The sequence below is a fragment of the Aquamicrobium zhengzhouense genome (genome assembly GCF_016124105.1).
GTDB classification, from domain to species: domain Bacteria; phylum Pseudomonadota; class Alphaproteobacteria; order Rhizobiales; family Rhizobiaceae; genus Aerobium; species Aerobium zhengzhouense.
This window is the reverse complement of record NZ_JADGMQ010000012.1, coordinates 55,597-113,267: the sequence shown is the minus strand read 5'-3', so window position 1 is coordinate 113,267 and position 57,671 is coordinate 55,597. Positions and strand designations below refer to the sequence as shown.

The 57,671-nt window shown below is 59.5% G+C and carries 49 protein-coding genes and 1 tRNA gene (2 of these 50 only partly in view); 22 read left to right on the top strand and 28 right to left on the bottom strand.

Features of this window, described 5'->3' with window-relative positions:
* Both glgB and IOD40_RS15335 read right to left on the bottom strand, forming a co-directional pair.
* Positions 1-2,141, bottom strand: partial view of a 1,4-alpha-glucan branching protein GlgB gene (gene glgB / locus IOD40_RS15340; protein ID WP_198477571.1) — the 5' portion only. 40 nt of this gene lie to the left of the window's left edge; only the first 2,141 of its 2,181 coding nucleotides appear in the window; its start codon is at positions 2,139-2,141; the stop codon falls past the left edge of the window.
* Positions 2,138-4,603, bottom strand: coding sequence for a glycogen/starch/alpha-glucan phosphorylase (locus IOD40_RS15335; protein ID WP_198477570.1), 2,466 nt, complete (start codon positions 4,601-4,603; stop codon positions 2,138-2,140). Before IOD40_RS15335 ends, glgB begins: the two co-directional genes overlap by 4 nt.
* Positions 4,604-4,740: 137 nt before the next feature.
* Here IOD40_RS15335 and IOD40_RS15330 point away from each other — a divergent pair, with 137 nt between their 5' ends.
* Positions 4,741-5,664 (top strand): carbohydrate kinase family protein, encoded by a 924-nt coding sequence (locus IOD40_RS15330; protein WP_198477569.1) that lies wholly within the window; start codon positions 4,741-4,743, stop codon positions 5,662-5,664.
* On the opposite strand, the gene cysQ is transcribed toward IOD40_RS15330, so the two are convergent.
* The 3 genes from cysQ to cysD are packed head-to-tail and all read right to left on the bottom strand — an operon-like array spanning position 5,665 to position 9,315.
* The gene (gene cysQ / locus IOD40_RS15325; RefSeq protein WP_198477568.1) at positions 5,665-6,471 is read right to left on the bottom strand and encodes a 3'(2'),5'-bisphosphate nucleotidase CysQ; all 807 of its coding nucleotides are present in this window, start codon (positions 6,469-6,471) and stop codon (positions 5,665-5,667) included. It lies immediately after the preceding gene.
* 29 nt (positions 6,472-6,500) lie between these two features.
* Positions 6,501-8,408: a sulfate adenylyltransferase subunit CysN gene (gene cysN, locus IOD40_RS15320; RefSeq protein WP_198477567.1), complete on the bottom strand. Its 1,908-nt coding sequence runs from the start codon at positions 8,406-8,408 to the stop codon at positions 6,501-6,503.
* Between the two features lies 1 nt (position 8,409).
* Complete coding sequence (gene cysD / locus IOD40_RS15315) at positions 8,410-9,315, bottom strand: sulfate adenylyltransferase subunit CysD (RefSeq protein ID WP_198477566.1); 906 nt, start codon at positions 9,313-9,315, stop codon at positions 8,410-8,412.
* Between the two features lie 265 nt (positions 9,316-9,580).
* On the opposite strand from cysD, the gene IOD40_RS15310 reads away from it, so the two are divergent.
* Positions 9,581-9,655, top strand: a tRNA-Gln gene (locus IOD40_RS15310).
* A gap of 263 nt (positions 9,656-9,918) precedes the next feature.
* On the opposite strand, the gene IOD40_RS15305 is transcribed toward IOD40_RS15310, so the two are convergent.
* Positions 9,919-10,407: a MarR family winged helix-turn-helix transcriptional regulator gene (locus IOD40_RS15305; RefSeq protein WP_198477565.1), complete on the bottom strand. Its 489-nt coding sequence runs from the start codon at positions 10,405-10,407 to the stop codon at positions 9,919-9,921.
* A 73-nt stretch (positions 10,408-10,480) separates the two neighbouring features.
* Here IOD40_RS15305 and IOD40_RS15300 point away from each other — a divergent pair, with 73 nt between their 5' ends.
* The 7 genes from IOD40_RS15300 (at position 10,481) to IOD40_RS15270 (ending at position 18,125) form a co-directional block, all read left to right on the top strand.
* Positions 10,481-12,157 carry a dihydroxyacetone kinase family protein gene (locus IOD40_RS15300; protein WP_198477564.1) on the top strand — a complete coding sequence of 559 codons (1,677 nt, stop codon included), beginning with the start codon at positions 10,481-10,483 and terminating at the stop codon, positions 12,155-12,157.
* 91 nt (positions 12,158-12,248) lie between these two features.
* Entirely contained in the window at positions 12,249-13,457 is a 1,209-nt protein-coding gene (locus IOD40_RS15295; protein ID WP_198477563.1) for a cytochrome P450, read from the top strand.
* Between the two features lie 54 nt (positions 13,458-13,511).
* Positions 13,512-14,615 (top strand): type 2 periplasmic-binding domain-containing protein, encoded by a 1,104-nt coding sequence (locus tag IOD40_RS15290; protein WP_198477562.1) that lies wholly within the window; start codon positions 13,512-13,514, stop codon positions 14,613-14,615.
* An 84-nt stretch (positions 14,616-14,699) separates the two neighbouring features.
* Entirely contained in the window at positions 14,700-15,212 is a 513-nt protein-coding gene (locus IOD40_RS15285) for a TRAP transporter small permease (protein WP_198477561.1), read from the top strand.
* Positions 15,212-16,528 (top strand): TRAP transporter large permease, encoded by a 1,317-nt coding sequence (locus IOD40_RS15280; protein WP_198477560.1) that lies wholly within the window; start codon positions 15,212-15,214, stop codon positions 16,526-16,528. Before IOD40_RS15285 ends, IOD40_RS15280 begins: the two co-directional genes overlap by 1 nt.
* Before the next feature lie 51 nt (positions 16,529-16,579).
* Entirely contained in the window at positions 16,580-16,900 is a 321-nt protein-coding gene (locus IOD40_RS15275) for a 2Fe-2S iron-sulfur cluster-binding protein (protein ID WP_198477559.1), read from the top strand.
* Positions 16,901-16,910: 10 nt separating this feature from the next.
* Positions 16,911-18,125, top strand: coding sequence for an NAD(P)/FAD-dependent oxidoreductase (locus tag IOD40_RS15270; protein WP_198477558.1), 1,215 nt, complete (start codon positions 16,911-16,913; stop codon positions 18,123-18,125).
* A gap of 101 nt (positions 18,126-18,226) precedes the next feature.
* Here the strand turns inward: IOD40_RS15270 and IOD40_RS15265 are convergent, their stop codons facing one another.
* Positions 18,227-20,398 carry a glycosyltransferase family 25 protein gene (locus tag IOD40_RS15265; protein WP_198477557.1) on the bottom strand — a complete coding sequence of 724 codons (2,172 nt, stop codon included), beginning with the start codon at positions 20,396-20,398 and terminating at the stop codon, positions 18,227-18,229.
* Between the two features lie 279 nt (positions 20,399-20,677).
* Between IOD40_RS15265 and IOD40_RS15260 the strand changes: the two genes are divergently transcribed.
* Positions 20,678-21,793: a DegT/DnrJ/EryC1/StrS family aminotransferase gene (locus tag IOD40_RS15260; RefSeq protein WP_198477556.1), complete on the top strand. Its 1,116-nt coding sequence runs from the start codon at positions 20,678-20,680 to the stop codon at positions 21,791-21,793.
* A 73-nt stretch (positions 21,794-21,866) separates the two neighbouring features.
* Here IOD40_RS15260 and IOD40_RS15255 read toward each other — a convergent pair whose 3' ends face one another.
* The gene (locus IOD40_RS15255) at positions 21,867-22,457 is read right to left on the bottom strand and encodes a biotin transporter BioY (RefSeq protein ID WP_198477555.1); all 591 of its coding nucleotides are present in this window, start codon (positions 22,455-22,457) and stop codon (positions 21,867-21,869) included.
* Between the two features lie 111 nt (positions 22,458-22,568).
* Here IOD40_RS15255 and IOD40_RS15250 point away from each other — a divergent pair, with 111 nt between their 5' ends.
* Entirely contained in the window at positions 22,569-23,474 is a 906-nt protein-coding gene (locus IOD40_RS15250; protein ID WP_198477554.1) for an MBL fold metallo-hydrolase, read from the top strand.
* On the opposite strand, the gene IOD40_RS15245 is transcribed toward IOD40_RS15250, so the two are convergent.
* Positions 23,445-24,278, bottom strand: a complete 834-nt coding sequence (locus tag IOD40_RS15245) for a DUF1499 domain-containing protein (RefSeq protein WP_198477553.1) — start codon at positions 24,276-24,278, stop codon at positions 23,445-23,447. The genes IOD40_RS15250 and IOD40_RS15245 overlap by 30 nt on opposite strands.
* Positions 24,279-24,363: 85 nt before the next feature.
* Entirely contained in the window at positions 24,364-25,992 is a 1,629-nt protein-coding gene (locus IOD40_RS15240) for a 3-(methylthio)propionyl-CoA ligase (protein WP_198477552.1), read from the bottom strand.
* A gap of 159 nt (positions 25,993-26,151) precedes the next feature.
* On the opposite strand from IOD40_RS15240, the gene IOD40_RS15235 reads away from it, so the two are divergent.
* Positions 26,152-26,535, top strand: a complete 384-nt coding sequence (locus tag IOD40_RS15235; RefSeq protein WP_210336934.1) for a hypothetical protein — start codon at positions 26,152-26,154, stop codon at positions 26,533-26,535.
* Positions 26,536-26,613: 78 nt separating this feature from the next.
* Positions 26,614-28,233, top strand: a complete 1,620-nt coding sequence (locus IOD40_RS15230) for an ABC-F family ATP-binding cassette domain-containing protein (protein ID WP_198477550.1) — start codon at positions 26,614-26,616, stop codon at positions 28,231-28,233.
* A gap of 401 nt (positions 28,234-28,634) precedes the next feature.
* Here IOD40_RS15230 and ppdK read toward each other — a convergent pair whose 3' ends face one another.
* From ppdK to IOD40_RS15210, 4 genes are all read right to left on the bottom strand, one after another.
* Positions 28,635-31,301: a pyruvate, phosphate dikinase gene (ppdK, locus tag IOD40_RS15225; protein WP_198477549.1), complete on the bottom strand. Its 2,667-nt coding sequence runs from the start codon at positions 31,299-31,301 to the stop codon at positions 28,635-28,637.
* A gap of 312 nt (positions 31,302-31,613) precedes the next feature.
* Positions 31,614-35,072: a chromosome segregation protein SMC gene (gene smc, locus IOD40_RS15220; RefSeq protein ID WP_198477548.1), complete on the bottom strand. Its 3,459-nt coding sequence runs from the start codon at positions 35,070-35,072 to the stop codon at positions 31,614-31,616.
* Positions 35,073-35,129: 57 nt separating this feature from the next.
* Positions 35,130-35,825 carry a DsbA family protein gene (locus IOD40_RS15215; RefSeq protein WP_198477547.1) on the bottom strand — a complete coding sequence of 232 codons (696 nt, stop codon included), beginning with the start codon at positions 35,823-35,825 and terminating at the stop codon, positions 35,130-35,132.
* A gap of 129 nt (positions 35,826-35,954) precedes the next feature.
* Complete coding sequence (locus tag IOD40_RS15210; RefSeq protein ID WP_198477546.1) at positions 35,955-36,449, bottom strand: DUF721 domain-containing protein; 495 nt, start codon at positions 36,447-36,449, stop codon at positions 35,955-35,957.
* A 33-nt stretch (positions 36,450-36,482) separates the two neighbouring features.
* Here IOD40_RS15210 and mutY point away from each other — a divergent pair, with 33 nt between their 5' ends.
* Together mutY and IOD40_RS15200 are read left to right on the top strand one after the other, a co-directional pair.
* Entirely contained in the window at positions 36,483-37,601 is a 1,119-nt protein-coding gene (gene mutY, locus IOD40_RS15205; protein ID WP_198477545.1) for an A/G-specific adenine glycosylase, read from the top strand.
* The gene (locus IOD40_RS15200; protein WP_198477544.1) at positions 37,598-38,206 is read left to right on the top strand and encodes an HAD family hydrolase; all 609 of its coding nucleotides are present in this window, start codon (positions 37,598-37,600) and stop codon (positions 38,204-38,206) included. The genes mutY and IOD40_RS15200 overlap by 4 nt, the downstream gene beginning before the upstream one ends.
* 54 nt (positions 38,207-38,260) lie before the next feature.
* Here IOD40_RS15200 and IOD40_RS15195 read toward each other — a convergent pair whose 3' ends face one another.
* A complete protein-coding gene (locus tag IOD40_RS15195) occupies positions 38,261-39,394 on the bottom strand; it encodes a site-specific DNA-methyltransferase (protein ID WP_198477543.1) in 1,134 nt (377 codons plus the stop codon).
* A gap of 145 nt (positions 39,395-39,539) precedes the next feature.
* Here IOD40_RS15195 and IOD40_RS15190 point away from each other — a divergent pair, with 145 nt between their 5' ends.
* Positions 39,540-40,229: an HAD family hydrolase gene (locus tag IOD40_RS15190; RefSeq protein ID WP_198477542.1), complete on the top strand. Its 690-nt coding sequence runs from the start codon at positions 39,540-39,542 to the stop codon at positions 40,227-40,229.
* 59 nt (positions 40,230-40,288) lie between these two features.
* Here the strand turns inward: IOD40_RS15190 and IOD40_RS15185 are convergent, their stop codons facing one another.
* Positions 40,289-40,864, bottom strand: a complete 576-nt coding sequence (locus IOD40_RS15185) for a hypothetical protein (protein ID WP_198477541.1) — start codon at positions 40,862-40,864, stop codon at positions 40,289-40,291.
* A gap of 119 nt (positions 40,865-40,983) precedes the next feature.
* On the opposite strand from IOD40_RS15185, the gene thrC reads away from it, so the two are divergent.
* The 4 genes from thrC to IOD40_RS15165 are packed head-to-tail and all read left to right on the top strand — an operon-like array spanning position 40,984 to position 47,189.
* Complete coding sequence (gene thrC, locus IOD40_RS15180; protein WP_198477540.1) at positions 40,984-42,384, top strand: threonine synthase; 1,401 nt, start codon at positions 40,984-40,986, stop codon at positions 42,382-42,384.
* A gap of 14 nt (positions 42,385-42,398) precedes the next feature.
* The gene (locus IOD40_RS15175) at positions 42,399-43,685 is read left to right on the top strand and encodes a M16 family metallopeptidase (protein ID WP_198477539.1); all 1,287 of its coding nucleotides are present in this window, start codon (positions 42,399-42,401) and stop codon (positions 43,683-43,685) included.
* Positions 43,686-43,701: 16 nt separating this feature from the next.
* Complete coding sequence (locus IOD40_RS15170; RefSeq protein ID WP_198477538.1) at positions 43,702-44,304, top strand: GNAT family N-acetyltransferase; 603 nt, start codon at positions 43,702-43,704, stop codon at positions 44,302-44,304.
* A gap of 41 nt (positions 44,305-44,345) precedes the next feature.
* On the top strand, positions 44,346-47,189 hold the full coding sequence (locus IOD40_RS15165) for an EAL domain-containing protein (protein WP_198477588.1): 2,844 nt from the start codon (positions 44,346-44,348) through the stop codon (positions 47,187-47,189).
* A 118-nt stretch (positions 47,190-47,307) separates the two neighbouring features.
* Here the strand turns inward: IOD40_RS15165 and IOD40_RS15160 are convergent, their stop codons facing one another.
* Positions 47,308-47,913 (bottom strand): YqgE/AlgH family protein, encoded by a 606-nt coding sequence (locus IOD40_RS15160; protein WP_407649211.1) that lies wholly within the window; start codon positions 47,911-47,913, stop codon positions 47,308-47,310.
* Between the two features lie 134 nt (positions 47,914-48,047).
* On the opposite strand from IOD40_RS15160, the gene IOD40_RS15155 reads away from it, so the two are divergent.
* Complete coding sequence (locus IOD40_RS15155) at positions 48,048-48,857, top strand: protein-disulfide reductase DsbD domain-containing protein (RefSeq protein ID WP_198477536.1); 810 nt, start codon at positions 48,048-48,050, stop codon at positions 48,855-48,857.
* Between the two features lie 70 nt (positions 48,858-48,927).
* Positions 48,928-49,410 (top strand): peroxiredoxin, encoded by a 483-nt coding sequence (locus IOD40_RS15150; protein WP_198477535.1) that lies wholly within the window; start codon positions 48,928-48,930, stop codon positions 49,408-49,410.
* 42 nt (positions 49,411-49,452) lie between these two features.
* On the opposite strand, the gene rnhA is transcribed toward IOD40_RS15150, so the two are convergent.
* From rnhA to coxB, 11 genes are all read right to left on the bottom strand, one after another.
* Positions 49,453-49,893 (bottom strand): ribonuclease HI, encoded by a 441-nt coding sequence (rnhA, locus tag IOD40_RS15145; protein WP_198477534.1) that lies wholly within the window; start codon positions 49,891-49,893, stop codon positions 49,453-49,455.
* On the bottom strand, positions 49,890-50,858 hold the full coding sequence (locus IOD40_RS15140; RefSeq protein ID WP_198477533.1) for a homoserine kinase: 969 nt from the start codon (positions 50,856-50,858) through the stop codon (positions 49,890-49,892). Before IOD40_RS15140 ends, rnhA begins: the two co-directional genes overlap by 4 nt.
* Before the next feature lie 4 nt (positions 50,859-50,862).
* Positions 50,863-51,858 (bottom strand): 4-hydroxy-3-methylbut-2-enyl diphosphate reductase, encoded by a 996-nt coding sequence (gene ispH / locus IOD40_RS15135; protein ID WP_198477532.1) that lies wholly within the window; start codon positions 51,856-51,858, stop codon positions 50,863-50,865.
* 57 nt (positions 51,859-51,915) lie between these two features.
* Complete coding sequence (locus IOD40_RS15130) at positions 51,916-52,662, bottom strand: SURF1 family protein (protein ID WP_198477531.1); 747 nt, start codon at positions 52,660-52,662, stop codon at positions 51,916-51,918.
* Positions 52,662-53,057, bottom strand: coding sequence for a DUF983 domain-containing protein (locus IOD40_RS15125; RefSeq protein ID WP_198477530.1), 396 nt, complete (start codon positions 53,055-53,057; stop codon positions 52,662-52,664). The genes IOD40_RS15130 and IOD40_RS15125 overlap by 1 nt, the downstream gene beginning before the upstream one ends.
* 84 nt (positions 53,058-53,141) lie before the next feature.
* Positions 53,142-54,023: a cytochrome c oxidase subunit 3 gene (locus tag IOD40_RS15120; RefSeq protein ID WP_198477529.1), complete on the bottom strand. Its 882-nt coding sequence runs from the start codon at positions 54,021-54,023 to the stop codon at positions 53,142-53,144.
* A gap of 1 nt (position 54,024) precedes the next feature.
* Positions 54,025-54,651 carry a cytochrome c oxidase assembly protein gene (locus IOD40_RS15115; RefSeq protein ID WP_198477528.1) on the bottom strand — a complete coding sequence of 209 codons (627 nt, stop codon included), beginning with the start codon at positions 54,649-54,651 and terminating at the stop codon, positions 54,025-54,027.
* 11 nt (positions 54,652-54,662) lie between these two features.
* Positions 54,663-54,830 carry a hypothetical protein gene (locus tag IOD40_RS15110; RefSeq protein ID WP_210336940.1) on the bottom strand — a complete coding sequence of 56 codons (168 nt, stop codon included), beginning with the start codon at positions 54,828-54,830 and terminating at the stop codon, positions 54,663-54,665.
* The gene (locus IOD40_RS15105; RefSeq protein WP_198477526.1) at positions 54,827-55,765 is read right to left on the bottom strand and encodes a heme o synthase; all 939 of its coding nucleotides are present in this window, start codon (positions 55,763-55,765) and stop codon (positions 54,827-54,829) included. The genes IOD40_RS15110 and IOD40_RS15105 overlap by 4 nt, the downstream gene beginning before the upstream one ends.
* Before the next feature lie 77 nt (positions 55,766-55,842).
* On the bottom strand, positions 55,843-57,495 hold the full coding sequence (ctaD, locus tag IOD40_RS15100; RefSeq protein WP_198477525.1) for a cytochrome c oxidase subunit I: 1,653 nt from the start codon (positions 57,493-57,495) through the stop codon (positions 55,843-55,845).
* A gap of 35 nt (positions 57,496-57,530) precedes the next feature.
* A protein-coding gene (gene coxB / locus IOD40_RS15095; protein WP_198477587.1) for a cytochrome c oxidase subunit II crosses the window boundary here: on the bottom strand, positions 57,531-57,671 show its 3' portion. Its footprint extends 732 nt past the window's final position; only the last 141 of its 873 coding nucleotides appear in the window; the start codon falls outside the window, past its right edge; the stop codon is at positions 57,531-57,533.

Here is a 57,671-nt window from a genome sequence, read left to right as displayed (position 1 = left end):
AGGAACAGCTTGGCGTTCCCTCCTTCAGCGACCACCTTACCTCCGTTCCCCTTTCCACTTCCCCCGTAAAAATCAGCATCGGTATTAATTGCTTCGCGCCAGGTCCCGTCTTGGGGCATAGGCACGACATAATTCTCGCGTGGACACGGCGTAAAGTTGCTGATCACGACGACGCTGGGTTCGTTCGGTGCGCGACGCTCCCAGGCGAACACGGAATGCTCGTCATCGTCAGCAATCAGCCAACGGAATCCCTCTCCCTCGCAATCTCGTGCATGAAGCGCCGGAATATCCCGGTAGATACGATTGAGATCTTGAACCAGGCGCCGCACCCCATCATGCGCCGGCTGCTCCAGCAACTGCCAGTCGAGTCCGCGCTCTTCACTCCATTCACGTAGCTGGGCAAATTCCTGGCCCATGAACAACAGCTTCTTTCCGGGGTAGCCCCACATGAAAGCGTAGTAGGCGCGTAGGTTGGCAAAGCGCTGCCACTCATCGCCCGACATCTTGTTAATCAACGAGCGCTTGCCATGCACCACCTCGTCATGGCTGAGAGGCAGCACGAAATTTTCAGAGAATGCGTAGAGAAGCCCGAAGGTGATATCGCGGTGATGGTGCTTCCGGTGCACGGCCTCGTGGCTCATGTAACGCAGCGTGTCGTTCATGAAACCCATGTTCCATTTGAAGCCAAAGCCCAGCCCGCCTTCGTGAACCGGATGGGAAACTTTCGGCCATGACGTCGATTCTTCCGCGATGGTCACGATGCCCGGATGTGCGCGGTAAACTTCCGCGTTCATCTTGCGCAGGAAGGCAACTGCATCGAGGTTTTCCCGCCCGCCGTGCTCGTTGGGTATCCACTCGCCTGCCTTTCGCGAATAATCGAGGTAGAGCATGGAAGCCACCGCATCCACCCGCAGTCCGTCGACGTGGAACGTCTCGGCCCAGTAGATGGCGTTGTTGACGAGGTACGCCATCACTTCGCGGCGACCGAAATTGTAGATTGCCGTGTGCCAATCCGGGTGAAACCCCTTTCGCGGATCCGCATGTTCGTAAAGCGCGGTCCCGTCGAACATGGCGAGGCCATGCGCATCCATTGGGAAATGCGCGGGCACCCAGTCGAGGATAACCCCGATCCCCGCGCGGTGGGCACCGTCGACAAAGCGCGCGAAACCCTCCGGCTCACCGAACCTCGCCGATGGGGCGAAAAGCCCGGTCGTCTGGTAACCCCAAGAAGGGTCGTAAGGATGTTCGCTGATCGGCAGGAACTCGATATGTGTGAAGCCCATGCTGACGACGTAGGGGATCAATTGATCTGCCAACTCGTCCCAGGTCAGGAAGGAGCCATCCTCTGGCTTGCGCCATGACCCGGCATGAACTTCGTAGATCGAAATCGGCTGACGGCGCGGATCTGCAGACTTCCAGAACTCGCGATGCGCTTCGTCGCCCCACTCATGGTCGGGCTTCCCATCCACGACTGAACCAGTAGCCGGACGAAATTCCGCCCGGAACGCGAACGGGTCAGCCTTCAGTGGCAAGACCTCACCGCCGGCACCCAAGATCTCGTATTTGTAGATGCAACCGATGGCGACATCGGGGATGAAAATCTCCCAGATCCCGGTGTCGATGCGCTTGCGCATGGGATGACGTCGACCGTCCCAATCGTTGAATTGTCCGACGACCGAAACGCGCCTTGCATTAGGTGCCCAGACAGCGAAATGAACGCCATCTGCGCCTTCATGATGCAAGGGGTGGCCGCCCAACTTGTCGAAGAGCCGCAGATGCGAGCCTTCGCCGATGTAATAATCGTCCATCGGCCCTAAGACCGGCCCGAAGGAATACGGGTCGCCGACCCACCATTCGCCGCCGGCATTTCGCGCGCGATAACGAACAGCTTGTCGGCTGGAGATCGTGAGCGGACCTTCAAAGAATCCGCGTTCATCCCGCCGTTCCAATGCGCCACATTCCTCCCCACCGAGGGTGAAGGCCGCCACCTCATCAGCATGCGGAATGAAGCAGCGCGCGATGAAGGCATTTCCAGCGGATTGCAGTCCCAGAACGGAGAAGGGATCGCGATGAGCACCCTTCATGATGGCATCGATGTCCGCCTGCGCCGTTCTCGAACTCTGTGTGCTCTCTGGTTTCATACGGGGACGCGCCAGATCTCGCTCGCATATTGGCGGATGGTGCGATCAGAAGAAAACCAGCCCACCCGCGCCGTGTTGTGGATCGCCATTCGATGCCAACGCGCCGGGGTACGCCAAAGTTCATCCACGTGACGCTGCGCAGACGAATACGCGTCGAAATCGGCTGCAACCATGAACGTGTCTTGCTTGTAAATGCCGGAGATCAACTCCCCGTACCGACCCGGATCGTCAGGCGAGAACACACCCGTGCCGATCGCCTCCAAAGCCTGCTTCAATTCGGCAGAACGTTCTATGATCTCGCCGGGTCGATAATCCTGTGCCTTCCACTGGGCCACCTCCTGCGCGGTCAGGCCGAAGATGACGATGTTCTCATCACCCACATGCTCCCTTAGCTCGACATTCGCGCCATCCAGCGTCCCGATGGTCAGCGCGCCGTTCAACGCAAATTTCATGTTTCCGGTGCCGGAAGCTTCCAGTCCTGCGGTGGAAATCTGCTCCGAAAGGTCCGCCGCCGGGATCATGATCTCAGCAGTCGAGACATTGTAGTTCGGAATGAACACCACCTTCAGCAGCCCTCGAACCGAGGGGTCGCTGTTGATCACCCGCGCAACGTCATTGGCCAATTTGATGATGAGCTTTGCATTGTGATAGCTCGGGGCCGCCTTGCCGGCGAAGAACTTTACGCGGGGCAGCCAGTCCCTTTCGGGGTGAGACCTTATCTGGTCATAAAGCGATACCGCTTCGATGATGTTAAGCAGCTGCCGCTTATACTCATGAATGCGTTTGATCTGAACGTCGAACAAGGCTGTGGGATCCAAGCGTACCCCCAGACGCTCGCTGACCACTTTCACCAGCTGCTCCTTGTTTGCCCGCTTCACCGCCGAGAATTGTTGCTGAAATTCATGATCTTCAGCATACGCATCGAGTTCGCTCAGCGCCTCGATGTCATCAAGGAAGCGATCCCCGATAGTGTCGCGGATCAGCGTCGTCAGCCTCGGATTACACTGAAACAGCCAGCGGCGCTGGGTGATGCCGTTGGTCTTGTTGTTGATCCTATCCGGATACAGCTTGTGCAGGTCGGAAAACACCGTCTGCTTCATCAGATCCGTGTGGAGAGCAGATACGCCGTTGACCGAAAAAGCCCCCACGAATGCAAGATTTCCCATGCGGACCCGCCGCTCGCCGCCTTCGTAAATCAGTGAAATCTCGCGGATTTCGTCATCGTTGAAGCGGCCGGAGGATCGCACCTCAAGCAGCACCTCGGCATTGATGGCGTAGATGATCTGCATGTGCCGGGGCAACAGCCGCTCGAAAAGCGGGACGGGCCAGCTTTCCAGTGCCTCCGGCAGCAATGTGTGGTTGGTGTAGGCAAAGGTCTGTTTGGCAATGGCCCATGCGCTGTCGAAGCCATGGCCATGAACATCCATCAAGAGCCGCATCAATTCCGCCACGGCAATCGCCGGATGCGTGTCGTTCAGGTGGATCGTGACCTTATCGGGAAGTGAATGAAGATCAGGATATTTCGACAGGTGCCGGCGCACGATGTCCTGAACGGAGGCTGCCGAGAAAAAGTACTCTTGTCGCAGCCTCAATTCCTGTCCCGCCGGATGGCTGTCGGCCGGATACAGCACCCGCGTCAGAGCCTCCGCCTTGTTGCTTTCCCTCAAGGCGCCAATGTGGTCGCCCGCGTTGAACGCATCCAGCAGGATCGGGTCTACCGGCATTGCCGACCACAGGCGCAGGCTGTTCACCCGCTTTCCGCGCCAGCCAGCTATCGGGGTGTCGAATGGCACTGCGAGAAAACGTTCCGTAGGCTTCCATATCTGGCGCTCGCCCCTTCCCTCCTGAGAAGCAACTGACCTCACGCTGCCGCCGAATCCGATTTCATACGCCCCTTCGCGCCGCTCGAACTCCCAGGGGTTTCCGTGATCGAGCCAGGTCTCCGGAAGCTCAACCTGATAACCATCATGGATCTCCTGACGGAAAAGGCCATGGACGTACCGAATGCCATATCCATGTGCGGGGATATCAAGGCTCGCCATCGATTCCATGAAGCAGGCGGCAAGGCGTCCAAGTCCGCCATTTCCCAGCGCCGCATCAGGCTCCAGAGCCGCGATCAGATCGATATCGACATCATGAGCGGCGAGCGCTTCGCGCATGTCTTCCATCATGCCGAGGTTCGAGAAGGCGTCGCGCATCAGCCGACCGATCAGGAACTCCATCGACAGATAGTAGACGCGCTTGTCGCCATTCTCATAGGCCCTTCGCGTTGACTCGATCCATCGATCGATCAGCCGATCCCGAACCACCTTGATGGCCGCCGACAGCCAGTCGTGCCGCGTTGCGACCGAGGGCTCCTTGCCGACTCGATATTTCAGACATTCAATCAGTTCGTCTGCGAGGTCGCTGACGACAAACTGGCGGGGAGCAGCCTCAACTGCCGGAGAAGAAGTCTTATCCAACGCTCATTTCCTTTGAGCAACGCTGCCGAATATACGACGCGAGTATTTTGTTCCGACTTCCCGGCACGCAGGGAATGCTAGCGGATTGATGCGCCCCGCTCAAATCATTATGCAACAGCGTCTTTGGAGGGTGAACCATGATCCTGTGCTGCGGCGAGGCTCTGATCGACATGCTGCCTGGCGCGACCAGAACCGGCAAGGACGCCTACGTTCCGCATGTCGGCGGCGCGGTCTTCAACACCGCCATCGCGCTCGGACGTCTCGGCGTTCGAACCGGATTCTTCTCCGGTCTATCGGACGACCTTTTCGGGCGGAAGCTGAGCGCGGCACTTGAAGCAAGCGGCGTCGATCTGTCCTTGGTTCGCTATTCTTCGCGCCCGACCACCCTGGCCTTCGTCCACCTCGAACAAGGCGACGCGTCTTACACATTCTTCGATGAAAATTCGGCTGGGAGGATGGTGACGGAACAAGATCTTCCTGATCTGCCACCGGCCATCACGGCCCTGCATTTTTCCTGCATCAGTCTCATCCCCGAGCCATGCGGCTCTACTTACGAGACCCTGATGCGCCGTGAGCATGAGAACCGCGTCACCATGCTCGATCCGAACATTCGCAGCGCCTTCATTGCCGACAAAGAGCGCCATCGGGCGCGTCTACGTCGCATGATCTCGATGGCGGATATTGTGAAGCTGTCAGACGAGGATCTCGCCTGGTTCGAGGAGAGCGGCACCGGCGATGAAATTGCCATGCGCTGGTTGAACATGGGCCCGAAGCTGGTCGTGTTAACTCGCGGAGCCCAAGGCGCGGTGGCCTACAGCGCAATTGCCCGGGTGGAAGTGGCCGCCCCCAGGGCAGATGTCGTTGACACCGTAGGAGCAGGCGACGCGTTTAACGCTGCCCTGCTTGCTGCCCTTTCAGACCGGAACCTTCTTTCCAAGCATGCGCTTGCAACCATATCGCCAGATCAGCTTCAGGAAGTTCTGGAGTTTGCCGCAAGAATCGCTGCGATCACCGTTTCACGCTCCGGCGCAAATCCGCCTTGGCGTGACGAGCTTTCCTGATCAGGCGAGACGGCCCTCGGCGATAAAATGCCGGTTGGCGAAATCTTCGTCGCCAGGCGTCAGGCCCGGCCCGTATCGGTAGGGCGCCCCATCCAGTTCGCGGGTAATCCCGCCAGCGGCGCGAAGGATTGCATCGCCCGCAGCTGTGTCCCACTGCATGGTCCGTCCCATGCGCGGGTAAAGATCGGCCTGACCGCTCGCCAGAAGGCAAAATTTGAGCGAGGAGCCTACTGTCATCCGCTCCGCCCCTTTGTACCGAGCAATGAATTCGTCGGTCTCCGGCGTGTTGTGCGAACGGCTCGCCACGATCTTCAGCGGCTCTGTCGCGCTGCGCACCTGAATAGCACGTCGATCTTTCGCCACATGCTGGGCGTCAGCGGGGATCTCCCATGCGCCGCCTTCCGCCCCGGAATAGAGCGCGAATCGCGCAGGCGCGTAGATGACGCCAGCTACCGGAACCCCTGCGCGAACGAGGCCGATATTCACCGTGTAGTCGTCTCCGCCACGAACGAATTCGCGTGTTCCGTCGAGAGGATCGACAAGGAAGAAGACGCTCCCGACATTCTGCGGTTCACGGCCGGCAGCGGCCTCTTCCTCCGCGACCACCGGAATTTGCGGGTACCGCGATCTTAATCCCTCAAGGATGATCCGCTCAGCTTCCCGGTCGGCCAGCGTCACCGGCGAGCTGTCCATCTTCAGTTCGGCGGAAAAGCCCTCGTGAACGATCTCCATGATGCGCCGCCCTGCATCAAGCGCAAGTTGCTCGCAAAATTTCAGAATCTCGGCGTCGGTGTCATGATCCAGCATGACACCGGCGTTACTATTCCGCGCAAGGGTCAGCAATAGCCGTTCTCGATTAACCAGCTTTCCAGCGCCGCTACCGTCTCCTCGGGCGACTGCCCGACGGTCTCAAGTCTTACCTCCGGGTGCTCAGGTGCTTCGTAGCGAGAATCGATGCCTGTGAAGTTGGTCAATTCCCCTGCCTTCGCCTTCCGGTAAAGACCTTTCGGATCCCGCTCGGCGCATTCTGCCAAAGGCGTATCGACAAATATCTCGACGAACTCGCCCGCGGGAAGCAGCTCACGCACGCTGTCGCGTTCGGCCCGAAACGGCGAGATGAACGAGGCAAGCACGATAAGCCCGGCATCCGCCATGAGCTTGGCAACTTCCCCGACCCGACGGATATTCTCCACTCTGTCGGCCTCGGCGAATCCCAGATCGCGGTTCAGGCCGTGGCGCACATTGTCGCCATCCAGCAGGTAGGTGTGCCTGCCGCCGGCGTGCAATTTTCGCTCGAGAAGATTTGCGATTGTGGATTTTCCTGAACCGGACAGGCCGGTGAACCACAGCACCACGGGCTTTTGATGCTTTTGCGCAGCCCTTGCCGCCTTATCGACATCAAGCGCCTGCCAGTGAATGTTCTCGGCGCGGCGCAGCGGATGCAGGATCATACCGGCGGCGACCGTTGCATTGCTGATCCGGTCGATCAGAACGAACGCGCCCGTCGCGCGGTTATCGATGAAATTATCGAAGGCGATCGGTGCCTGAAGCGACAGATTGCACACACCGACTTCGTTGATCTCCAGGGTCTTTGAAGCCTCATGTGCGAAATCGTCAATGTTGATGCGATGCTTCAGCGCCGTGACAGTGGCGGAGACGCTATCCGTCTCCGTTCGCAAGATATACTGACGGCCGGACGCCATCGCCTGCTCCCCAAACCAGACGATGCTCGCGGCGAGCTGATTGGAAACATGGGGCCGGGCATCAGGCGCAGTCAGCAGGTTTCCGCGCGAGGCCTCAATCTCATCTTCCAGAACGAGGGTGACGGCCTGTCCTTCCCGTGCGGCCTCAAGATCGCCGCCAGCTGAAACGATCCGCTTCACCCGCGAGGTCTTTCCGGATTTCGCGACGACGATCTCATCCCCGCGCTCCACAGTCCCCGAGGCGATGGTGCCCGCGAAACCCCTGAAGTCGAGATTGGGCCGGTTGACATATTGGATGGGGAAACGAAAGGGCTTGGTCGTTCCGTCCTCATCAACCTCGATATTCTCAAGGTGCTCGACCATTGTCGGCCCCTCGTACCAGCTCGTCTGAGGCGACCGCGCCGCAACGTTTATCCCATATCTGGCCGAGACAGGGATCGGCACCACTGATGCGAAGCCAAGCCCGGCGGTTGCCTTCCGATAGCTCTCGGCAATCTCCTCGAATACCGCCTGATCGTGGCCGACGAGGTCGATTTTGTTCACAGCCAGCAGGATGTGCCGGATACCAAGCAGTGAGGCGATGTATGAGTGCCGCTTGGTTTGTGGCAGGACACCGCGGCGAGCATCCACGAGCACGATCGCCAGATCGGCAATGGACGCTCCCGTCGCCATGTTGCGCGTGTACTGCAGATGGCCCGGCGTGTCCGCGACGATGAACTTGCGCTTGGCGGTCGCGAAAAAGCGGTAGGCGACATCAATGGTGATGCCCTGCTCACGCTCTGCCTCCAGACCATCCACCAGCAGGGCGAAATCAAGCTCCTCATCCGCTGTGCCATAACGCGCGGAATCGCATTGCAGCGTTGCGAGTTGATCCTCGAATACCAGTCGCGTGTCATAAAGAAGCCTGCCGATCAGGGTCGATTTGCCATCATCAACCGAGCCGCAGGTCAGGAACCGCAGCATCGTCTTTCGTTCCTGCTCGGCAAGGTAGCTTCGAATGTCGGAAGCGCCTGTCCTGGTCGCGGAGATATCGTGCAGCATGTCAGAAATATCCCTCGCGCTTTTTCTTCTCCATGGAGCCAGCTTCGTCGCGGTCAATCAGCCGGCCCTGCCTCTCCGAAACACGCGTGTTCAGCATCTCGCCAACAACTGCATCCAAGGTGGTGGCGTCAGATTCCATGGCACCAGTCAGCGGGTAGCAGCCGAGGGTGCGGAACCTCACCTTGCGTGTCTGGATTTTTTCGCCTGGCCGTAACTTCAGGCGCTCATCATCCAGCATGATGAGCATGCCGTCGCGCTCGATCACCGGCCTTTCCGCGGCGAGGTAAAGCGGCACGATTGGTATGTCTTCCTGCAGGATGTACTGCCAGATATCGAGCTCGGTCCAATTGGAGAGCGGGAAGACGCGGATCGATTCGCCCTGTCTTATGCGGGTATTGTAAATCCTCCACATCTCCGGGCGCTGGTTCTTCGGGTCCCAGCTGTGGTGGTCGTCCCTGAACGAGAAGATGCGCTCCTTGGCCCTGCTCTTTTCTTCATCCCGCCGCGCGCCCCCAAATGCGGCATCGAAGCCATGCAGTTCGAGCGCCTGACGCAGCCCTAGCGTTTTCATGATGTGGGTGTGGACGGATGACCCCGAATCAATCGGATTGATCCCTTGGGCAACGCCCTCCTCATTGATGTGGACAATGAGGTCCAGGCCCAGCCGTTGCGCTGTGGCGTCGCGGAAGGCGATCATCTCGCGAAACTTCCAGGTCGTATCCACATGCAGCAGAGGGAATGGCGGTTTGGCCGGGTAAAATGCCTTCATTGCCAAATGCAGCAGGACAGAAGAGTCCTTACCTATGGAATAGAGCATCACCGGATTGTCGAAGCTTGCTGCAACTTCACGAAAAATGTGAATAGCTTCCGCCTCGAGCCTGTCGAGGTGGGAAAGTCTGGCTAGCATTTTTGACCTGCTACTCTTCTGGAACTCAGCCTGACGGGGACGCCGCTGACGAATACTTACTACGGCAAAGGAAATGTCCCATTTCTGCTGGCTATCAGCGAGGTCTCATCATCTAATTTCGGCAAACGAGCAGGTGGCGTTTTGCGGCGCTCGCCGCTCGCGCAGAAAATGCCCGCCTCGCCGTTCCGAGGCCCGAACGGTGAACATCTCAAAGTTCCATCTTTACGAACCGAAGATCACGCGCTAGGAACGCGGCATCTAACGTTGGGGCGTAGCCAAGCGGTAAGGCAGCGGTTTTTGGTACCGCCATTCCCTGGTTCGAATCCAGGCGCCCCAGCCATCAATCTCCGTCAGTTGATGTTTACACGACCGCTCGCACCGGAACGGTGAGCCACGTCTTTAGCCGCCCATGCCTGCTTGGCACCTTGGGTGCTCATCCGACCCTCGCGCTTCGCGTCGACGGAGCTAGTTGCTATAGCAACAGATTGCTATATAAACCATACGGCAGTTGGAGGAGTGCGGATGTCGACATACTCAGCAGGAGCGGGATGCGTGGCGCGCAATCTGTGCGCACCCTCGGCGGATTATTCTTCTCGCCCGCGCCTAGCGCTGCAGCAGTTCGTTGTCGACTTTGTCGACCTTCTTGAGATTTTGCCGCATCCGCTCAAGCAGTCCGTAAAGCGTGTCCAGATCTTTCTGGTCAAAGCCATCCAGCAACGCGTCCTGCCGGCGATAAGCAATCTCGATGATCTGATCGTGAAGCTCTGCACCTCGTGGAAGCAGCCAAAGCAGACGCTTGCCCTGCTCCAGTCGAGCCTCAACAAGTTTCATCTCTTCAAGGCGGCGCGTCGATCGGCTGACAACAGATTTATTGAGTGTGATCATCTCGCAAATGCGCAGCGCCTGAATACCAGGTTCATTTCGCAGCGCAGACAAGATTCGCCACTCGTTCAGACCAATATCAAACAGCTTAAGGTAGAGCTGCGAGCCACCCCAGGACAGGCGGTTATTCAAGAGCGACAGATAGTAAGGCACGTAACGTTCGGCCTTAACTGATTTTCCTGCCTCGGTGATGACGTCCTGATCTGTCATGGGTACTCATTTCGTATGGAAAGCAGCGTGTAGCTGTGTGCGAGTTTAATTGCAAACTGCAAGAGAGGGATTGATGAAAAAGCTGATCAACGCGGTGAAGGATGTGGTGCCGCAGGCGCTGGCAGGGCTCGTGGCGACGACGAATGGCCTGCGTCTTGTTGACGGCACCACAATTGTCGTCCGTGCGGACGCAGCCGAATTTGCGGCCAGCGGCAAAGTCGCGCTGATCTCGGGCGGTGGTTCAGGCCACGAGCCGGCGCATGCTGGTTATGTCGGTCAGGGCATGCTTACGGCAGCGGTCGCTGGCGACGTCTTCGCCTCACCCTCAACCGATGCTGTTCTCACGGCCATCCGTGCGGTTGCAGGTCCGGGTGGTGTTCTCTTGATCGTCAAGAACTACACCGGCGATCGCCTCAATTTCGGCCTTGCAGCACAGATTGCGCGCGGCGAAGGCATACGCACCGACATCGTCATCGTGGATGACGACAGCGCGCTGGGCTCGGCCGAAAAGACCGCTGGCCGTCGCGGTATTGCTGGCACGGTACTGATCCACAAGATCGCCGGCGCAGCTGCGGAAGCGGGCCTTTCGCTCGATGAAGTCAAGGCGCGGGCGCAGGCAGCGGCATCCGTCACCGGCTCGATGGGCGTAGCACTCAGCCCGTGCATCGTGCCGGCCGCGGGAACGCCGAACTTCGAGCTCGGCGAAAACGAGATCGAATTAGGCCTCGGCATCCACGGCGAAGCCGGGCTTGCTCGTGTACCACACAGCACCTCGGTCGAGCTTTCGCGTCGTCTGATCGAAACCATAGTCGCCGACCGTGGGCTGAAGGCGGGGGACCGCGTTGCGCTGCTGGTCAACAACCTTGGCTCGACGCCGCCCATGGAAGTCTCCATCGTTGCTGGCGACGCGTTGGCTGCCTGCGCATCGCTCGGGCTTAAGGTCGAACGCGTGTGGGCTGGCACCTTCCTGACCGCGATCGACATGGCAGGCATTTCCCTGTCGCTGATGCTGCTCGACGATGAACGCCTCGCATCACTGGACGCGCCGACCAATGCGCCCGCATGGATGCGCCCTGGCCTTCTGCAGGGCGAGACCCTGCCGGCACCGCAATTACCGCAAGCGCCCGCAGCATCTGGCCAGACGGATCCGGCCGTCCTGTCAGCGCTGATGGCAGGCTGTAAAGCGCTCATTGACGCTGAACCAGAGCTCACCCGCATGGACCAGATCGTGGGCGACGGTGACATCGGACGCTCCCTCGCTGGCGGTTCCGAGGCGCTTATCGCCGAACGGGACGTTCTTGCACAGCTTGAAGGCGCAGCATTCTGGCGTCATGTGGGCGCGGTGGTCCGCCGCTCAACGGGCGGCACTTCAGGTCCGCTCTACGCCATTCTTGCGATTGGTGCAGCAAATGCACTTGAAGGAACTGATGGTGACGCAGGCTCCTTGCTGGGAGCAGCTTTTGCTGGCGGCGTTCAGGCCCTTCAGGAGCTCGGCGGCGCGATGCCGGGCGACCGCACTATGGTCGATGCGCTAGTTCCCGCGATGAACGCTCTTGCAGAAGCGGGCTCCCCTGCTGAACGACTCGAAGCTGCGGCGAAGGCTGCACGCGAAGGAGCCGAGGCCACATGCAACCTCGCTGCCCGCCGCGGACGTTCAAGCTATGTCGGTGATCGCGTCATCGGGCATCCGGATCCAGGCGCCGTCGCCGTCGCCATCTGGCTTGAGGCCGCAGCCGCCAGCACCCGCTAAAAGTTCACAACTAACCACCACAACTGCGCGTCTAGCCACTTGCAAAATAAACTTGTTGCTAATTAAACAACGCGCGGAGGACACTCAAAGCATGCAGAAAGACATTCTCAACGACAGGCCTACGCTGGACATTGATCCGTTCAGCGACGAGGCCGTCGACAACCCGATCGAACTTGACCGCGCCATTCGTGAGGCCGGCGATGTTGTTTGGGTGCCCAAATACGGGTTTTGGATCTCTGGTCGTGACGCGATCATTCGCGAGATTTTCAACGACTGGCAGCGCTTCTCTTCGGCCTACGGGACCGGCCTGACCAATGTGGTACGCGATGAGCCGTGGCGGAAGCCCTCGGTCATCCTGGAGGCCGACCCCCCCGTTCACACGCCGAACCGCCGCGTCCTGGCGCGTATCTTGTCGGCAGGTGCGATGCGCAAGCTGGCGGCGTATTTCCGGGGCGTCGCGGAGGAAATGGTTGATCGCCTGATCGAGCAGCGCCGTTTTGATCTTGGTGCCGACCTTGCATTCGCATTTCCGTTCAAGGTTCTGCCAGAAGCAGTCGGATTGCGCCCTGAAGGCCGCCATCATCTGATGCCGTACTCGGAACTCAACTTCAACGCGATGGGCCCGAAGAACGAGCGGTACCTCGCGGCGCGCAAGATCGTCGAAGAGCAAGGCACCTTCGAATACGTTGCAGCGCAGATGGCCGAGGAGAACCTCATCGAAGGCGGATTCGGCACCGAAATCTACGCGGCAGCACATTCGGGCGAAATCAGCCATGAGGATGCGGGCATGCTCGTGCGCGCCTTCATCTCGGCTGGCATCGACACAACCGTCTTCGGCATTGGCAACACATTGATGGCGCTGATAGAGCGACCGGAGCAGTGGGACCTCCTCCACGCCAATCCATCCATGGCCCGGCAGGCATTCGACGAAGGTCTGCGCTTCATGGCACCGAGCCCGGTTATTGGCAGGACCACGCGTGAAGCAACGGAGCTTGCCGGCGTTGCGCTGGGAGCGGAGGAAAAGGTGCTGATGTGGCTGGCATCCGCCAACCGCGATCCTCAGCGCTGGGAGCGTCCTGACGACTTCGACCTCAACCGAAAGACCGTGGGGCACCTCGCCTTCGGTACTGGCATCCACGCCTGTGTCGGCCAGATGGTCGCTCGCCTCGAGGCGGAGTCCGTGCTCACCGCGCTGGCTCGCAAGGTCAAGCGGATCGAACTCACCGGCGCGCCCGAGCGCGTCTACATCAACTGGCTGCGGGGATACCACTCCATTCCCGTAGAAGTGACGCCTGCATAAGGCCCAAACCTCAACGCGCCTCGGTGCGTATTTCCGTGGAGGAATATTTTTCTGATGAAACTGTCTATTCTAGGTGCCGGAGCGCTAGCGCTCATGACCACTGCTGCCGTTGCACAGAACCCGATTTACGGTTCCTGGCCCCCGGCTTCCGACTACCTCAACACCGACGCACTGCCGGAAGCCTTCGAGCAGATCGAGAAAGAGGTAGGGACCAAGTGGGAGCTGATTTCTGGCGGCCAGCTGGCTGATGGTCGTGGCACTCTTTCCGCAGTTGCAGATGGCTTGATGCAGGCTGGCTTGCAGATCCCGGTTTACAACCCGGATGCGATGCCGTCCCTGACACTGCTATACTCGATTGTCGTGCCGGGCGATAACACGGTCGCGGTTGCTGCCGCTGCGGCGGAAACCGTATTCCTCAACTGCCCGTCCTGCATTGAAGAATCCAAGGACAACAATGTCGTCCCGTTCGGTGGCTTTGCATCGGCGTCCTATCGCCTGATGTGCACCAGCGCGATCTCCAGCATGGCCGACCTCAACGGAAAGCGCGTCCGTGCAACTGGCGGCTTCGCTGAGATGGCAACGATGTCTGGTGCAACCCCGACGTCCACCACCCTCACAGACACGGTCGGTTTGCTGCAGAAGGGCGGCCTCGACTGCCTGATGGCAACGCGTGAGTGGCTGCAAACCTATGGCTATGGCGAGTACGCCAAATTCGTAACCGACCTGCCGCTCGGCAACTCGGCTCCGGCGCTCGGCTTCCTGCTGAATCGCGACGTGTTCACCGAAATGTCCGAGGAAGAGCAGATCGCTGCGATGCGCGCTTCGGCCCGGATCACTGCGCGCCACACCATCAGCAACTACGTTCTGCGCGACGAAGAAAGCTTCCAGAACCAGGTTGCCGAGAACGGTGTGGAACTGGTCGCACCGGCTGATGACCTGCGCGCCCTCGTTGAAGGTTTCGCGGCGACCGATCGTGAACGCCTGATCAAGGCAGGAGAGCAACTGGGTGTTGCCGACCCGGCAACGTTGATCGACAATTACTTCGCTGCAATCGAGAAGTGGAAGCCGATCGCGGCCGAAATCGGTAACGACGTCGACGCATTCTCCGAGCGTCTCTGGACCGAAGTCTTCTCCAAGGTAGACGCGTCCTCGCTCTAATCCCTTAACCTCCCAAGGCTAGGAGGCGCCCGCAAATGGGCGCCTCCTTTTTGTAAAAGCCAAAGAGTCAGCGAGAAATCGTCGATGAAAAAGATCAACGCGCTCGCGAACCTGCTTTCCAACGCACTGTTTTATGTCGCGTTGGCTGCAGGTGCGCTCATGATGCTGCACGTGACCGTAGACGTCGCGTCGCGCACATTCCTAAATTACCCGCTGCCCGGCACCGGCGAGATCACCGCGACCTACTACATGATCGCGCTGGCCTTCCTTCCCTTGGCATGGGTCACGTTACGCGACGAACACGTAACGGCCGATATTTTCATCGGAAGCCTGCCCGGGCCACTTCGCCACGTCATCGCCGTCCTCGTTGACGTCCTCGTCATCATCTATGTCAGCGCCTTTGTCTGGCAGAGCACCCTGTCCGCCCTTGCTCGCACACGTCGCGGTGAGGTGTGGGAAATCATCGGCGGTTACCTGCCGGTCTGGCCAACGCGCTGGTTCCTGCCCGTAGCAGGTGGCGCCATGGCGCTTGTCATGATCTTCCGCCTCCTTGCGCGCCTTACCGGCCACAAGATCGAAACCGGGGAGGCAAAATAATGGATGCTCTCACTTTCGGTCTCACCACACTCGGCATCATCCTCGGGCTGATTGCCCTGCGCGTGCCAATTGGCGTTGCGCTTGGTGTGGTGTCGGTTCTCGGCCTAGCCTATGTGCGCAACTTTAACGTTGCATGGTCGATCCTGCGCGAAACCCCGTTCACCTTCGCAGCAAATTGGGACCTGACCGCGATCCCGATGTTTCTGCTGATGGGTGCCATCGCGAACCATTCAGGCATTTCGACCGCTCTCTTTCGTGCAGCACGACTATGGTTCTCGGCACTCCCTGGCGGCCTGGCGGTCGCTGCGAATATGGCCTCTGTCGGCTTCGCTGCCGCATGTGGCTCCTCGCTCGCATCCGCCGCGGCAATGGGACGCCTCGCGATCCCTGAAATGCTTCGCGCCGGATACGACCGCGCACTGGCGACCGGTGTTGTCGCATCCGCAGGTACTTTGGCGGCTGTCATCCCACCGTCGATCCTGCTGGTCCTTTACGGTGTCTTCGCGGAAGTTTCCATTTCCCGCCTGCTGGTTGCCGGCGTGATTCCGGGGCTTCTGACTGGCCTCGCCTACACGATGCTTATTCTGATCCGTTGCTGGATGAACCCACAACTTGCCCCGCGTCTCGACGACAACGAATTGCAGACCCTCAAGGCCGAGCGCATGCGCTCGTTGCGAGAGATCTGGCCAGTCATCGCACTGATCGGTGGCGTCGTGGGCGGCCTCTACAGCGGCATCGTTACTCCGACCGAAGCCGGTGCGGTCGGTGCCGCACTCGCGCTCCTGATCGCTGTCCTACAGGGCCGTATCAACATGGAAGGCGTCGCAGCCTCCCTCAAGGAGTCGATGTCCGCGACGGCTCAGATCTTCTTCGTCGGCATGGGCGCCGTCATGTACACGCGCCTTCTGTCGCTGACCGGCGTTTCCGGTCTTCTAGCCGACATGATGTCCGGTTTCGCAGGCGATCCGATCCTGGTCATTCTCGCAATCTCGGCGATCTACCTGATCCTCGGCATGTTCCTGGATCCGCTCGGCATCATGCTGATCACGATGCCGGTGTTCCTGCCGATGATTAAGGCGCTCGGCCTGGACCTCATCTGGTTCGGCATCATCGTCGTGAAATATGTCGAGATCGGAATGATCACACCGCCGCTCGGCATGAATGTCTTCGTCGTGAAATCGGTCGTCGGAGACAAGGTCCCGATCTGGACGATCTACCGCGGTGTCGGCTGGTTCCTGCTAGCTGAAGTCTTCGTGATGGCGCTCCTGATCATCTACCCGCAGATCACCCTGTTCCTGCCTGAACTCATGCGCTGACGCATTCCCCGCGTGGCTTTGCCGGGCGGGTCCACAATTTGAGGTAAAGACATGAATGCAACCTTCATTGCCTTTGACGGCACCACCACGCAGGTCGAAGTCGACGAGGGCGAAAGCCTGATGCAGGCTGCCATCACCAATGACGTTAACGGCATTGTTGGTGAATGCGGCGGCTCCATGATGTGCGCCACATGCCATTGCTACATTGATGATGCGTGGCTTGAGGCTGCAGGCCCGCGCAATGACGGCGAAGAGGACATGCTCGAGAGCGCGACATCCGAGGTTCGCCCCCAAAGCCGCCTGTCGTGCCAGGTCAAGATGAACGCAGAGCTTGACGGCATCGTCGTGCGTCTGCCCGAAACTCAGATCTGAGGCAGCCCGGATGGAACGCATCGTCATCGTCGGTGCCGGACAGGGCGGGATGCAGGCTGCGATGTCGCTACGCCAGGATGGTCTCACCGGCAATATAACGCTTATCGGTGAAGAGCCCGGCCTGCCCTATCAGCGCCCGCCCCTGTCGAAGGCCTACATGGCTGACGGGATAGCGGATCGCCTGATCTTGCGTCCCACCTCGTTTTTCGAACGTTCTGAAATCGATTATCGCGATGGCGTGCGTGTCACACAGATCGATCGCGAGAGAAAAAGCGTCACGCTCTCAAATGGGGAGAACATCACCTACGCGCATCTGATCCTCGCCACCGGCGCCGCCAACTGGGCCCCGCCAATTGCGGGGATCAATGCGCCGGGCGTCTTCCAGCTGCGCACACTTGAGGACGCAACAGCTCTTCGTAACAAAATGGCTTCGACCAAGCGTGCCGTCGTCATTGGTGGCGGCTTCATCGGCCTCGAATTCGCTGCAATGGCACGGGACGCCGGCGTCGAAGTAGCCGTCGTTGAAGCTGGACCTCGCCTGATGGCGCGCGCGATCTCGCCAGCAATGTCGCGATGGTTCCTGGACCTTCACCGCTCGCAGGGAACGAAGATCATTCTAGGCACTGCAGCTTCCTCTGTTCGTCTTGACGACGCAGGTGAAGCAGACGGTGTGATCCTAAACGACGGCACCGTGATCGACGGAAGCCTTGTCCTCGTCGCGGCAGGTGTGCGCCCTTCCGTGGAATTGGCCGAGCAGGCAGGGCTTAGCTGCAACGACGGTGTCATCGTCGACGGTCGCCTGCTCACGTCCGATCCTGCAATCTCAGCGCTCGGTGACTGCGCGCGCTTTCCGCTGCCGGATAATGGCACGGTGCGACTGGAGTCGGTGCAGGCCGCCGTCGACCACGCGCGCCATATCGCCCGCCGCCTCGCAAAGGGGGAAGACGCACCCTACTCCGCGCTGCCGTGGTTCTGGAGCGACCAGGGCAAGATCAAGCTGCAGATCGTAGGGATTGGCGCAGGTGCCGACCGTCACGAGCAGACAACAACGCCTGCAGGCGAACCTGTGGTACTTGCGTTCAACAACGATACTCTCATCGCAGTTGAAACAGTCAACGCAGCCGGCGTCCACATGGCCGCACGGCGTCTTATTGGCACCCCGTACCATGTACTTGCCGAGCACCATTTCGACGTCAGGAAAACGCTGAGCGCGGTAACCGCCTAGTCTCAAGCTCGATCCACCCGCGTTGACAGAAGATCTGGTCAACGCGGGCGTCAGAACCCTTTCGCGATCCCGCTCTTCTTATCCCGATTAATCAGGCATTGTCAGCGAGTGTGAAGAGAGGCAGCTTCCCGCCTCTTTTGTTCGACAAGCAAGAAGTGGCAATAGAACGCGAACCCTGCGGCAAACCACATATACGTCTCGCCAATTGCCAACCTGATGTTGGAATTGCTTACGAGAGTCACCGCGAAAAACATCAGCGTCGCGACATAAGCCTGAAGCGCTGAAACGTCGATGAGCCGCAGTCGTGCGGCCTTGTAGACGGTAATCACCGTCCAGCCGAACAACACGCCGTAGAATGCCAGCCCCGTCCAGCCGTAGCGCACGGCGACTTCCAGATAACCGTTGTGCAGAAGGTTGTAGGGCGTGGCGTAGAGTTGCAGGCTCCAGCGGCTCAGCCAACCCACGCCAGCGCCTAACAGCGGGTTCTCGCCCCACAAGCTGAGAGCGTTGTACCAGATCTTCATTCTCTCCATCTCGCTGGCCTGCGTCGATGGATCAGAAATAAGCACGCGAAGGGTATCCGTCGCCGAATTGCCTTGCTGGAGTTCTGCAAGAAGGAGTGCGGTGGTCCCGACGGTTCCTCCCGCTACTTGCACCAATGTCTGATAGTTCAGGACCACACCTGCGAGCGCAATCAGCGCAGCGGCCACTGCGATCTGTTTCCCGGTTCGGCTCCCTGCCGCAATCATCGTCATCAGCAGAACGGGCAGCGCGACGATCATCGCCAGCCAGACGCCCTTCGACCAAAGATTATAGATCGCGATGCCCGAAAGGATGAAAACCAACAGGGACAGCGCTGCGAGTGTCCCCCTCAGCGCCATCCCCAGATCGCGCCGGCGAAGGGCGTGCACTGCGTAAGGAACCGCGCACAGGCAAATCAGCCCTACCGCAACGGACGCATGGATCGGGTTGTTCTGGAGGCGCGCACGCGCACGTATTTCCGGTCCCAGATAGTCGATGCCGAAGCCCAACGCAGCGAGGCTGACCACCATGAATATCGAGGCAATGAGGAAGGGCCTGCGGACGAAAAGATACATCGCATAGCCCAGCGTCGGGTACAGTGCAGGCAGCAGATAGATGCCTTCTGAAGAGCCTATCCCCTTGTCCGGCTCCGTGCTCAGGCTGATCCCGAACCGAATGAGGACATACGCCCCCCAAAGAAGACAGAAGCGCCCCATCCAGCCGATTTCGGGAAGACGTCGATAATCCCAGATGTCCTTGCTGTAATAGCGCCAGAGTGCCGCGAGGATCAGCAGTCCGCCCGAAATCCTGTAAGCATCTGATTCAAGCCACACCGCAGAGATGAAGGCGAGAAAGAGAATGCCCGCCGCCATCTGCTGCCACGGTAAAGGCTCGGCTTGGGCGACCCCGGCATGATCCGGTCGCGTGAATGCATAGCCGATCCGCCGGCGATAATCTCGCGATCGTGCGGAAGCCGCACCGAAGCGTTGGTACCAGGGATATTTGGCCTTTGCGTACCCGCCACCGCTAATGTCCGACTTCTCGCGCTCTTCCGTGAAAGCAAGGACGTTTTTCTCGACACTGAAAATCTCGGTGCCGTGGTGCCATGCCCCTTCCAGCGCAACGTCCCATGGCAACGTCATTGTGCTCAGCGCGTCGAGCAATCGCTGTGCAGCTTCGCGAGTAACGAGGTAGGCTGCAGCCGAACCCTGCGGTCCGTGGACGGTCCGCCCGATCCTGTCATGCTCGCTGGTGCTGAGAAGCTCTACGAGGAACTTGGCGCGATGATTCACGAGCTTCACGGCACCAAAAGCCGGCAGCTCGTTGATAATTGCGCGTATCCGGGCTTCACTCCCCTCCTCGAAAGCAACGTCATCTTCAAGGATCAGTCCGTACTGGCTGCCATCATCCAAAAACTGGCGAAGCGCTTCGAGATGGCTGAGGTAGCAGCCATATTCGCCCGGCAGCATGTCGCGGCCGTTCAACCGCTCAAAGGTGGGCACATCTGCCGCCTCGCGTCCGGCATGTTCCGGCGCGCGGCCATTCACCGCATCGATACGAACGAGCTCGATCCCGGGAGCAAAATCGGCAGCCGAGCGTGCAATTGCCTCCCAGCGCTGCGGGTTCTTCGCCAGATTGATCACATAGGCACGCAGCGCGTCACCCTTTCCGATCCGGGTATCTCTTGTCACTGACTGGTCGCTGCCCAACATGTTCGAACTTGCAGACGCTGAACTCCTCTCAAGGGTCATTTGCGGCTCCCTAGTCGCGTTTGCGCCACCAGCTGTCAATCGATTCGACTTTCTAAGCATCTACGGCATTCGCTTTGGCTGCGGTAGGCTGTATGCCATATTCAGCGCCATTTTATGGTGCACATGCCGCCGTGCCTGTTTGGAAAAACTCCCTGATGAATTAGGGAAGCAGATATTGAACCGCTGCATCTTTCGCCTGCCCGGGCTGGGTGCAATGGAACACCATTGGGAGCGGCAGTACATGTTGTGTTGCCCGACCACAAAGAAGAACGGAAGAACATGCAGTTCATCGACCTCGGCGCTCAGCGGGAGCGCATCAGCGACAAGCTCAATGCAGCGATCGAAGCGGTTGTTGCTGATGGGCGTTATATTCTCGGGCCTCAGGTGGCCGAGTTCGAAAAGAAGCTCGCGGAATATGTCGGCGTCAAGCATGTGATCGGCTGCGCCAATGGTACCGACGCGCTAATGCTGCCCCTCATGGCCCACAATATTGGCCCGGGCGATGCAGTGTTCTGTCCCTCCTTCACATTCGCTGCAACGGCCGAAGTCATTGCACTGCGTCAGGCCGAACCCGTCTTCATCGAGATCGATCCGGACACCTACAACATCGACGTGAAGAGCCTTGAGGCTGCGATCGAAATGGTTGTCTCGGAGGGCCGCCTTACTCCGCGTGCCATTATCCCAGTTGACCTGTTCGGCCTTCCCGCGGACTACACCGCAATCAGGGCAGTCGCGGAAAAGTACAATCTGGTCGTTATCGAAGACGCCGCTCAGTCGATCGGTGGAAAGCTGGGCAACGCAATGTGCGGCAGTTTTGGCCATATCGGATCGACCAGCTTCTACCCTGCCAAGCCTCTCGGCTGCTACGGCGATGGCGGCGCGATGTTCACCGATGACGATGAGATTGCCGAGACGCTGCGCTCACTTGCTTTCCATGGCAAGGGCGAAACGCAGTACGACAACATCCGCGTGGGCGTAAATTCGCGCCTCGATACGATCCAGGCTGCAATCCTGATTGAGAAGCTCGCCATCCTCGAGGACGAGATGGAAAAGCGCCAGGTCGTGGCACGCCGCTACAATGACGGGCTGCGCTCCGTGGCCAAGGTCCCGGAAGTTGCCGCCGGAAGCCGCTCAGCCTGGGCACAGTACGCCATCGAGACGGATCGCCGCGACGAATTGAAGGCTCACCTTGCCCAGCAGGGCATTCCGTCAGTGATCTATTACGTGAAGCCACTGCATCAGCAGGTTGCCTACAACCGCTACCAGACTGCGCCTGGTGGGTTGAAGATCTCCGAGGAACTTCCTTCCCGCATCCTGTGCCTGCCGATGCACCCATATCTCTCGACCGAGGATCAGGATCGGATCATCAAGACGATCAACGACTTCCTCGGCTAAAGGCCTCGATCACACAGACAACAAAAAAGGCCGGTCTCGCGACCGGCCTTTATCATTTGCACCTTACGTTCACTTAGCTGCGGCGGATGAGTGCCCACACAGCGGGGACGACCGATGCGGCCAGCGCAGCCTTGACGAGGTCCGGAACGATGAACGGCACAACGCCGAACTGCCAGGCAGCTTCCGCGCCGATAAGAACCGAAAGCCAGGCGTAACCAGCGACCAGGACCGCAGCGACGGCAGCAACCATGACTGCGAAGAGACGGAACGGCTTCTCTGCCCAGCCACGATCAGCAGCCCAGCCAACCATCGCGGTCGCGGCGATCATCCCGACAAGGTAGCCACCGGTGGTACCCAGCATGTAGGCAAGGCCGATGCCCTTCTCCGGGCTGCTCTGAAAGACTGGAAAGCCCGCAGCGCCTTCTGCGAGATAAAGCATGAAGGTCGCAAGGCCGAGGCGCGAACCGTAGGCTGCAGCGAGAGCCAGAACGGCAAAGTTGCCCAGATAGAGGTCGACAGGTCCAAGGACGACCTTGGTCTTTGCGGCAAGGGTAAGCAGCAACGTACCGGCGATAGCCAGAAAACCCAGTGTCGCGTAGCGCGCGATGCCTTTGTCCGGCAAGGCGAGCGAGATAAGCGGACGGGAAAGAACTGCAGCTGACATCGGGTTCTCCATCAGGATCCGGAAGGCAATACAAGGTTTTCCCTATATGACCTTCCATGATATGCGGCAACTCGTTTCGCACCGCGATGCTGACCATACAGGGATAAGGTGATGGCTCTGGACTTCGACAACACATTTGAGCCCCGCCACGGAGAGGCTGTTCAGGTGGCGCCAGGCGTCACTCGAATCACGGCGGACAATCCAAGTCCGTTCACATTCCACGGCACCAACACCTATATTGTCGGTACAGAGAGCTTGGCCGTTATCGATCCCGGCCCCATAAGCGAAAACCATTTTCAGGCTATCCTTCGGGCGGTTGGCGAGCGTCCGGTCAGCCACATTCTGGTCTCGCACACTCACTCCGACCACTCCCCGCTCGCGGTCCGGCTGAAGGAGGTTACCGGCGCAACGATCTACGCGGAAGGGCCACACCGCCCTGCCCGCCCCCTCCGGATCGGCGAGAGCAATCCGCTCGATGCGAGTGCCGACACGGACTTCGCCCCGGACATCACCTTGTCCGATGACGAAGTTGTTGACGGAGATGGATGGAGCCTTCGCGCGATCTACACGCCTGGCCACACGGCGAACCATCTTGCCTTTGCCCTTGAAGGCACCGGCATCCTCTTCTCCGCAGACCACGTCATGGCCTGGGCGACCACCATCGTAGCGCCGCCCGATGGCGCCATGTCAGACTACATGGCTTCGCTCGACAAACTCATGCTTAGGGAAGACGTGGCCTATCTTCCGGGGCACGGTGGGCCGGTACGTCAACCAGCGGCTTTCCTGCGCGGGCTGAAAACGCATCGGAAGATGCGTGAGCGGGCGATCCTCGAACGGATTCGCAGCGGCGACCGAACCATCGCCGAGATGGTAGCTGCCATCTATCGCGACACGGATCCCCGACTGCATAAAGCCGCAGCCCTTTCCGTCCTTGCTCATCTCGAGGACATGGTCACACGAGATCTGGTGGCAGCAGAGGGAGAGCCCTCAATCTCCGGAATCTTCCTCCCCCGCTGACGCGGGGATATCGATGATCTCCAGAGACTGCCGGTCAAATTCAGCGTCAAGTGCAGCCATGAAACGCTCGATACGGCGCGCACCGCTGCCAAGGTCATGCCAGAAATAACGCTGGCTCAGGCGCAGATCGACGAACACCGCTTCGCCTTCGTCGACCATGCGGACAACACCGTCGGAAGGGAAGCGCAACAGCCAGGTTGGTGCAACCACCTCGAAAGAGAGCCTTTCGTCCTGCGTTTCCGATGGCAGGCGCTGCACAGGCACCCAGCCCTCCCGCTCAACGACGACTTTTATCGCTTTGAGCACGCGGTCCATTGATCCGTCGAAGCGCCGGCCGCGCAAGTTCGGATACGCACTGGCCTGGAGCGCGACCTCCTCCACGGAAAAATTGCCGAGCGTGTTCATATCCGTCGTACGTCGCCACTGCGCCAACACATAGGCGGGTGGCTGCTCGGGGTCCGTGGTGATGTCGGCAAGATGCGGGTGCTGAAGATAGAGCACTGCGCTGTAAATGAACGGTGCAAGGACCAGCAGCGAGACAAGCGTTGCCATCAGTGAGGCACGACCGCCTTTTGCTCCGTAATGCCAAAGACGGTGAAAGCCCAGCGCTGCGAGAAACAGCGCCATGATAGCCAGCAGTGGAACCAGCGCGAGCACCCAAAGGAACGCCAATGTCTCCACCAACCCGTACCGGTGCCCGAGGCTGGCTACCAACAACAATACCAGTGAGAAGTTCGCAAACTTCCGCGCCCATCCGGCTGAGCGCGAAGTCCTGCGTTCCATCAAGATTGTCATTGAAGCCATGCCATGCCCACCCGGAGCAACGAATCTGCCGGCAATCTAGAGTATGTGGCCCTGAGGCGATATCGATTTCAGGGCCAGTTTCCGATCAGTCCGTTGGAAGGCGGTACTCCCGGAACTGCTCCCGCAATGTGGTCTTCTGAATCTTTCCGGTTGCGGTGTGAGGAATCTCTTCAACGAACGCGACATCGTCCGGCGTCCACCATTTCGCGATCTTGCCTTGAAAGAAAGCGAGCAGCTCCTCTTTCTGTGGCTGCTTTCCCGGCTTTGGCACCACGACCAGCAATGGCCGTTCGTCCCATTTCGGGTGTGCAACGCCGATAACTGCGGCTTCGGCAACGTCAGGATGCGCGACCGCGAGGTTTTCAAGCTCGATCGTCGAGATCCACTCACCACCGGACTTGATGACGTCTTTGGCGCGGTCCGTCACTTGCATGTAGCCGTTCTCGTCAATGTGAGCGACATCGCCTGTGTCGAACCAGTTGTCGGCGTCGAACTGCTCGCTGCCCTCTCCTCCGTAATAGGCACGCGCCACAGCCGGCCCCCTTACCTTCAATCGGCCGAAGGTCTTCCCGTCCCATGGCAATTCATTGTCATCGTCATCGGCAACCTTCATTTCGACGCCGAAGGGCGCGAAGCCCTGCTTTTGCTTCACGTCGAGAAGCGCGTCCCCGGCGAGGTCTGAATGTTGGGGCTTCATGCTGCACAGCGAGCCGAGCGGACTCATCTCCGTCATGCCCCAGGCATGGATGACCTCGACCCCATAATCGCGCTCGAACCGCTCGGTCATGGCGCGTGGGCACGCAGAGCCGCCGATCACCACCCGCTTCAGATAAGGCAATTTCTTCGCCGTCTGCTCGAGATATTGGAGCAGCATCATCCACACCGTCGGCACGGCCGCGGTGAAGGTTACCTTCTCCGAATCCAGCAACTCATAGAGCGCCTCTCCATCCAGCCGCGCTCCCGGCATCACCAGCTTCGCGCCTGTCATCGGTGTGCTGTGTGCCAGCCCCCAGGCATTGGCATGAAACATGGGCACGACGGGCAGCACGACATCACGTGCCGACAGACACATGGCATCCGGCTGGCACGCCATCATCGCATGCAGCACGTTCGAGCGATGCGAATAGACGACGCCCTTCGGATCTCCGGTGGTGCCGGATGTGTAGCACATACCGCTTGCGGCGTTTTCCTCCTGAGGCAGCCAGGTAAAATCGCCGTCGACCTCGTCAAGCCATTCCTCATAGGCCACTGCACCCGGCAGAACCGTCTGGGGCATGTGTGCAGTATCGGTAAGGACGATCACTTTCTCAATGCTCGGCACCTGCGGCACCAGCTTTTCTGCGAGGGGGACGAATGTCAGATCGACAAACAGGATCCTGTCCTCGGCATGGTTCATAATCCACGCAAGCTGATCCGGAAACAGGCGCGGATTGAGCGTGTGATAGATCGCACCGATGCCGTTGGTGCCGTACCAGACTTCGAGATGCCGCCCGGTATTCCAGGCAAGGGTCGCAACCCGATCGCCAACTTTATAACCTCCCTGATGCAGCCTCTGGGCCACTTTCAGCGCACGACTACGCAATTGGGCGTAGGTCTGCCGCACCACAGGTCCTTCGATAGAACGTGAGACCACCTCCCGTTCGCCATGCTGCCGTGCGGCGTGATCCAGTATCTTGTGACAGAGCAGAGGCCATTCCTGCATCAGTCCGAGCATCGTGTTCCTCCTCATTGCGTTACCCATTCAGTGTTTGCCGGTTTGGCCCCGCTGTCCAGAGGATGTAAAGATCAGAGCAAGACGTTGCCGCGACCATTGTGGACCCATCAGGTCGCGCGGCGTTCGGCTTCAGGAAACTGTCGAGGCTGACGCATGATTGTGAGCGAAACGCTCTCACCAGAACTGAAACCACCGCCGCCGTTGTTTGCGGCAGCTCTTGAAGCGGTCGAGCTAGAGCTTGCGTTGGGCAAACGCGACACGCGCGATGATTTATGCGAGCAGATTATCCGCGAGACGGTCGAGAGCGTCGGCGGGGTTTTGATCTTTCAGGTAAAACTCGGCGCGGGACACGATCAGCGATGGGTCGGCGCGGTCGCCTTCACTCAGGAAGATGCTCCGGAGTTCGCGGTGATTTCGATCCCTGGCAATGGCGGAGCTATCGAAGTAATACCGGCGTCTCGTTCGGAACTGCCACTTGCGTCACTCGCCATCGCCTATGCCGACCTCGCGCAAAGCTGGGCTCGCGCACGCGCTACCAGGTAGAAAATGACATTCGCCTGCTTTTCTTGAAGCCTGTTCATCGCCTAAGGGACCGGAACTCTGGCTCAAGGTCCCCTCACGATGATTCGCCTCGAAAATATCAGCAAGCAGAACGGCCAGCAGATCGTCTTCATCGAAGCCTCTGCCGCGCTCCAACGGGGTGAGAAGATCGGTCTCGTCGGGCCAAATGGTGCCGGCAAAACGACGCTGTTTCGAATGATCACGGGGCAGGAAGCCCCCGATGAAGGTCAGGTCTCCGTCGATCGCGGCGTCACCATCGGCTATTTCAGCCAGGACGTTGGCGAAATGGCAGGGCGCAGCGTCGTCGCGGAAGTCATGGAGGCCATCGGCCCGGTGAGCGCGATGATCGCCGAAATGGCCGAGCTTGAGGCAGCCATGGGCGACCCGGATCAGGCCGACCAGATGGACGCGGTCATCGAGCGTTACGGTGAGGTTCAGAGCCGCTTTGACGAAATCGACGGCTACTCGCTCGACGGACGCGCACGCGAAGTTCTCGACGGCCTCGGTTTCTCGCAAGAAATGATGGACGGCGATGTCGGCAAGCTCTCCGGCGGCTGGAAGATGCGCGTTGCCCTCGCCAAGATCCTCATGATGCGCCCGGATGCGATGCTGCTTGATGAGCCGAGCAACCACCTCGACATTGAAAGCCTGATCTGGCTGGAAAACTTTTTGAACGCCTATGAGGGCACGATCCTCATGACCTCGCACGACCGCGAATTCATGAACCGCATCGTGACCAAGATCATCGAAATCGACTCAGGCACGCTCACCAGCTACTCCGGCGACTACGAATTTTATCTCGAGCAGCGCGCACTGTCGGAAGCGCAGCAGCAAGCTCAGTTCGAGCGGCAGCAGGCGATGCTCGCCAAGGAAATCGCGTTTATCGAGCGTTTCAAGGCGCGCGCATCACACGCAGCCCAGGTGCAAAGCCGGGTCAAGAAGCTCGACAAGATCGACAAGGTCCAGCCGCCGAAGAGACGTCAGACCGTGCGCTTCGAGTTTCAGCCTGCGCCGCGCTGCGGCGAGGATGTTGCCACCGTCAAGGGCGTCCAAAAGGCATATGGTTCGCGGGTCATCTACGAAGGCCTCGACTTCCAGGTTCGCCGCCGCGAGCGTTGGTGCGTCCTTGGTGCGAATGGCGCGGGCAAGTCCACGCTTCTCAAGCTGATCGCAGGATCCTCGGAACCGGACGCAGGCACGGTCACGCGCGGCCCGAGCGTGAAGATGGGATATTTTGCGCAGCACGCCATGGAAGTTTTGGATGGCGAGCTCACGATCCTTCAGGCGCTGGAGCGCGAATTCCCGCAGGCCGGTCAGGCCCCTTTGCGCGCACTTGCTGGTTGCTTTGGCTTTACCGGCGACGATGTCGAGAAGCGCTGCCGTATTCTTTCAGGCGGCGAAAAAGCGCGCCTCGTGATGGCGATCATGCTTTTCAACCCGCCGAACTTCCTCGTGCTTGACGAGCCTACCAACCATCTCGATATCGCGACCAAGGAAATGCTGGTCGACGCGCTGTCGAAATATGAAGGCGCGATGCTGTTTGTCTCGCACGATCGCCACTTCCTTGCCGCACTCTCAAACCGCGTGCTCGAGCTGGGTGAAGACGGTCCCCGAACCTACGGCGGCGGCTACACGGAATACGTCGCCAGCACCGGCCGCGAGGCACCGGGATTGCGGTAGTATCTGAGGGATTGGCCTCGACAAGCCCTCTCCTGACTACCCCCTCCACTTTTGGGGAAGGATCATCGGCAACGCTCCCGCGAACCAGGCAAATCGCCTCTCCGGGATCTTCCCCCGCATGCGGGGGAAGTGTCGCGAAGCGACGATGGGGGCGGCTTGGCGTCTGACGCACCAGACCCTACTCCGGCGCTGCGGTAATACCTGAACGATTGTCCTCTATGAGCCCCCTCCGGTCCTCCGGACCACCTCCCCCACACGTGGGGAGGATCATCGGCAACGCTCCCGCGAACCTTGGAAACCGCTGGGAAGATCAACCTTGGCGAACCACCTCTCCGGGATCTTCCCCCGCATGCGGGGGAAGTGTCGCGAAGCGACGATGGGGGCGGCTTGGCGTCTTGTGTCTACCCCTGCTGCTTCACCGCAGCCTGCGCCGCCGCTAGCCTTGCGATTGGCACGCGAAACGGTGAGCAGGACACATAGTCCAGCCCCACTTCCTCGCAAAAATGGATAGAGCGCGGATCGCCTCCATGTTCACCACAGATGCCCAGTTTCAGCCCCGGCTTCGTCTCACGCCCACGCTCGGACGCCATCCGTATCAGTTCGCCGACACCATCGAGGTCGAGGGAAATGAATGGATCCTGCTCAACGATGCCCTTTTGACGGTAGGTCTCAAGGAAGGATGATGCGTCGTCACGGGAGATCCCGAAGGTCGTCTGTGTCAGATCATTGGTGCCGAAAGAGAAGAATTCGGCAGCTTCCGCGATGACATTTGCTCGCAACGCTGCCCGTGGAAGCTCGATCATCGTGCCAACCAGATAGTCGAACGTCGTCGAGGTCTCTTTCATGACAGCATCTGCGACAGCGTCGATACGCGCCTTCACATAGGCAAGCTCTTTCATGAGGCCCACCAGCGGTATCATGATCTCCGGCACAACGGGGCTTCCCGTCTTCTTGCCCGCCTCGGCCGCCGCTTCAAAAATCGCCCGCGCCTGCATCTCGGCGATCTCCGGATAGGATACCGCGAGGCGACAGCCGCGATGTCCAAGCATCGGATTGAACTCGTGCAGCGCCTCGGTGCGCTGGCGAAGCTTGTCTGCCGGCACCTTCATCAAGGCAGCCACGTCGGCAATTTCCTGCTCGGTTTTTGGCAGAAATTCGTGGAGCGGCGGGTCAAGCAGCCGGATGGTCACCGGAAGCCCGGCCATGATCTCGAACAATTCGATGAAGTCCGAGCGCTGCATCGGCAACAATTTCGCGAGCGCAGCGCGTCGTCCGGCTTCGGTATCTGCCAGGATCATTTCCCGCATCGCCGCAATGCGATCATTGTCGAAGAACATGTGCTCCGTGCGGCAAAGCCCGATCCCTTCAGCGCCGAAGGAGCGCGCCATACGGGCATCAGCCGGCGTCTCGGCATTCGTGCGCACCTTCATGCGCCGAAGCTTGTCCGCCCAGCTCATGATCGCGGCAAAATCGCCAGAGAGTTCGGGCTGTAGCATCGGGACGGCCCCCTTCAGCACCTGACCGCTGGTTCCATCGATCGTGATGACGTCACCTCGACGGAAGGTGCGCCCCATCGCGGTCAGCGTGCCGGTGCGCGCATCGACGCGCAGCGTACCTGCGCCGGATACGCAAGGCTTGCCCATGCCACGCGCCACGACAGCGGCGTGGCTCGTCATGCCGCCTCGGGTCGTCAAAATGCCTTCCGCAGCATGCATGCCGTGAATATCTTCCGGGCTTGTCTCGACACGGACCAGGATCGCCTTGCGATTTTGCCCCCGCATTTCTTCCGCTTCATCGGAGGTGAAGACGATCTCTCCCGTTGCAGCGCCAGGCGAGGCAGGCAATCCGACCCCGATGACGTCGCGCTTGGCAGACGGATCGATCGTTGGATGCAGCAGCTGGTCAAGCGAGGCAGGGTCAATGCGTGAAACAGCCTCACCTTCGGTGATGAGACCTTCTTTCGCCATATCAACCGCGATCTTGAGCGCCGCGCGGGCGGTGCGCTTTCCGGAGCGCGTCTGCAGCATCCAGAGGCGTCCACGCTCAATCGTGAACTCGAGATCCTGCATGTCGCGGTAATGGCGCTCCAGCTTTTCGGCGATCTTCACGAATTCGGCGAAAGCTTCCGGCATCGCCTTTTCCATTGAGGGGCGGTCTGACCCTGCTGCGATCCGCGCTTCCTCGGTCAGGTTTTGCGGAGTGCGAATCCCCGCCACCACGTCTTCGCCCTGTGCGTTGATCAGAAACTCGCCGTAAAGCTGCTGCTCCCCGGTCGAGGGATTGCGCGTGAAAGCGACGCCTGTGGCGGATGTCTCGCCCATATTGCCGAACACCATCGCCTGGATGTTGACGGCGGTGCCCCAGCTTTCAGGAATGTTGTGCAGGCGGCGGTAGATGATCGCGCGCGGATTCATCCAGCTGAAGAAGACAGCTCCGATTGCTCCCCACAATTGCTTATGCGGGTCCTGCGGAAATGGCTCATCGATCTCCTCAATGATCTTGTCCTTGTAGAGCTTGATGGTCTGCTGCCAGTCCTCAGCTGTCAGATCAGTATCGTATTCGTACCCTCGCCGTGCCTTCTCATCCTCGAGAATTTCTTCGAAATATTCGTCATCCACTCCAAGGACGACATCACAATACATCTGGATGAAGCGGCGATAGCTGTCATAGGCAAAGCGGGCATCGCCTGAATCGCGCGCCAACGCCTCCACCGTCTGGTCGTTGAGGCCAAGATTGAGGACGGTATCCATCATGCCTGGCATGGACGCTCTGGAGCCGGAGCGCACCGACACGAGAAGCGGCGCCTCTGGATCGCCAAAACGACGTCCGGTGATCTCCGCAACGTCATCAAGCGCAGCCAGTACTTGCTCTTCCAGTTGGGGTGGGAAACTCCGCGCATTGTCATAGAACCAGCGGCAAACTTCCGTGGTAATGGTGAAACCAGGCGGAACGGACAATCCAAGGTTACACATCTCGGCGAGGTTGGCGCCCTTGCCGCCAAGCAGAGCCCGATCCTCTGCCGTCCCCTCGGCCTTGCCTCCTCCGAAGCTGTAAACCCACTTGTACATGGCAGCCGCTTGCCTTTCGCACTATTGACCGATGTCGACCATCAGCCCCTCAAGGCAGAGCGTTACGTCTCGAAGGCGGTGAAAGCAAGAACGACCGACGGCGTATGGTGCCGCAGTTCAATCATCGGTATGTACATGCGTCCAAAGTACAACGCCGGGCCTTCACACGGACGCTCAGCGCTTCCTCAGTATCAACTGAAGTCGCCTAAAGGCAATGCCCCGCCCCATGACAGGTTCAGGCTGATGGACAGCAAAACTCGGTCAGGGATGACCACAATTATTCGCGGTTAGCGTCTAGGCCTGCAGAGCGCATTAGCTTGCCTCGGCGAGTTCTGCCGCCGTCTCCAGGTCGACTGATACCAGCTGGCTGACGCCCTGCTCTGCCATGGTCACACCAAAGAGCCGGTTCATCCGCGCCATCGTGATCGGGTTGTGAGTGATGACGACGAAACGCGTCTCCGTCGATGAGGCCATTTCGTCCATCAGGTTGCAGAAGCGCTCGACATTATGGTCATCAAGCGGGGCATCCACCTCGTCCAGCACGCAGATTGGTGCGGGGTTCGTCAGGAACACCGCAAATATCAGCGCCATCGCAGTGAGTGCCTGCTCTCCGCCCGAAAGCAGGGTCATAGTCTGCGGCTTCTTGCCCGGCGGACGAGCGAGAATCTCGAGCCCCGCTTCCAACGGATCGTCGGATTCGATCAGCTGCAGTTCGGCAGTTCCTCCGCCAAAGAGGTGGGTGAACAGTCGCTGGAACTGCGTATTGACCACCTCAAACGCGGCCAGCAATCGTTCGCGTCCCTCTCGGTTGAGGCTCTGGATCGCCTGCCTCAGCTTGCGGATCGCCTCGATCACATCTTCACGTTCCGAGATGATCGTGCCATGCCGCTCGACGAGTTCGCGCTGTTCCTCTTCAGCACGCAGATTGACCGCGCCAAGCCGTTCACGCTCAATCTTCAAACGCTCGAGATTGCGCTCGGTCTCCCCTATATCCGGAAGAGGGGCGTCAGCATCGAGCCCTGCATGCTTCAGCACCAGATGTGCCGGCACGTTCAGCACTTCCTGAATACGTGCCTCGGCTTCCTTTCGCCGTTCGTCGGCGGCAGTCAGCCGCTCTTCTGCGCGCCCCCTCGCCTCTCTGGCCTCCGACAGAGCCTGAATAGCGTCGGCGGCCGCCTTGTCGGCAGCGGCCTGCTTCGTTTCGGCTATCTGGAGTTTGTCTGCCGCCTCGCGCTGTGCAGACTCGGCTTTAGAAAGCTCCGACATCAGGCCGCGACGGCGCTCGTCAATTTCGTCCGGGGCTTCTGCCAGAGCCTCGTATTCGGCTTCGGCCTCCGCACGCCGCTCACGCAGCGATTCGATCTGTCTGTCGGCATTGCTGGCACGCTCGATCCAGGATTTGCGTTCCAGCAGGATAGCTGCAAGGCGCCGGGTGCGTGCTTCGGCTTCCCGCCCAAGGCCCTCGTGGGCCGCGCGCGCATCGGCGAGGCGTGCGCGGTCTTCGGAGACATCGCGTGCAAGGCGCTCAAGCTGCAACTGCAACTCGGTAAGGTCCGGCGCATCTTCCAGCGCCATCTGTGCCTCTTCCACGCTCTCCGCAGCCTCGGAGGCAGTCTCTGCCAGCCGTTCACGCGCATCTACCAGCGCATCGCGTCGGCTCGACAGTTCCCCCGAAGCCTTTTCGGCTCGGGCGAGCGCATCGCGCGCTTCACCTGCGAGACGCTGCGCCTCGCGAAGCGCTTCCCTGGCGCGTCTTTCCTCGTCGACCGCCTGCCGCACGCGTGCTTCAGCCTTGGCGAGGCCTTCATCGGCGAAGTTCAGCGCATCCGCCGCTTCCTGCGCTTCGATTTCAAGTTCTGCGAGGCGGTTTTTCTGAGCAAGCCGCAGCGCAGCGGCTGTCGGTGCGTCCGCAGAAGCCGTTACTCCGTCCCAACGCCAGACAGCTCCGCTGCGGCTGACAAGGACCTGCCCGACCTGGAGTTGCCGCTGCAGTTCCGGACCCTGTGCATCGTCACAAATGCCAATCTGCGCGAGGCGACGCGCCAATTGCTTCGGCCCACGTACCATCTCGGAAAGAAGCTGGACGCCCGCAGGAAGGGCCGGGTCACGCTCCATCGGCTCGACTTCGCCCCAATGCGCAGGCGCGCCGGGGTCGAGCGGCAGATCAATGTCCTCGCCTAAAGCCGCACCAAATGCGGTCTCATAGCCGCGCTCGACACGGACCTCATCAAGGACCGCCGGAAAGCCTTCGCCAGAAACCGCGCTGAGCATCTTGGCAAGGGTCCGCGCCTCCGTTTCAACGCCCTGAAGCCTGGCCCGCGCCTCCGCAAGTGGCGGTCGTGCCGCCGCTTCTGCTTCTCGGGCCTCCGCTACCGCCTCCTCGGCAATTGCGACTGCTTCTTCCGCGTGAACCGCTCTTTCTTCGGCTTCTTCAGCAAGCTCCCGCTTTTCAGCCGGATCAGCGAGGGCAACAATCTGGCCCGAAATCTCCGACGCTTCGCGGTCGATCTCGGAGAGCTGACGCATCAGCCGGTCGCGGCGCTCCGTCGAATCGCGCAGCGCGCGCTCAGCCTGCGCCCGCGTTGCTGCCGCCTCTGCGCGCTCGGAAGTCAGCTTGGCGAGTGCCGCTTCACTGGCGGAAAGACGCGCCTGAGCCTCTTCAAACTCGGCCCGCGTCTGAGCTTCCCGCTCGCTCGATCCGGCATCCTCCGCGTTCAGCGCTCGCTCTTCCTCATCGAGGCGCGCGAGCACCTCGGAATTGTCGCGAACCATGCGTTCTTCGCGGGCAATATCATCGTCGAACTGCGAAAGTCGCTTCTGCAGCTCTGCGGCACGCGCCCGCATTCTGCTTGCTTCGTCTTCCAGCTGGGTCTTGGCGATTGTCAGCCGTTGAACGGTTGCAGCCGCCGCAACAGCTTCATCTCGTAGCTTTGGCAGATGATGTGCACCGATCGCCTGTTCGCGCGCTGCGCTCATCTGCGCGGCCGCCCGGTCACCGACGAGCACCGTCGCAGCGGATAGGGCCGATTTTGCCTCAGCTTCCTGTGCTTTTGCCTGCGACCAGCGCAGGTGCAGAACAATCGCTTCCGCCTTGCGGATTTCCGCAGAAAGATTGCGGAAGCGCGTAGCCTGGCGCGCCTGACGTTTGAGGCTCTCTATCTGGCTCTCGAGCTCGCCCACGACGTCATCAAGGCGCTCCAGATTTTGTTCGGCGGCGCGCAGCCGAAGCTCTGCCTCATGGCGACGCGTGTAGAGCCCGGAGATACCGGCTGCCTCTTCCAGAAGAGCGCGACGGGCCTGTGGCTTTGCCTGAATCAGCTCGCCGATCCGCCCCTGCCCCACCATTGACGGGGAGCGCGCGCCAGTCGACTGGTCAGCAAAGAGAAGCTGCACATCCTTTGCGCGCGCTTCCTTGCCGTTGATGCGATAGACAGAACCCGCCTCGCGCTCAATGCGGCGGGAGACCTGCAGCTCATCCGCATCGTTGAAAGCGGGCGGGGCGCTGCGATCCGTATTGTCGAGGAAAAGGGTGACTTCGGCGGTATTACGTGCGGGGCGCGTGGCCGAGCCGGAGAAAATGACGTCGTCCATGCCGGACGCGCGCATATTCTTGTACGAGCTTTCGCCCATCACCCAGCGCAACGCTTCGACGAGATTGGACTTGCCGCAGCCGTTGGGGCCGACAACGCCGGTCAGTCCCCTCTCGATGACGAACTCGCTAGGCTCTACGAAAGATTTGAAGCCAAGAAGGCGAAGCCGGGAAAATTTCATGCGCGCGCCTCTTCAAGATTCGGCGCGCGCGAAAACGCTGTCGCAGTTGATGTGCGACTAGAGCATGCTGTCGAGGATGGCAGACATCTCCTCAACCCTCAGTGCCCCCTTGTAAACGTTTCCGTTGATGAAGAAGGTGGGCGTGGAATCGACGTTGAATTCCTTTGCGCCGCGGTCCCGTACCTGTCTGACTTGATCCAGAAGGTTCTGGTCCGTCAAGCAGGCCTCAAAGGACTCCTGTGAAAAACCGCCGAGTCGGGCAATCTGAAGCAGCGCATCACGCGCATTTTCAACACCAGCCCAGTTCTGCTGCTGCTGGAACAGCACGTCGATCATCGCAAAATATTTGTCGTCGGCACAACGCGCAAGCATGAAGCCGGCTTCTGCGCGCGGATCAAACGGGAATTCGCGAAGAATCAAACGCGCCTTGCCGCTGTCGATATAGTTTTTCTTGATCTCCGGCAGTGTGTTGCGATGGAAATTTGCGCAATGTCCGCAGGTCATCGAGGCATATTCGACGATGGTGATCGGCGCGTCATCATTGCCAATAACCTTATCGGGGAGCGAGCCTTCGGCCAGCACCTTTGTCATATCAACTTTCCCGCTTGGCGAGGGAACGTTGGAGGTCGAACCGGTCGTGGTTTGCGCCTGTGCACTTCCACTGTTGGAATCACTGCAAGCAGCCAGCAAAGAGGCCGCCGATACGGCTGCCAGCGAACCAAGAACTGTCCTGCGCGAGAGAATACCGGTCATAAATCACCTGTTAACGGACAAATTTGAGACGTCGCTCTGAATTCTATAGAAGCCGAATAGGACAAATCTCATTGGTTTCCAATCTAATCGCGCTCGCCAATGTTCACGAAAGCGCGAAAGAGCGCAGGCTCAGCGTCGCTCGCCCAGCATCGAGCGCCCGAGATTTGCCAGCGACTGGCGCAGTCCCTCGTCCTCGATCCCGTCGACCATGCCGTCGATCATCTGTTGTTCCGCACCGCTCAAGGGCCGCAGCTTGGGTTTCGGCTTTACCGGCGGCGCTACCGACTTCTGTACGATCTTGATCCTCGCTACCGCCATGAACCCAAGAAACGCGTTCACACGCGCAATTATTTCGCCCGTCTCATGCTGCAGGCGAAAAGCGGCAGAGCCATCGCAGGCAACGACCAGCGTTGCCGGTTCGAACGGATCGTCCTCGCGCAGCCTGCGCGGCCAGACGATCTTTTCCGGTCGCGTGACCGCAGCAAGGCGGGGACCTGCTATTTCTTCCCAGGACTGGAGCAGCCCGATATTGATGCCGGCACGCTTGCGCAGCAGCGGATCGAGGACGCCCGCGGCCAGATCGCTAACGGGCACAGCATTGCCGCGGTGGCGTTTCCCTGCCATGAGCTTTCTCCATTGCGGTCAGTCGAGTAATGAATGAAGGCGCACCCTAGCATCAATCGCGGCGCAAATCAGGTCGCATCGGCATTGCTTGATTGGTACGACGCGCACCATCGTGAATTACCATGGCGAGTGCCTCCGCGTGACCTGAAACTAGGCGTGCGGCCAGATCCCTACTGCATCTGGCTTTCAGAGGTCATGCTTCAGCAGACAACAGTTGAGGCCGTCAAATCCTACTTCACGGCTTTCGTCGAGCAATGGCCGGATGTGTTTGCGTTGGCCGCGGCAGATAATTCTGACGTGATGCGTGCGTGGGCTGGCCTTGGCTACTATTCTCGAGCCCGAAACTTGAAGGCTTGCGCCGAAACAATCGCAACTCAGTACGCGGGTGTGTTTCCCGAGACTGAGGAACAGCTGCGCTCATTGCCCGGCATCGGCCCGTATACGGCTGCTGCAATCGCTTCTATCGCCTTCAACCGTCCCGCCGCCGTGGTCGACGGCAACATCGAGCGGGTGATCTCCCGGCTCTATGCGATTGCAACCCCGCTACCCGCAGCGAAGATCGAGATAAAGCAGCGCGTCACGGAGATTCTTCCCTTTGACCGGCCGGGCGATTTTGCCCAGGCGATGATGGATCTTGGCGCAACGATCTGCTCGCCGAAACGACCCAAATGCATGCTGTGTCCGATTAAGGAGCATTGCGCCGCGCTGGCAAATGGCGATCCCGAAATTTATCCGGCCAAGGCCGCGAAGAAGGCGAAACCGTTAAGGCAGGGCGCGGCGTTTATTGCCGTGCGCGACGATGGTGCAATCCTCCTGCGAACCCGCCCCGAATCAGGTTTGCTCGGCGGAATGAGCGAGCCACCCACGAGCGACTGGAACTCTAGGCAGGATGGGGCCACCACAATCGAGGCGGCCCCCTTTGCCGCCGAATGGCGCCCTGCCGGTGCCATTCGACACGTCTTCACTCATTTCGAACTGGCGCTTACCGTCTGGCGGGCTGACATCAAGGAGTTGCCCGCTGTCCCGGACGCTTGGTGGTCTCCCCCCGAGCAGATCCCCGGAGAAGCGCTCCCAACTGTCATGAAGAAGGCAATCGAGGCAGCCATACCAGGGGCCACCAAGAAGCGGCCTGATCGGAAAGGAACGGCATGAGCGAGATTCGTCACATCGTGTTTGATATTGGCAAGGTGCTGATCCACTACGATCCCAATCTGCCCTTTCGGCGATTGATCCCCGACGATGGTGAAAGGGCTGCATTCTTCTCGACAGTCTGCACGCATGAATGGAACCTCGAGCAGGACCGCGGACGAAGGTGGGATGAGGCGGAAGCCGTGCTCATCGCCGAACATCCCGACAAGGAAGAGCTGATCCGCAGCTTCCGTCGGCACTGGGCCGAGATGGTGCCGCACGCATATGACGCCACTGTCGAAATCCTGGAGGAACTGATTGCCGACGGTCGCGACGTGACAATGCTCACGAACTTCGCGAGCGATACCTTTGCCGAGGCGAAGGAAATGTTCCCCTTTCTGAAGAAGCCGCGCGGCGTGACCGTTTCAGGCGACGTCAAGCTGATCAAGCCGGATCAGGCGATCTACCGGCTGCACGCAGATACGTTCGGGCTCACGCCGTCGGCTACGCTCTTCGTGGATGACAGTGCTCCCAATGTTGAAGGGGCCAGAGCTGCCGGATGGAACGCGGTTCTGTACTCGGACAGCGCAACTTTTCGCGCTGACCTCGTTCGCTACGGGGTCCTCTGAAAAGCAGAAAGGCCGCAACTCAGGCGGCCTTTTTTGTTCGGGTTGAGCAGTGCCTCAGGCTCCCGCCTTCTCCATTTCCAGACGGACAATGCGGCGTAGCTCGTCAATCGGGGTGAGCGCGCCCTCGTGCTCGTAATGCCAGAAGGTCCAGCCATTGCATGCGTCGAAGCCCTGCACGTGCGCGCCGACCTTGTGGATGGAACCGGTCAGGTCACCACAATCCAGCGTGCCGTCTGCACGCACCTGGGCTGACCAGCGGCGCTTGGAATCGAACAGCCGCATGCCCGGCTTGATAAGCCCGTTGTCCAGGAGGCTGACAAAGGCGACGCGCGGTTCGGCGCGCTTGCCGGTCATCACCTTCAGTTCGGCATGGCCGAGCGGGTGAACCTTCGCGATCCGATCCAGCGCTGCGTCGATGTATTTCTGCTCGCGCTCGACGCCAACGAAGTGGCGGCCCAGCCTCTTCGCAACCGCGCCGGTCGTTCCCGAACCGAAGAACGGATCAAGGATGACATCGCCAGGCTTGGTTGAAGACAGCATCACACGGGCCAAAAGTGCCTCTGGCTTCTGGGTCGGGTGGACCTTGTCGCCGTTCTCGTCCTTCAAGCGCTCATTTCCTGTGCAGATGGGGAACAGCCAGTCGGACCGCATCTGAACGTCATCATTGGCGGCCTTCATCGCGTCGTAATTGAAGGTGTAGCCCTTGGCCTTCGGGTCGCGCGATGCCCAGATCATCGTCTCATGCGCATTCTGGAAGCGACGGCCGCGGAAATTCGGCATCGGGTTCGTCTTGCGCCAGATAACGTCATTGAGGATCCAGAAGCCGAGATCCTGCATGATGGCCCCGACGCGGAAGATGTTGTGATACGAGCCGATCACCCAGATCGTACCTTCCGGCTTCAGCACCCGGCGTGCAGCCAGAAGCCAGGCGCGGGTGAATGCGTCATATGCCTGAAAGCTCTCGAACTGGTCCCAGGCGTCGTCCACGGCGTCAACTTTTGACTGGTCCGGGCGATGCAGGTCCCCGTCAAGCTGCAGGTTGTAGGGAGGATCGGCGAAAATCACGTCGACCGACTTTTCTGGCAAACGGTTCAGCGCTGCCACACAATCCCCCTTCAGGATTGTGTTGAGCCACTGGGCTGCAGGAGCGACGGAAGAGAGCTCGTGGAGAGGACGCACTGCTGACATGGGACACCGAAAGACGCTTACTGATTTACTGACTGTTATGGTTACCGGTTAGCGTAAATTTTTGGTGAACCTTTGGAATTTGCCGGAGCGACCCGCATGGTGTAAGCCGCGCGGCTGCACCGTGAACATGCTTGGAGTAGCGCCAGTGTCAGGAATCGATCTCGTCATATTCGACTGCGATGGCGTACTTGTTGATTCAGAGATCGTCGCGGCCCGCGTCGAAGCGGACCTTCTGACGAAAGCCGGTTTTCCGATAGAAGCCGAAGATCTCGCACGGGCTTATGCCGGCCTCACCTTCAAGGAGATGATGCTGCGCATCGAGCAGGAATCGTCACAACTCTTCCAGGCAACCATGATCGACGAGGCAGAAAAGCTCGTTGATCGTCGGCTTGCCGCTGAGCTCAAGGCAATCGAAGGTGTCCACGCAGCAGTTGCCTCTGTGACTACCAGGCGCTGCATCTGTTCGAACTCTGGCCAGAAGCGGCTGGAGATGATGCTCACGAAGACGAGGCTCCTGCCCTTCTTCGAGAACACGATCTTTTCGCCCCTCGACACGCCTTCGGCCAAACCAAAGCCGGCTCCTGACGTATTCCTTTACGCAGCTGAAAAGATGGAAGCAGCACCCAAGCGTTGCTTCGTGATCGAGGATTCAGTGCACGGGATCGCGGGCGCAAGGGCAGCAGGTATGCGCGTGATCGGCTTTACCGGTGCGTCCCACACGCATCCGGGCCACGCGGATCTTCTCACTGAAGCTGGAGCGGAAACGGTCATCCACCGCTGGGCAGATTTCCCGGCAGTGCTCGCTGCCCTTTCAGAATGGTCGGAAGGCGCTTGATTGAAGCTGCTGAGCATCTCCGACGATATGCAACTCGCGGAAATGCTCAGCGCGAAGTGCTATCGCTTCGGCGGGTTGAAGCCGACAAGGACGCGAATGTTGCGCTCTTGCGGGTTCGGAATCGAGATTGTCGTATCGGTGAGCACGAATTGGGTTGCACCGACAGTGTCGGCAATCGCGACCGGGTGGTTCACCGTCTTGTCCTGAATGACTTCATTGTCCCGGTAAACGGTCAGCTGAAGCGGAAGCTGGGCGGTACCGACAGCACCTGCCGGACCTGGAATTACACGACCGGCAACGGCGATCGTCAGATTGGTCATGCCGCCGCCATAGGTGCAGGCGCGCGTCGCGTCTGCCAACGTCGCGCGGTAAACCAGTTTCGAGGCATCGCCATCGCCACCACGCTGATACGTATCGTGTACAGCCCTGAGCTCGCGCATCGATACTGCCGGGCAATAGGCAAGAAGCTCCTCTTGCGTCACCTTCCCTTCAGGAAGAGTTTGCACCTGCTGCGGTTCGCTGCTACCTCCGCCCAGAACAGACAACGGATTGCTCTGGCAGCCGGAAAGGGCGAGCGCCAGGCCTATAACGGTAAAAACTGCGGCCGAGCCGCGTCCAGATACTGGTGCCACCATAAACTGCACTTCCCTCCAGCAAAGCTGCCGTTCTATATCAACGCAGCAACGAAAATGCGACGGGGCGTTTGCGGTTTTTACCCATCGATCATCGTCGACGACAAAATGGACAGTCCACTATGCGCTATGTGAGCACCAGGGGCAGCGCGCCCGAACTCGGATTTCGCGATGTATTGCTGGCAGGGCTGGCTCGCGATGGCGGTCTTTACGTACCGGCTGAATGGCCGACCCTGACTGCGAACGAGATTCGTTCGCTGCGTGGTCTGTCATACCCTGAGCTCGCCGTCCGCCTCCTCACCCCCTTCGTGGAAGGCGAGATCGAGGCCGAAACCTTCTCCCGTATCGTCCACGAGGCATACGCGACCTTCAGGCACGACGCGGTCTGCCCGATCGTCCAGACTGGTGCGAACGAGTATGTGCTCGAGCTGTTCCACGGCCCGACGCTCGCATTCAAGGACGTTGCGATGCAACTCCTGGCGCGTCTGATGGACCATGTCCTTGCCGAGCGCGGACAGCGTGCGACCATTGCAGGTGCGACGTCCGGCGACACCGGCGGCGCAGCAATCGAAGCCTTTGGCGGACGCGATCGCACCGACATCTTCATCCTGTTCCCGCATAACCGCGTTTCGCCGGTCCAGCAGCGACAGATGACCGCTTCCACCGCATCCAACGTCCATGCCATCGCGGTCGAGGGTAATTTTGACGACTGCCAGGACATCGTCAAGGGCATGTTCAACAACCATGCCTTCCGCGATCGCGTCCAGCTCGCGGGCGTCAACTCGATCAACTGGGCCCGAATCATGGCCCAGATCGTCTATTATTTCTCGTCAGCCCTTTCGGTTGGTGCGCCCGACCGCCCAGTCTCGTTTACCGTACCGACCGGCAATTTCGGCGACATCTTTGCCGGTTATGCAGCCAAGCGCATGGGCCTGCCGATCGAGAAGCTGGTCATCGCCACCAACGACAACGACATTCTGGCCCGCACACTGGCAACCGGCACTTATGAGACGCGCGGTGTCATCGAGACGACCTCTCCGTCGATGGACATCCAGGTCTCTTCCAATTTCGAGCGCCTCCTGTTCGAAGCTGCTGGCCGCAACGCGGACACGGTCATTCGTTACATGCAAAGCCTGAAGCAGTCGGGACAGTTCACGATTGCCGCAGACGAGCTAGAGCGCATCCGCGCTGAATTCTCTGCCGGACGCTCATCGATGGATGAAACGGCTGCCACGATCCGCAGCGTCCTCGATGCTTCCGGTTATCTGGCCGACCCGCACACCGCGACCGCCATCAAGGTTGCGCGCGAGCAGGCAAAGTCGGACGCGCCGATGATCGTGCTTTCAACGGCACATCCGGCCAAGTTTCCGGCAGCGGTAGAACAGGCCGCAGATGTATCCCCGGCCCTACCGCATTGGCTCGGCAATTTGATGGAGCGGGATGAGAAGTTTACAGTGCTTCCATCGGACCCCAAAATGGTGGAAGATCATATCGGCCGTCTGACAAGGGCGACCCAAGTCTAGGGAGTCAGGACTTTATGGGTGTTGAGGTAAGCCGTCTGTCGAACGGCCTGACAGTCGCGACCGAAACCATTCCGAATTTCGAATCCGTCGCATTGGGAGTATGGGTAAAGTCGGGTGCTCGCAACGAGCGCGATGACGAGCATGGCCTCGCCCATCTTCTCGAACACATGGCTTTCAAGGGTACTGGAAGCCGTAGCGCTTGGAAGATCGCATCGGAAATTGAAGACGTGGGTGGTGAGATCAACGCCGCCACCAGCGTCGAGTCGACGTCGTTTTATGCGCGTGTCCTGAAGGACAACGTGCCATTGGCCATTGACCTTCTCGCAGACATTCTTACGGATTCGAAATTCGATCCGATGGAGCTTGAGCGCGAGCAGCAGGTGATCTTGCAAGAGATCGGCGCTGCGCATGACACGCCGGATGATGTCGTGTTCGATCGTTTCACCGAAACTGCGTATCTGAACCAAACGCTGGGACGTTCCATCCTTGGAACACCCGAAACGGTCCAATCCTTTACATCGAAGGACCTGCGCACCTTCATCGAGCGCCAATACGGAGCCGACCGGATGGTCGTGGTTGCTGCGGGTGGTGTCGATCACGACGAGTTCGTGCGTGAGGTCGAAAAGAGGTTCGGAAGCTTCCGTCCGCATGCGCAGGTCGAGGAGCCGCATTCCGCCCACTATGTCGGCGGAGACTTTCGCGAAACACGCGACCTTATGGATGTGCAGATAGTTCTCGGCTTCGAAGGTCGAGCCTACCACGTGCGTGATTTCTACGCATCGCAGGTGCTCTCCATGATTCTTGGCGGCGGCATGTCATCCCGCCTGTTTCAGGAAGTGCGTGAAAAGCATGGTCTTTGCTATTCCGTTTACGCGTTCCACTGGGGCTTTTCGGACACCGGCATTTTCGGCATCCATGCCGCGACGGACAAGCGCGGCATCGGCAAGCTCGTCCCGGTCATCGCCAAGGAACTCGAAAAAGCTGGCGATTCCATCTCGCAGCAAGAGCTTGATCGCGCACGTGCGCAATACCGCGCCGGACTGATCATGTCGGAGGAAAGCGCTTCCAGCAGAGCCTCGCAGATTGCACGCCAGATGCTTTTGTTTGGCGCTCCTGTCGTGAAAGAGGAGCTGATGGAACGGCTTGGCGCCCTGACGGTGGAAAGGTTGCGTGATCTGTCGCAGCGTCTTTTCTCGACCCGCCCCACCATCGCGGCAGTCGGCCCTGTCAGCAAGCTTCCAGCTTACGAAGCGATAAGCAGCGCGCTGCCCGAGCCTGCAGAGCGCAAGCTCGCCGTTTAGAACCAAGGCGCGGCGCATGTTGGATTTCCCCTTTCTCCGCCGCGAACCTCCGGCGTTGAAGGGAAAATCCGTAACGCTTCGCTTCCCGCGCCCATCCGATTATCGGGAATGGGCCGCACTACGCGACGAAAGCCGCGCATTTCTTGAACCTTGGGAGCCCAGATGGGCTCCCGACGAGCTCGATCGCAGCGGCTGGCGCAGCCGCATTCGTCGCTACCGCCAAGAATTTGCGATGGGTTCCGCCATCGCTTACCTGATCTTCGAGAACGTAAACCGCCAGCTTGTAGGCGGCATCACGATCGGGAATATACGCTACGGCGTCGCCCAGACTGCCCAAGTCGGCTATTGGATGGGTGAGCGCCACGCGGGAAAAGGCTACATGCAGGACGCAATGGAAGCGTTGATTTCGCATGCGTTCGGCGCGATGAGGTTGCACCGGATCGAGGCGGCCTGTATTCCAACAAATGCACGTTCTATCCATGTGCTTCAAAAAGCCGGATTTACGCGCGAAGGCCTGTTGCGCTCCTACCTGCGCATTAATGGCGTCTGGCAGGATCACTTCATCTACGCCCTGATTGCGGATGATCGCAGGGCAAGTGAAACAAGAGGCCGATCGTGAGATCAACGGTTCGAAGGGCGCTATCAACTCTCTGCGCAGCGATGATCCTGCTGTGCGTGCTGCCCCTGATGCCTGCTCAGGCAATAGAACCCATCACGATTTCCAAGAGTGATGTAGCCCTCGACCTGTCCCGCGCAGTTGAACTGTACCGGGATCAGGGAGAAAATTTCCAGGTTTCCACTGCCCCCGGGCTCGATGGCATCGTGCGCCGTATCGAGGTGAGCGCGCTTGATGAACGGTCCACCGGTGACTGGGCAGTTTTCGCGCTGGCCAACACTACGGACGAGCAGCTCGATCGCCTGATTGTCGCCCCGCATTTCAGGCTGGTTGGCTCCGGACTTGCCTGGCCCGACCTCGGATCCAACCGGATGGCAGCAATCACGCCCAGCGAGGGCTTTGCGCTTGATCGTCAGCCGAGCCGTGATGCAGATGTCTTTCTTGTCACGCTGAACCCGGGCTCGATCATTACCTTCATCGCCGAACTTTCATCCCCGGACCTGCCACAGGTCTATCTGTGGGAGCCCGAGGCGTACAAAGATACGATCAATTCCTACACGCTCTTCCGTGGCATCGTCATCGGCATTGCGGGTCTGCTGGCCCTCTTCCTGACCATTTTGTTCGTGGTGAAGGGCACATCGATGTTCCCTGCCACCGCAGCCTTTTCCTGGGCAGTTCTGGCCTATATCTGCATCGACTTTGGTTTCCTGAACCAGATGCTCTCGATTTCGGCGCAGGACGCGCGGCTTTGGCGCGCCGCGACGGAAGTCGCGCTGGCCGCGACGCTGGTTGTTTTCCTGTTCACCTATCTGAACCTCAACCGCTGGCACCTTCATTTCAGCTACGGAACAGCGGCCTGGGTTCTGGCTCTCGGTCTGTTGGCTGGCGTTGCCTATTTTGACCCTGCAGTCGCGGCAGGCATCGCGCGGTTTTCCTTCGCCCTGACAGCTATCGTCGGCCTCGGGATCATCATCTACCTGTCATTCCAGGGATATGACCGCGCCATCATGCTTGTCCCGAGCTGGCTGATGATTTTGGTCTGGCTCGCTGGCGGATGGATGGCGGTTACAGGATCGCTCGCCAACGACATTGTTCAGCCCGCGCTCAGCGGCGGCCTCGTGCTGATCATTCTGCTCATCGGTTTCACCGTGATGCAGCACGCATTTGCAGGCGGTGCGTTGCATCAGGGCCTGTTCAGCGACATGGAGCGCCAATCCCTGGCCGTTACCGGTTCAGGAGACATCGTCTGGGACTGGGACGTCATGCGCGACCGTGTGATCACCAAGCCTGATGTCAGCCGTCAGATCGGGCTGGAGGCGGGGGCATTGCATGGCCCTGCTCGGAACTGGCTCCCAGCCCTCCACGCCGATGATCGCGATACCTTCCGTACAACACTCGACGCCATTCTGGAGCATCGACGCGGACGGATATCGCAGTCCTTCCGCCTGCGCGGCGCGGATGGGCATTATCACTGGTTCATCCTGCGCGCGCGTCCCGTCATCGGCTCTGACGGTGAGATCATCCGGTGCGTCGGCACACTGGTGGACGTGACGGAGCAGAAAAAGTCGGAGGAGCGCCTCCTCCACGATGCGGTTCACGACAACCTCACCGGCCTGCCTTCGCGCGAGCTTTTCCTCAACAGGCTCGAAGCTGTCATTTCAATTGCCAAGACGGAAGAAAATGTCCGCCCGACCGTTCTCGTCATCGACATCGACCGCTTCAAAGTGGTCAATGAAGGGCTCGGCATTTCGGCTGGCGATACGATCCTCCTGACGATATCGCGCCGTCTGCACCGCCTCCTGAAGCCCGGCGATTCGCTGTCCCGCTTTGCTGGCGATCAGTTCGCGATGTTGCTCCTGTCGGAGCAGAATTCACAGCGGATTGCCGACGTTGCAGAGGCGGTGAAGCAGGCTATCAACCTTCCGATCACCTTTGCCAAACGTGAGATTGTCCTCGCCTCTTCCATCGGCCTCGTATCGTGGAACTCGTCACAGGCGAGTGCAGAGGACATGGTCAAGGACGCCGAGCTTGCCATGCATCAGGCAAAGCGTTTCGGCGGCGATCGCATAGAGCCTTTCCGCCCTGCCTTCCGTTCCGTCGGCACCGATCGCCTCCAGCTTGAGTCTGACCTTCGCCGCGCCATTGAGCGACAAGAACTGCGCCTCGTTTACCAGCCCATTGTACGGCTAGAAGATCGTTCGGTAGCTGGTTTCGAGGCCTTGCTGCGCTGGGAGCATCCGCGGCGCGGCACAATTGCCCCGGCCGACTTCATCCCGGTAGCTGAGTCTTGTGGCCTGATTGTCCAGCTGGGTTTGTTCGGCATGCAGCAGGCCGCTGATGATCTGGCTTCGTGGCTGAAGCAGATCGGCGATGTGCCGCTATCCGTCTCGGTGAACTTGTCGAGCCGCCAGCTGATCCGCCGTGACCTGATCAGTGATGTCCGTTCGGTCGTCGCGCGCGCAAACCTCAATCCGCGCTGTTTCCGGCTGGAGCTCACCGAATCTCTGGTGATGGACAATCCAGAGCAATCGGCTCACGTGCTTACCCGTCTGAAGCAGCTTGGTGTCGGGCTGTCGCTCGATGATTTCGGGACGGGATATTCGTCCCTCTCCTATCTAACCCGCTTCCCGTTCGACACCATCAAGATCGACCGCAGCTTCGTCGATGACACCAGCCCGAAGCGGACCGTCCTGCTCCGCTCCATGGTCAACATGGCGCATGATCTGGGCCTGTCCGTCGTTGCGGAAGGTGTCGCGGATGAAAACGATGCGCTGGAATTGCGTCAGATGGGCTGCGAGTACGTCCAAAGCTTCCTGTTCGGTCCGCCCCTCTCATCGGAAGCAGCAATGAAGCTTCTGAAGGAGCAGTACCCGCTCGTTCAGGTCTAAAGCCTGTCTCTGGAAATAGGGAACCGGTCGCGGGCTTACGTCATGCGTTGAAACAAGAACCTAAAGCTCAGCTCATGACTCCGCTCAAATGTAATAATGCTTTAGGCGGGACTTGCCGTCAGGCGTGACCAGCTTGCGTGCTAAGGTGGGTGGGGTTCACGCCGATCAGCGCTAGGATACGGTCATATTTGTTGTCGATGTCGCCATCGAACAGCAAATCGATGTTGGCCGGGCATGTCAGCCAGCCGTTTTCAGCGATCTCCTGCTCCAGCTGTCCCGCACCCCAGCCGGAATAGCCGAGCGCCATCAGAGCGTGGCGTGGCCCGCGTCCGGCCGAGATGGCGCGCAGGATATCGACCGTAGCGGTGAGGCAAATTTCCCCGGCCACCGGCATCGTCGATTCCACCATGTAATCATCACTGTGGAGGACAAAACCGCGACTTCTATCGACCGGCCCGCCATTGCAGATCTGAAGATCCCTCGCCTTCGTCGGCAGCCGGATCGCCTGCTTCTCATCCAGGATACCGAGCTGGATCAAAAGATCCGAGAAATCGAGTTCCTGCAGCTGGTTGATGATGATGCCCATGGCACCTTCTTCGCTATGTGCGCACAGGTAGATGACCGAGCGAGCGAAGCGTTCATCCTGCATGCCCGGCATGGCGATGAGGAATTGGTGATCCAGGAAGCCGCTTTTGGCCTGCATATCCGAACCCATCATGTTCATACCCTTGAGCCTAACGCTATTCGCGCTTGCTTGGCCAGTACGCTTTTGAGACCGGCTGAACCCTCACACAATTATGATGCTTATGCTATTGCGCCCGGATTGCTTAATGCGGCCGGAAAGACAATGTTCCAGCCATGCTCCTTTCACGCATCTCAGCACTTTTGATCTTATCTCTCGCAGCAGCTCAGGCGGCACAGGCCGCGTCTAGCGACTGGCACAACGTCGAGGGTGGCTCCATTCGCATAGTAACCGCTGGCGCTCCAGACGCTGAGGGCTACATCCGCGGCGCGCTGCAGATCGATCTGGCACCCGGCTGGAAGACTTATTGGATGGACCCCGGCGCCTCCGGCGTGCCGCCGCAGATCAGCGCCGCACTGGATGGGGCGCCCGCGGAAGTGGAAATCGGTTTCCCGCCTCCCCAGCGATTTGATGACGGTTACACCCAATGGACCGGATACGATCATTCGGTTTCTCTGGCCCTGACAATGCGGGTACCGAAGGACGCGTCCGACCGTCGTGAGTTCACGGCGAATGCTTTCCTTGGCGTTTGCGAGATGATCTGTATCCCTGTTCAGGCAGAACTTTCGTTTTCCCTTGAAGGAAACGGAAACAGCGCCGAAGACGCCCAGATGGTGGCATCGGCTTTTGCAGCGCTTCCTCCATCCTTGGAAGAAACGATGAAGCTTGAGCTCATCGCGCGCGAGGACGATGCCTTGATTGTAGAAGCCCGGCTACCGGACGGTATGTCCGCCCTCGATCTTTTTCTGGCTGGCAATGAAGGCTTGACGCTGGAAGTACCTGAAATTGAAACATCGACCACTGGCTCGTCGACGCGATTTCGCGTGCCTATCGCGTTCAGCGCGCCCGGCGCACAAGCCGGGGATCTGGCCTATACGCTTCTGACCAGTGATGGTGCCTATACCGGCCAGCTTTCGCTGCGTTAGTCACGTTGCCAATCGTAGCCTGACCGGGTAACGCTGATCCCACTCGCCCCCGATAAATAACGAGGAAATCATGACAATTGCTGTTGGCCAGAAGCTGCCTGACCTGACGTTTGCCACCATGACTGAAGACGGGCCGAAGAGCCTCAGCACTGCTGAAATCTTCGGCGGCAAGAAAGTCGTCTTGTTCGGCGTTCCGGGCGCATTCACCCCCACCTGCAACAACAACCACCTGCCAGGCTATCTCGAAAACTACGATGCGATCCTGGCCAAGGGCGTCGACACGATCGCTGTGGTCGCGGTCAACGACGTGTTTGTGATGGGTGCCTGGGCTCGCTTCACCGGCTCTGAGGGCAAGATCGTCCACCTCGCCGATGGCAGCGGTAATTTTGCAAAGGCGACAGGTCTCGAACTGGACCTGACGGAGCGCGGCCTTGGCGTACGCAACCAGCGCTTCTCGATGATCGTCGAGGATGGCGTCGTCAAGCAGCTAAACATTGAAGAGAGCGCAGGCGTCGCAAATTCCGGCGCGGCCGCCGTCCTCGAACAGCTGTGACACATACGTTCAGGCCGCGCCCCTGCGGCGCGGCCTGAACGCTTATTTCTTCTTGAACGGCTCCATGCCGTGGCGCGCTAATTCATCAGCGCGTTCGTTCTCCGGGTGGCCGGCGTGGCCCTTCACCCAATTCCACTTCACCTTATGACAGCGATTGGCCTCATCCAGCGCCTGCCAGAGCTCGGCGTTTTTCACCGGCTTCTTGTCTGCCGTGCGCCAGCCATTGCGCTTCCAGCCATGGATCCAGCTTGAAATGCCGTCCATCACGTATTTGCTGTCGGTGTAGAGGTCGACTTCGCAAGGCTCCTTAAGCGCGTTGAGCGCCGTGATGGCTGCCAGCAGCTCCATGCGGTTGTTGGTGGTCTCAGCCTCGCCGCCCGAAAGCTCCTTCGTAACGCCATTGAAACGAAGGATAGCGCCCCAGCCGCCGGGACCGGGATTTCCCGAACAGGCCCCGTCGGTGAAAATCTCTACACGTTTCATTGTTGAACCAGACCGTATTCATTGGCCGACCTGATCTGCCGATGAAAGCGCATCTTGCGCACATATTCGAGTGGATCGCGCTTCTGCACCATCGCCCCGTCAGGGCCGTTGAGCCAGTCGTAGAGGCGGGTCAGCATGAAACGAAGTGCCGAGCCGCGGCAAAGAAGCGGCAGCGCCTCAACCTCTTCCTGCTGCAGCGGACGGACACTTTGATAGCCTGCGAGCAAAGCAGTCGCCTTGGTTATGTTGAAAGCGTGATCGCGTTCAAAACACCAGGCGTTGAGGCATGTCGCGACGTCGTAGACGAGAAGATCGTTACAGGCGAAATAGAAGTCGATCAGCCCCGAGAGTTCGTTGCCGAGGAAGAAGACATTGTCCGGGAAGAGGTCGGCGTGGATGACGCCGGCAGGCAGCGATGACGGCCACGCGGAGCTGATGGCTGAAAGATCTGCCTCTACCTCGGCAACCAGTCCTGGCTCGACCTCATCGGCCCGCTCATGGCAGCCTGCCCATAAGGTCTTCCAACCCTCGAGCGAAAGCGCGTTGGGCCGTGTCATGCCGAAGTCAGCGCCGGCTATGTGCAACTTCGCCAACGCCTCGCCCACGGCTCGGCAATGAACCGCTGTCGGACGACGCGGCCACATCCCCTCAAGGAAAGTGATGATTGCAGCAGGGCGTCCAGCAACCTCGCCGATCAGAGTGCCGTCATTGCGCTCAACCGGCAACGGACATGTCACCCCACGCTTGGCGAGATGCTCCATCAAGCCGAGAAAGAACGGAAGATCACCCGGATCAACGCGTTTTTCATAAAGGGTCAGAATGAACGAGGTGGTCGTCGTGTGGAGGAGGAAGTTTGAGTTCTCGGTCCCTTCGGCAATCCCCTTGTAGGAGAGCAGTTCGCCAATGTCATACTCGCGCAGAAACGCGCCAAGCTCCTGCTCGGTGATATCAGTGTAGACGGCCATGTTGTCAGGAGTTTCCGTTGACGAATGCCATGTCTGCGGTCGTCAGTTCGACGTCGCGCAACACGCGGTTGACTGGGAAGTTTTCAGTTTCCTCCGCGGTGATCGCCAGTTCGACGGTAACGTCGAAGCGCGCGCGGAAGGCGTCGATGATTTCATCGACGATCAGTTCGGGTGCGGACGCACCAGCCGACAGTCCCAGAACTGAGATGTCGCCTATTTCATCCCACGGAATTTCGTCTGCGCGCTGAACGAGCAACCCGCGCGCCGCGCCTGAACGTTCGGCTACCTCGACGAGGCGCTTTGAATTCGATGAATTAGGCGCGCCGACCACCAGAAACAGATCCGTGCCCGGCGCAGCCTGCTTCACGGCCTCCTGGCGGTTCGTGGTCGCATAACAGATGGATTCTGCCGCCGGCGCCTGGATGTTCGGAAAGCGCGCGCGCAGCGCCCGGATGATCCCGTCCGTATCATCGACCGACAGCGTCGTCTGGGTAACGAAACCGAGCGCGTCCGGATTTTCCGGCTGGATCAAGGCCGCATCGGCTTCGGTCTCAACCAAAGTGACCGCGCCTTCAGGCAGCTGGCCCATCGTTCCGATCACTTCGGGATGTCCCGCATGGCCGATCAACAGGACGTGCCGACCTTGCCGCTCGTGGCGCATGGCCTGCTTGTGTACCTTGGAAACCAGCGGACAGGTCGCATCAAGATAGAAAAGGTTGCGTGCCTCGGCATCAGCGGGCACCGACTTGGGAACGCCATGCGCAGAGAACACGACCGGCTGGGCCTGGTATTCAGCCGGGATCTCGTTGAGCTCCTCGACGAACACCGCGCCCTTGGCCTCGAGGCCCTCAACCACGTACCGATTGTGCACGATCTCATGGCGCACATAGACCGGTGCGCCGTATTTTTTGAGAGCCAGCACGACGATCTGGATGGCACGATCGACCCCGGCGCAGAAACCGCGCGGGCCACACAGCCTGATGGTGAGAGGGCTTTTCATCAAACTTTCCAAATCCGCATGTTCACGTGGGCAAATGGCGTGTGCCGACGGCTCGTGTCAAGTTTTGCGCTGACGAACCACCCATACACCGAGCACGCCCACAAGCACTGCCGCCAGGCTGTACCAGGTCAGCGCGTACTCAAGATGGCTGTTCGGCAAGGAGATCATAGTGACACCCCCAACCGGCAAACCACCCGGATTTGCGGTATCATTGGCATCGATGAACAGGCGCAGATAGTCCTCGGGCTGTCCGACGCCCGTGGTCTCTGCCATCGCCTGCAGATCCTTCCAGTAGAACACGTTCTTAGTCAGGTCGTTGTCCGGAACGATGACGGATGGCTTGCCATCAAGTTCCGCGCGCGCGAGGCCGGTGACGTTCACGATACCTTCCACCTGCCCCTGAACGCGCGTACTCGGTTCCTTGAGCTCGTACGGCACGAAACCGCGATTGACGAGAACCAGTCGCCCGTCCGTCAGCTCCAACGGCGTGTAGACGTAAAATCCAGCGCGTCCTTCATGCGTTGCGAAGAAATGACGCTCTCCGTCGTGGTGGAAAACGCCTTCCACCTTCACAGGCCAATAATCGACGTCGTTACCGGTGGTCAAAAAACCTTCGATCTCTTCAAGGCTCCTCGGCTCGGAGGCCACCCGCTGATCGATGGTCGAGATCAGCGCTTCCTTCCAGCCAAGGCGCTGCATCTGCCAAGTGCCAAGCCCCAGAAGGATCACCAGCGCAACAAGCACGCCGCCAACGAACACAATGGATCCCAGGGTCCAGCGATTTTGGACCTGCGTATCACTCATCAGCTGTCCTCGTGCCGTTCCAATGCCGCCTTGTTCCTGAACTGGAACACGATCAGCAATCCCTTGATCATCCGCAAAGCGGTCAGGCCGAGGATCAGGATCATCGGTACCCATAGGATAAAATGCAGCCAGAGCGGCGGGTTGTAGCTAACCTCAAGCCACAGCGCGAGGCCGACGACCAGGAAGCCAATCAACAGGATCACAAAAACGACGGGGCCGTCTCCGGAATCCTCGAACGCATAGTTCAGGCCGCAAACACCGCACCGTTTCGCGATCGTCAGGTAGCCCTTGAACAGACGCCCCTGCCCGCATCTAGGGCAACTGCCGCTGATACCGGCCTTCACCGGATCGATCGGCGGCCACAGCGCCTCATCTTTGTGTTCTCGTTCATCCATAAACCGTTCCTCTCACAGCTAGTGGATAGAAAAAAGGCGGCCGCCTGTCGCGACCGCCTCGTCTCATGTCAGCTTAATGCGGGATCAGTGAACCGCGATCGGTGCGCCCCACGATGCCCAGACGTAAATCGAGGCGAAGAGGAACAGCCACACCACGTCAACGAAGTGCCAGTACCATGCAGCTGCCTCGAGGCCGTAGTGCTGCTGCGGCGTGAAGTGGCCCGCAAGAGCGCGCAGCAGGCAGACCGCCAGGAAGACCGTACCAATGAACACGTGGAAACCGTGGAAGCCCGTGGCCATGAAGAACGTCGCACCATAGAGCGAGTTCGAGAAGGTGAACGGTGCAACAGCGTACTCATAGGCCTGAACGAAGCTGAACAGCACGCCGAGCGCCACGGTGATCGCCAGACCCCAAACGAGGCCCTTGCGGTCATTATGCAGGATCGCGTGGTGCGCCCAGGTCAGCGTCGTACCCGACAGAAGCAGGATGATGGTGTTGTAGAGCGGCAGGTGGAATGCATCCAGCACTTCCATTCCTGCCGGAGGCCACTGACCACCGGTGTAACCAAGACGCGCGACCTGCTCTGCCTCGTTCGGGAACAGGCTGGCATCGAAGAACGCCCAGAACCACGCAACGAAGAACATCACCTCAGAGGCGATGAACATGATCATGCCGTAGCGCAGGTGGATCGAGACGACGCGGGTGTGGTGCCCCTCATGTGCCTCACGCACCGTGTCAGACCACCATGCGTACATGACGTAGAGCACACAGGCCACGCCGATCCAGAACAGCCACGGAGTGGCGGCCGGGATGCCGAACAGCGTGAAGTCGGTGTTGCCCTTGTTGTACTGCATCCACGATATGCCACCGATCGCAAGGATGAAGGCCGAGATGCCGCCAAGGAACGGCCACGGACTCGGGTCGATGATGTGATAGTCGTGATGTTTTACTTGTGTGTCTGCCATGTCATCCCCCGAAACTTGTATCGGCGTCAGTATTGCTCTTGATTGGCGCTGCAGAGGAAACCTCCGGCTTCTCTCCGCTCATGGGAAAGAATGTGTAGGACAGCGTCAACGCGTTGATATTCTTTAACTCCTCCACGCCGACGATCTCCGGGTCAACGTAGAAAACAACCGGCATCTCCATGGTCTCCCCCGGCTGCAGTACATTGTCGGTGAAGCAGAAGCACTCCACCTTCATGAAGTAGGCGCCGGCAGCCTGCGGTGTGACATTGAAGGTCGCACGTCCGCCAAGCGGCCGGGATGTGATGTTGGTCGCCTCGTAAGCGACCTGGATGGTCTCGCCGATCTTCAGCGTCACTTCACGCTGCTTGGGCTTGAAATCCCAGCCGAGCCCGTTCGCAATATTCGCGTCGAAGCGGACCGTGATTTCCTTGTCGAGAACGGTCTGTGAGTACTGCTCAACACGCTGGGTCGTTCCGTTATAACCGGTGACGCGGCAGAACATGTCGTAGAGCGGCACCGCAGCGTACGCCATGCCGATCATTCCGACAAAAAAGCCAACGCAAACTACAGCCAGACGTCGATTGGACTTCTGGATCGTTTCGTTGATCTGCGGTCTTGCATCACTCATGCCACTGCCCGTCAAAACGGCCTGTTGAGAATTTGCGGCCCCATTTTCACGATGGTGACTATGTAGATCACCACCACGAATGCGACCAAGGCCAGCCCCAGCGCCACCGACCGGTTGCGCTGAGCCTTTTTCTGGCTCTCGGTCATTTCAATGCGTTGATCATTCTTCACTGCGGTCACCATACGAGTCCCAGGTCCCTCAGGACGCTGTCGGCGAGCAAAGCCGTGAAAATTGCGAAAAGGTAGAGCAGCGAGAAGCCGAATAGCGCCTTTGCAGGCTTCATCGCGCGGTCGCTCTCCGGCATCTGCAGGACCTTCCAGGAGTACCAGACGAAGCCGATGCCCAGTCCCGCCGCCAGCAGCCCGTAGGCGTTGCCGGCAAAGCCAAAGACGGTAGGCAGAACACCCGTAACCGCAACGACGAGTGCGTAGGCGAAGATCTGGCGCTTGGTCGATGCTTCACCCGCAACGTTCGGCATCATCGGCACGCCAGCGCGCTCGTAGTCGCCCGACTTAAACAGGGCCAGCGCCCAGAAGTGCGGCGGGGTCCAAAGGAAGATGATAAGAAACTGAATGATCGGATAGAGGCTGACGTCACCCGTGACTGCCGCCCATCCGACGACCGGCGGGAATGCACCGGCCGCGCCGCCGATCACGATGTTCTGCGGCGTCCAGCGCTTTAGCCACATCGTGTAGATCACGGCGTAAAAGAAAATCGTAAAAGCCAGCAGTCCCGCAGCGACCCAATTGGCGACCAAGCCGAGGACGCCAATGGAAAAGCCCGACAGCACAAGACCAAAGGCCAATGCCTGGCTCGGCAGGACGCGCCCTGCAGGGACCGGGCGATTGACTGTACGCGACATGACAGCGTCGATGTCAGCGTCGTACCACATGTTCAGCGAACCGGATGCGCCAGCACCCACCGCGATCGCGAGGATCGCAAAGCACGCTATGAACGGATTGATCGCGGCCGGGGCCGTCACCATGCCAACGAAGGCAGTGAAGACGACCAGCGACATCACCCGAGGCTTCAAGAGTGCGATGTAATCGCTCGCATGTGCCTCAGACACATGGAATGCGACCTCACCGTATCCGTTTTTATCCACGAGGGACATTGCGACGACTATCCGCTTTCTCGCTCTGTTGAGACCGCCGGACTAGCCGGCGATCTCGCTTGTTCATTGGTGCCGAATTACTTGATCTTCGGCAGCTGTTCCCACTGGTGGTAAGGCGGCGGCGAAGACAGCTGCCACTCGAGCGTAGTTGCTCCCTCACCCCAAGGATTGGCACCCGCCTCACGCTTCTTCGAAAACGCCTCGAAGACGCCGTAGAGGAAGATCAGCACGCCGATACCGGCCATGTAGGAGCCCCACGAGGAGACCATGTTCCAGCCTGCATACGCATCCGGGTAGTCGATGTAACGGCGCGGCATGCCGGCCAGACCCAGGAAGTGCTGCGGGAAGAAGATCAGGTTCACGCCCACGAAGGTGACCCAGAAGTGGGTCCGCGCGATGAGCGGCGAGTACATGTAGCCGAACATCTTCGGGAACCAGTAATACCAGCCAGCGAAGATCGCGAACACGGCGCCGAGCGACAGAACGTAGTGGAAGTGAGCAACCACGTAGTAGGTGTCGTGCAGCGAGCGGTCGAGACCAGCATTGGCAAGCTGGACGCCGGTCATGCCACCAACGGTGAACAGGAAGATGAATCCGATCGCCCACAGCATCGGGGTGCGCATCGACAGCGAACCGCCCCACATGGTCGCGATCCACGAGAACACCTTGATGCCCGTCGGGATAGCGATCACCATCGTCGCGAAGACGAAGTAACGCTGCGCGTTCAGCGAGATGCCGGTGGTGTACATGTGGTGAGCCCACACGACGAAGCCGACGACGCCGATGGCGACCATCGCGTAGGCCATTCCGAGATAGCCGAAGATCGGCTTGCGGGAGAAGGTCGACACGATGTGGCTGACAATGCCGAAGCCCGGCAGGATCAGAATATAGACTTCAGGGTGACCGAAGAACCAGAACAGGTGCTGGTAAAGGATCGGGTCGCCACCGAATTCCGGGTTGAAGAACGCCGTGCCGAAGTTGCGGTCAGTCAGCACCATGGTGATGGCGCCGGCAAGAACCGGAAGTGTCAGCAGCAACAGGAACGCGGTCACAATCACCGACCATGCGAACAGCGGCATCTTGTGCAGGGTCATGCCCGGCGCACGCATGTTGAAGATGGTGGTGATGAAGTTGATCGCGCCAAGGATCGACGAGGCGCCCGCAATGTGAAGCGAGAGGATCGCGAAGTCCGTAGCAGGCCCAGGCGATCCGGTCGTCGACAGCGGCGGATACATCGTCCAGCCGGTACCGGCAGCGTGCCCACCAGCGGAACCCGGCAGGAAGAACGAAATGATCAGCAGCAGCAGCGCCGGTGGCAGCAGCCAGAACGAAATGTTGTTCAGACGCGGGAATGCCATATCCGGAGCGCCGATCATGATCGGGATCATCCAGTTGGCGAAACCACCGATCAGCGCCGGCATGACCATGAAGAAGATCATGATGAGGGCGTGATAGGTCGTGAACGCGTTGAACATCTCCTTGCCGCCATCGAGGGCAGCCTCGCCTTCGAGGCCATAGACCATCGAGGCAAGTCCGTGGAAGATCTGGATGCCTGGCTCAGCCAGCTCCCAGCGCATCATAACCGACAAGAAACCGCCAAGGATGCCCGAAAAGATCGCGAAGATCAGGTAGAGCGTTCCGATATCCTTGTGGTTGGTCGAATACACCCAACGCGTCCAGCCAGAAGGCTTGTGGTCGTCGTGGGTGCCATGGGCCGCAGCGCCTGCCATTATTCCCGCTCCGTCTCGTATTATTTTGTACTGACTCAGTTAGCTGCGTCAGCCACGTTTACCTGCTCGCCATTAATAGAGGCCAGCAGCGCTTTATTTGCTTCATCAAGGTTTGCCTGCGCAGCCGAGCGCCAGGCATCATACTGCTCCTGACTTACGACGCGAACGCCGATCGG

Excerpts from the sequence above, each read along its gene's own strand:
- IOD40_RS15330 (WP_198477569.1), top strand. The coding sequence starts at position 4,741 with ATGATCCTGTGCTGCGGCGAGGCTCTGATCGACATGCTGCCTGGCGCG.
- cysQ (WP_198477568.1), bottom strand. The coding sequence starts at position 6,471 with ATGCTGGATCATGACACCGACGCCGAGATTCTGAAATTTTGCGAGCAA.
- cysN (WP_198477567.1), bottom strand. The coding sequence starts at position 8,408 with ATGCTGCACGATATCTCCGCGACCAGGACAGGCGCTTCCGACATTCGA.
- cysD (WP_198477566.1), bottom strand. The coding sequence starts at position 9,315 with ATGCTAGCCAGACTTTCCCACCTCGACAGGCTCGAGGCGGAAGCTATT.
- IOD40_RS15305 (WP_198477565.1), bottom strand. The coding sequence starts at position 10,407 with ATGACAGATCAGGACGTCATCACCGAGGCAGGAAAATCAGTTAAGGCC.
- IOD40_RS15300 (WP_198477564.1), top strand. The coding sequence starts at position 10,481 with ATGAAAAAGCTGATCAACGCGGTGAAGGATGTGGTGCCGCAGGCGCTG.
- IOD40_RS15295 (WP_198477563.1), top strand. The coding sequence starts at position 12,249 with ATGCAGAAAGACATTCTCAACGACAGGCCTACGCTGGACATTGATCCG.
- IOD40_RS15290 (WP_198477562.1), top strand. The coding sequence starts at position 13,512 with ATGAAACTGTCTATTCTAGGTGCCGGAGCGCTAGCGCTCATGACCACT.
- IOD40_RS15285 (WP_198477561.1), top strand. The coding sequence starts at position 14,700 with ATGAAAAAGATCAACGCGCTCGCGAACCTGCTTTCCAACGCACTGTTT.
- IOD40_RS15280 (WP_198477560.1), top strand. The coding sequence starts at position 15,212 with ATGGATGCTCTCACTTTCGGTCTCACCACACTCGGCATCATCCTCGGG.
- IOD40_RS15275 (WP_198477559.1), top strand. The coding sequence starts at position 16,580 with ATGAATGCAACCTTCATTGCCTTTGACGGCACCACCACGCAGGTCGAA.
- IOD40_RS15270 (WP_198477558.1), top strand. The coding sequence starts at position 16,911 with ATGGAACGCATCGTCATCGTCGGTGCCGGACAGGGCGGGATGCAGGCT.
- IOD40_RS15265 (WP_198477557.1), bottom strand. The coding sequence starts at position 20,398 with ATGACCCTTGAGAGGAGTTCAGCGTCTGCAAGTTCGAACATGTTGGGC.
- IOD40_RS15260 (WP_198477556.1), top strand. The coding sequence starts at position 20,678 with ATGCAGTTCATCGACCTCGGCGCTCAGCGGGAGCGCATCAGCGACAAG.
- IOD40_RS15255 (WP_198477555.1), bottom strand. The coding sequence starts at position 22,457 with ATGTCAGCTGCAGTTCTTTCCCGTCCGCTTATCTCGCTCGCCTTGCCG.
- IOD40_RS15250 (WP_198477554.1), top strand. The coding sequence starts at position 22,569 with ATGGCTCTGGACTTCGACAACACATTTGAGCCCCGCCACGGAGAGGCT.
- IOD40_RS15245 (WP_198477553.1), bottom strand. The coding sequence starts at position 24,278 with ATGGCTTCAATGACAATCTTGATGGAACGCAGGACTTCGCGCTCAGCC.
- IOD40_RS15240 (WP_198477552.1), bottom strand. The coding sequence starts at position 25,992 with ATGCTCGGACTGATGCAGGAATGGCCTCTGCTCTGTCACAAGATACTG.
- IOD40_RS15230 (WP_198477550.1), top strand. The coding sequence starts at position 26,614 with ATGATTCGCCTCGAAAATATCAGCAAGCAGAACGGCCAGCAGATCGTC.
- ppdK (WP_198477549.1), bottom strand. The coding sequence starts at position 31,301 with ATGTACAAGTGGGTTTACAGCTTCGGAGGAGGCAAGGCCGAGGGGACG.
- smc (WP_198477548.1), bottom strand. The coding sequence starts at position 35,072 with ATGAAATTTTCCCGGCTTCGCCTTCTTGGCTTCAAATCTTTCGTAGAG.
- IOD40_RS15215 (WP_198477547.1), bottom strand. The coding sequence starts at position 35,825 with ATGACCGGTATTCTCTCGCGCAGGACAGTTCTTGGTTCGCTGGCAGCC.
- IOD40_RS15210 (WP_198477546.1), bottom strand. The coding sequence starts at position 36,449 with ATGGCAGGGAAACGCCACCGCGGCAATGCTGTGCCCGTTAGCGATCTG.
- mutY (WP_198477545.1), top strand. The coding sequence starts at position 36,483 with ATGAAGGCGCACCCTAGCATCAATCGCGGCGCAAATCAGGTCGCATCG.
- IOD40_RS15200 (WP_198477544.1), top strand. The coding sequence starts at position 37,598 with ATGAGCGAGATTCGTCACATCGTGTTTGATATTGGCAAGGTGCTGATC.
- IOD40_RS15195 (WP_198477543.1), bottom strand. The coding sequence starts at position 39,394 with ATGTCAGCAGTGCGTCCTCTCCACGAGCTCTCTTCCGTCGCTCCTGCA.
- IOD40_RS15185 (WP_198477541.1), bottom strand. The coding sequence starts at position 40,864 with ATGGTGGCACCAGTATCTGGACGCGGCTCGGCCGCAGTTTTTACCGTT.
- thrC (WP_198477540.1), top strand. The coding sequence starts at position 40,984 with ATGCGCTATGTGAGCACCAGGGGCAGCGCGCCCGAACTCGGATTTCGC.
- IOD40_RS15175 (WP_198477539.1), top strand. The coding sequence starts at position 42,399 with ATGGGTGTTGAGGTAAGCCGTCTGTCGAACGGCCTGACAGTCGCGACC.
- IOD40_RS15170 (WP_198477538.1), top strand. The coding sequence starts at position 43,702 with ATGTTGGATTTCCCCTTTCTCCGCCGCGAACCTCCGGCGTTGAAGGGA.
- IOD40_RS15165 (WP_198477588.1), top strand. The coding sequence starts at position 44,346 with ATGATCCTGCTGTGCGTGCTGCCCCTGATGCCTGCTCAGGCAATAGAA.
- IOD40_RS15160 (WP_407649211.1), bottom strand. The coding sequence starts at position 47,913 with ATGAACATGATGGGTTCGGATATGCAGGCCAAAAGCGGCTTCCTGGAT.
- IOD40_RS15155 (WP_198477536.1), top strand. The coding sequence starts at position 48,048 with ATGCTCCTTTCACGCATCTCAGCACTTTTGATCTTATCTCTCGCAGCA.
- IOD40_RS15150 (WP_198477535.1), top strand. The coding sequence starts at position 48,928 with ATGACAATTGCTGTTGGCCAGAAGCTGCCTGACCTGACGTTTGCCACC.
- rnhA (WP_198477534.1), bottom strand. The coding sequence starts at position 49,893 with ATGAAACGTGTAGAGATTTTCACCGACGGGGCCTGTTCGGGAAATCCC.
- IOD40_RS15140 (WP_198477533.1), bottom strand. The coding sequence starts at position 50,858 with ATGGCCGTCTACACTGATATCACCGAGCAGGAGCTTGGCGCGTTTCTG.
- ispH (WP_198477532.1), bottom strand. The coding sequence starts at position 51,858 with ATGAAAAGCCCTCTCACCATCAGGCTGTGTGGCCCGCGCGGTTTCTGC.
- IOD40_RS15130 (WP_198477531.1), bottom strand. The coding sequence starts at position 52,662 with ATGAGTGATACGCAGGTCCAAAATCGCTGGACCCTGGGATCCATTGTG.
- IOD40_RS15125 (WP_198477530.1), bottom strand. The coding sequence starts at position 53,057 with ATGGATGAACGAGAACACAAAGATGAGGCGCTGTGGCCGCCGATCGAT.
- IOD40_RS15120 (WP_198477529.1), bottom strand. The coding sequence starts at position 54,023 with ATGGCAGACACACAAGTAAAACATCACGACTATCACATCATCGACCCG.
- IOD40_RS15115 (WP_198477528.1), bottom strand. The coding sequence starts at position 54,651 with ATGAGTGATGCAAGACCGCAGATCAACGAAACGATCCAGAAGTCCAAT.
- IOD40_RS15105 (WP_198477526.1), bottom strand. The coding sequence starts at position 55,765 with ATGTCCCTCGTGGATAAAAACGGATACGGTGAGGTCGCATTCCATGTG.
- ctaD (WP_198477525.1), bottom strand. The coding sequence starts at position 57,495 with ATGGCAGGCGCTGCGGCCCATGGCACCCACGACGACCACAAGCCTTCT.